This is a genomic window from Streptomyces sp. NRRL S-1813 (assembly GCF_000719605.1).
In the GTDB taxonomy this organism is placed as follows: Bacteria; Actinomycetota; Actinomycetes; order Streptomycetales; family Streptomycetaceae; genus Streptomyces; species Streptomyces decoyicus.
The window spans coordinates 340,314-396,499 of the sequence record NZ_JOHB01000001.1 but is presented as its reverse complement, the minus strand read 5'-3'; the positions used below and the strand labels follow the sequence as shown (position 1 = coordinate 396,499).

At 71.2% G+C, this 56,186-nt stretch carries 55 protein-coding genes (2 of these 55 cut by a window edge); 15 read left to right on the top strand and 40 right to left on the bottom strand.

The window, feature by feature from the left end; translation table 11 throughout:
* The 4 genes from IF67_RS0101870 to IF67_RS0101855 form a co-directional block, all read right to left on the bottom strand.
* Positions 1-402: the 5' end (the start) of an AI-2E family transporter gene (locus tag IF67_RS0101870; protein WP_030981421.1), read on the bottom strand. It extends 1,140 nt beyond the left edge of the window; 402 of the gene's 1,542 nt are visible here — the first part of the coding sequence; its start codon is at positions 400-402; its stop codon lies off the left edge, out of view.
* A 127-nt stretch (positions 403-529) separates the two neighbouring features.
* The gene (locus tag IF67_RS0101865; protein WP_030981420.1) at positions 530-1,228 is read right to left on the bottom strand and encodes a transglycosylase SLT domain-containing protein; all 699 of its coding nucleotides are present in this window, start codon (positions 1,226-1,228) and stop codon (positions 530-532) included.
* A 403-nt stretch (positions 1,229-1,631) separates the two neighbouring features.
* Entirely contained in the window at positions 1,632-2,954 is a 1,323-nt protein-coding gene (locus IF67_RS0101860; RefSeq protein WP_030084292.1) for a PhoH family protein, read from the bottom strand.
* 552 nt (positions 2,955-3,506) lie between these two features.
* Positions 3,507-4,286 carry an isoprenyl transferase gene (locus IF67_RS0101855; protein ID WP_030981419.1) on the bottom strand — a complete coding sequence of 260 codons (780 nt, stop codon included), beginning with the start codon at positions 4,284-4,286 and terminating at the stop codon, positions 3,507-3,509.
* Between the two features lie 140 nt (positions 4,287-4,426).
* Here IF67_RS0101855 and mgrA point away from each other — a divergent pair, with 140 nt between their 5' ends.
* The gene (mgrA, locus tag IF67_RS0101850) at positions 4,427-5,458 is read left to right on the top strand and encodes an L-glyceraldehyde 3-phosphate reductase (RefSeq protein ID WP_030981418.1); all 1,032 of its coding nucleotides are present in this window, start codon (positions 4,427-4,429) and stop codon (positions 5,456-5,458) included.
* A gap of 386 nt (positions 5,459-5,844) precedes the next feature.
* Here the strand turns inward: mgrA and IF67_RS0101845 are convergent, their stop codons facing one another.
* A complete protein-coding gene (locus tag IF67_RS0101845) occupies positions 5,845-6,570 on the bottom strand; it encodes a prepilin peptidase (RefSeq protein ID WP_078889220.1) in 726 nt (241 codons plus the stop codon).
* A gap of 81 nt (positions 6,571-6,651) precedes the next feature.
* Here IF67_RS0101845 and IF67_RS0101840 point away from each other — a divergent pair, with 81 nt between their 5' ends.
* Positions 6,652-7,005 carry a DUF192 domain-containing protein gene (locus tag IF67_RS0101840; RefSeq protein WP_030981416.1) on the top strand — a complete coding sequence of 118 codons (354 nt, stop codon included), beginning with the start codon at positions 6,652-6,654 and terminating at the stop codon, positions 7,003-7,005.
* Between the two features lie 33 nt (positions 7,006-7,038).
* Here IF67_RS0101840 and IF67_RS0101835 read toward each other — a convergent pair whose 3' ends face one another.
* The 14 genes from IF67_RS0101835 to IF67_RS38695 all read right to left on the bottom strand — a co-directional run bounded on the left by IF67_RS0101835 (position 7,039) and on the right by IF67_RS38695 (position 18,152).
* A complete protein-coding gene (locus IF67_RS0101835; protein WP_030981415.1) occupies positions 7,039-7,308 on the bottom strand; it encodes an MFS transporter in 270 nt (89 codons plus the stop codon).
* Between the two features lie 35 nt (positions 7,309-7,343).
* Positions 7,344-7,976 carry an OmpA family protein gene (locus tag IF67_RS0101830; RefSeq protein ID WP_051817477.1) on the bottom strand — a complete coding sequence of 211 codons (633 nt, stop codon included), beginning with the start codon at positions 7,974-7,976 and terminating at the stop codon, positions 7,344-7,346.
* Between the two features lie 10 nt (positions 7,977-7,986).
* Positions 7,987-8,571 (bottom strand): hypothetical protein, encoded by a 585-nt coding sequence (locus IF67_RS0101825; RefSeq protein ID WP_030981413.1) that lies wholly within the window; start codon positions 8,569-8,571, stop codon positions 7,987-7,989.
* Between the two features lie 113 nt (positions 8,572-8,684).
* Positions 8,685-9,380 carry a pilus assembly protein TadG-related protein gene (locus IF67_RS0101820; protein ID WP_030981412.1) on the bottom strand — a complete coding sequence of 232 codons (696 nt, stop codon included), beginning with the start codon at positions 9,378-9,380 and terminating at the stop codon, positions 8,685-8,687.
* A gap of 38 nt (positions 9,381-9,418) precedes the next feature.
* Positions 9,419-9,583, bottom strand: coding sequence for a membrane protein (locus tag IF67_RS44100; protein ID WP_018089307.1), 165 nt, complete (start codon positions 9,581-9,583; stop codon positions 9,419-9,421).
* Between the two features lie 362 nt (positions 9,584-9,945).
* Positions 9,946-10,383: a hypothetical protein gene (locus tag IF67_RS0101810; RefSeq protein WP_030981411.1), complete on the bottom strand. Its 438-nt coding sequence runs from the start codon at positions 10,381-10,383 to the stop codon at positions 9,946-9,948.
* A gap of 3 nt (positions 10,384-10,386) precedes the next feature.
* The gene (locus tag IF67_RS0101805; RefSeq protein ID WP_030981410.1) at positions 10,387-11,280 is read right to left on the bottom strand and encodes a DUF5936 domain-containing protein; all 894 of its coding nucleotides are present in this window, start codon (positions 11,278-11,280) and stop codon (positions 10,387-10,389) included.
* Positions 11,281-11,318: 38 nt separating this feature from the next.
* Positions 11,319-12,266: a type II secretion system F family protein gene (locus IF67_RS0101800; RefSeq protein WP_030981409.1), complete on the bottom strand. Its 948-nt coding sequence runs from the start codon at positions 12,264-12,266 to the stop codon at positions 11,319-11,321.
* Complete coding sequence (locus IF67_RS0101795) at positions 12,263-13,603, bottom strand: CpaF family protein (RefSeq protein ID WP_030981408.1); 1,341 nt, start codon at positions 13,601-13,603, stop codon at positions 12,263-12,265. Before IF67_RS0101795 ends, IF67_RS0101800 begins: the two co-directional genes overlap by 4 nt.
* Positions 13,600-14,052, bottom strand: a complete 453-nt coding sequence (locus IF67_RS38700; RefSeq protein WP_037838602.1) for a TadE/TadG family type IV pilus assembly protein — start codon at positions 14,050-14,052, stop codon at positions 13,600-13,602. The genes IF67_RS0101795 and IF67_RS38700 overlap by 4 nt, the downstream gene beginning before the upstream one ends.
* A complete protein-coding gene (locus tag IF67_RS0101785) occupies positions 14,049-14,432 on the bottom strand; it encodes a TadE family protein (protein ID WP_030981406.1) in 384 nt (127 codons plus the stop codon). Before IF67_RS0101785 ends, IF67_RS38700 begins: the two co-directional genes overlap by 4 nt.
* 3 nt (positions 14,433-14,435) lie before the next feature.
* Positions 14,436-15,881, bottom strand: a complete 1,446-nt coding sequence (locus IF67_RS0101780) for an AAA family ATPase (RefSeq protein ID WP_030981405.1) — start codon at positions 15,879-15,881, stop codon at positions 14,436-14,438.
* A gap of 13 nt (positions 15,882-15,894) precedes the next feature.
* Positions 15,895-16,614 carry a Flp pilus assembly protein CpaB gene (gene cpaB, locus IF67_RS0101775; RefSeq protein WP_030981404.1) on the bottom strand — a complete coding sequence of 240 codons (720 nt, stop codon included), beginning with the start codon at positions 16,612-16,614 and terminating at the stop codon, positions 15,895-15,897.
* A 119-nt stretch (positions 16,615-16,733) separates the two neighbouring features.
* Positions 16,734-18,152: a hypothetical protein gene (locus tag IF67_RS38695; RefSeq protein ID WP_037838598.1), complete on the bottom strand. Its 1,419-nt coding sequence runs from the start codon at positions 18,150-18,152 to the stop codon at positions 16,734-16,736.
* Positions 18,153-18,463: 311 nt separating this feature from the next.
* Here IF67_RS38695 and IF67_RS0101765 point away from each other — a divergent pair, with 311 nt between their 5' ends.
* Positions 18,464-19,504 carry a chitinase gene (locus IF67_RS0101765; protein WP_037838597.1) on the top strand — a complete coding sequence of 347 codons (1,041 nt, stop codon included), beginning with the start codon at positions 18,464-18,466 and terminating at the stop codon, positions 19,502-19,504.
* 128 nt (positions 19,505-19,632) lie between these two features.
* Here the strand turns inward: IF67_RS0101765 and IF67_RS0101760 are convergent, their stop codons facing one another.
* The gene (locus IF67_RS0101760; RefSeq protein ID WP_030981401.1) at positions 19,633-20,523 is read right to left on the bottom strand and encodes a trypsin-like peptidase domain-containing protein; all 891 of its coding nucleotides are present in this window, start codon (positions 20,521-20,523) and stop codon (positions 19,633-19,635) included.
* A gap of 245 nt (positions 20,524-20,768) precedes the next feature.
* Here IF67_RS0101760 and IF67_RS0101755 point away from each other — a divergent pair, with 245 nt between their 5' ends.
* Complete coding sequence (locus tag IF67_RS0101755) at positions 20,769-22,118, top strand: M14 family metallopeptidase (RefSeq protein ID WP_030981400.1); 1,350 nt, start codon at positions 20,769-20,771, stop codon at positions 22,116-22,118.
* Between the two features lie 72 nt (positions 22,119-22,190).
* Here IF67_RS0101755 and IF67_RS0101750 read toward each other — a convergent pair whose 3' ends face one another.
* Genes IF67_RS0101750 through IF67_RS0101740 form a run of 3 tightly spaced genes read right to left on the bottom strand, consistent with a single transcriptional unit; the run spans position 22,191 to position 23,447 of the window.
* A complete protein-coding gene (locus tag IF67_RS0101750) occupies positions 22,191-22,382 on the bottom strand; it encodes a hypothetical protein (protein ID WP_030981399.1) in 192 nt (63 codons plus the stop codon).
* Positions 22,383-22,393: 11 nt separating this feature from the next.
* Entirely contained in the window at positions 22,394-22,585 is a 192-nt protein-coding gene (locus IF67_RS0101745) for a hypothetical protein (protein WP_030981398.1), read from the bottom strand.
* A gap of 10 nt (positions 22,586-22,595) precedes the next feature.
* A complete protein-coding gene (locus IF67_RS0101740) occupies positions 22,596-23,447 on the bottom strand; it encodes a helix-turn-helix domain-containing protein (protein WP_030981397.1) in 852 nt (283 codons plus the stop codon).
* Between the two features lie 270 nt (positions 23,448-23,717).
* On the opposite strand from IF67_RS0101740, the gene IF67_RS0101735 reads away from it, so the two are divergent.
* A complete protein-coding gene (locus IF67_RS0101735) occupies positions 23,718-24,206 on the top strand; it encodes a hypothetical protein (protein ID WP_030981396.1) in 489 nt (162 codons plus the stop codon).
* A gap of 77 nt (positions 24,207-24,283) precedes the next feature.
* Here the strand turns inward: IF67_RS0101735 and IF67_RS0101730 are convergent, their stop codons facing one another.
* The 4 genes from IF67_RS0101730 to IF67_RS0101715 form a co-directional block, all read right to left on the bottom strand.
* Positions 24,284-25,759 carry a GntP family permease gene (locus tag IF67_RS0101730; protein WP_030981395.1) on the bottom strand — a complete coding sequence of 492 codons (1,476 nt, stop codon included), beginning with the start codon at positions 25,757-25,759 and terminating at the stop codon, positions 24,284-24,286.
* A 179-nt stretch (positions 25,760-25,938) separates the two neighbouring features.
* Positions 25,939-26,349, bottom strand: coding sequence for a RidA family protein (locus tag IF67_RS0101725; protein WP_030981394.1), 411 nt, complete (start codon positions 26,347-26,349; stop codon positions 25,939-25,941).
* Positions 26,350-26,380: 31 nt separating this feature from the next.
* On the bottom strand, positions 26,381-27,133 hold the full coding sequence (locus IF67_RS0101720) for an IclR family transcriptional regulator (protein ID WP_030981393.1): 753 nt from the start codon (positions 27,131-27,133) through the stop codon (positions 26,381-26,383).
* Positions 27,134-27,206: 73 nt separating this feature from the next.
* Complete coding sequence (locus IF67_RS0101715) at positions 27,207-28,319, bottom strand: sugar kinase (RefSeq protein WP_063754289.1); 1,113 nt, start codon at positions 28,317-28,319, stop codon at positions 27,207-27,209.
* A gap of 224 nt (positions 28,320-28,543) precedes the next feature.
* On the opposite strand from IF67_RS0101715, the gene IF67_RS0101710 reads away from it, so the two are divergent.
* Both IF67_RS0101710 and IF67_RS0101705 read left to right on the top strand, forming a co-directional pair.
* The gene (locus IF67_RS0101710) at positions 28,544-29,833 is read left to right on the top strand and encodes an amino acid deaminase (RefSeq protein ID WP_030981391.1); all 1,290 of its coding nucleotides are present in this window, start codon (positions 28,544-28,546) and stop codon (positions 29,831-29,833) included.
* A gap of 209 nt (positions 29,834-30,042) precedes the next feature.
* A complete protein-coding gene (locus IF67_RS0101705) occupies positions 30,043-31,677 on the top strand; it encodes an N-acyl-D-amino-acid deacylase family protein (RefSeq protein WP_030981390.1) in 1,635 nt (544 codons plus the stop codon).
* A 19-nt stretch (positions 31,678-31,696) separates the two neighbouring features.
* On the opposite strand, the gene IF67_RS0101700 is transcribed toward IF67_RS0101705, so the two are convergent.
* Positions 31,697-33,631 carry a P-loop NTPase fold protein gene (locus tag IF67_RS0101700; protein ID WP_030981389.1) on the bottom strand — a complete coding sequence of 645 codons (1,935 nt, stop codon included), beginning with the start codon at positions 33,629-33,631 and terminating at the stop codon, positions 31,697-31,699.
* A gap of 205 nt (positions 33,632-33,836) precedes the next feature.
* Between IF67_RS0101700 and IF67_RS0101695 the strand changes: the two genes are divergently transcribed.
* Both IF67_RS0101695 and IF67_RS0101690 read left to right on the top strand, forming a co-directional pair.
* The gene (locus IF67_RS0101695; protein ID WP_030981388.1) at positions 33,837-35,048 is read left to right on the top strand and encodes a pyridoxal phosphate-dependent aminotransferase; all 1,212 of its coding nucleotides are present in this window, start codon (positions 33,837-33,839) and stop codon (positions 35,046-35,048) included.
* An 84-nt stretch (positions 35,049-35,132) separates the two neighbouring features.
* Positions 35,133-35,597 carry a hypothetical protein gene (locus IF67_RS0101690; protein ID WP_030981387.1) on the top strand — a complete coding sequence of 155 codons (465 nt, stop codon included), beginning with the start codon at positions 35,133-35,135 and terminating at the stop codon, positions 35,595-35,597.
* A gap of 277 nt (positions 35,598-35,874) precedes the next feature.
* Here IF67_RS0101690 and IF67_RS45920 read toward each other — a convergent pair whose 3' ends face one another.
* Together IF67_RS45920 and IF67_RS0101680 are read right to left on the bottom strand one after the other, a co-directional pair.
* On the bottom strand, positions 35,875-36,243 hold the full coding sequence (locus IF67_RS45920) for an enolase C-terminal domain-like protein (RefSeq protein ID WP_324608861.1): 369 nt from the start codon (positions 36,241-36,243) through the stop codon (positions 35,875-35,877).
* A gap of 97 nt (positions 36,244-36,340) precedes the next feature.
* Complete coding sequence (locus tag IF67_RS0101680) at positions 36,341-38,170, bottom strand: phosphoenolpyruvate carboxykinase (GTP) (protein ID WP_030981386.1); 1,830 nt, start codon at positions 38,168-38,170, stop codon at positions 36,341-36,343.
* 237 nt (positions 38,171-38,407) lie between these two features.
* On the opposite strand from IF67_RS0101680, the gene trhA reads away from it, so the two are divergent.
* Positions 38,408-39,130 carry a PAQR family membrane homeostasis protein TrhA gene (trhA, locus tag IF67_RS0101675; protein ID WP_030981385.1) on the top strand — a complete coding sequence of 241 codons (723 nt, stop codon included), beginning with the start codon at positions 38,408-38,410 and terminating at the stop codon, positions 39,128-39,130.
* A gap of 130 nt (positions 39,131-39,260) precedes the next feature.
* On the opposite strand, the gene IF67_RS0101670 is transcribed toward trhA, so the two are convergent.
* Positions 39,261-39,749, bottom strand: coding sequence for a MarR family winged helix-turn-helix transcriptional regulator (locus IF67_RS0101670; RefSeq protein ID WP_030981384.1), 489 nt, complete (start codon positions 39,747-39,749; stop codon positions 39,261-39,263).
* A gap of 323 nt (positions 39,750-40,072) precedes the next feature.
* Between IF67_RS0101670 and IF67_RS0101665 the strand changes: the two genes are divergently transcribed.
* Together IF67_RS0101665 and IF67_RS0101660 are read left to right on the top strand one after the other, a co-directional pair.
* Entirely contained in the window at positions 40,073-41,239 is a 1,167-nt protein-coding gene (locus IF67_RS0101665) for a cytochrome P450 (protein ID WP_030981383.1), read from the top strand.
* Between the two features lie 139 nt (positions 41,240-41,378).
* The gene (locus tag IF67_RS0101660; RefSeq protein ID WP_030981382.1) at positions 41,379-42,011 is read left to right on the top strand and encodes a TetR/AcrR family transcriptional regulator; all 633 of its coding nucleotides are present in this window, start codon (positions 41,379-41,381) and stop codon (positions 42,009-42,011) included.
* A 95-nt stretch (positions 42,012-42,106) separates the two neighbouring features.
* Here IF67_RS0101660 and IF67_RS38685 read toward each other — a convergent pair whose 3' ends face one another.
* The 4 genes from IF67_RS38685 to IF67_RS0101640 form a co-directional block, all read right to left on the bottom strand.
* Positions 42,107-42,613: a MerR family transcriptional regulator gene (locus tag IF67_RS38685; protein WP_037838596.1), complete on the bottom strand. Its 507-nt coding sequence runs from the start codon at positions 42,611-42,613 to the stop codon at positions 42,107-42,109.
* Positions 42,614-42,686: 73 nt separating this feature from the next.
* Positions 42,687-44,051: an amidase gene (locus tag IF67_RS0101650; protein ID WP_051817472.1), complete on the bottom strand. Its 1,365-nt coding sequence runs from the start codon at positions 44,049-44,051 to the stop codon at positions 42,687-42,689.
* A gap of 74 nt (positions 44,052-44,125) precedes the next feature.
* Complete coding sequence (locus tag IF67_RS0101645; protein ID WP_030981379.1) at positions 44,126-45,130, bottom strand: MDR family NADP-dependent oxidoreductase; 1,005 nt, start codon at positions 45,128-45,130, stop codon at positions 44,126-44,128.
* A 173-nt stretch (positions 45,131-45,303) separates the two neighbouring features.
* Entirely contained in the window at positions 45,304-47,346 is a 2,043-nt protein-coding gene (locus IF67_RS0101640; RefSeq protein WP_030981378.1) for a thioredoxin domain-containing protein, read from the bottom strand.
* Positions 47,347-47,493: 147 nt separating this feature from the next.
* Between IF67_RS0101640 and IF67_RS0101635 the strand changes: the two genes are divergently transcribed.
* A complete protein-coding gene (locus IF67_RS0101635; protein WP_030981377.1) occupies positions 47,494-50,775 on the top strand; it encodes a tetratricopeptide repeat protein in 3,282 nt (1,093 codons plus the stop codon).
* Between the two features lie 249 nt (positions 50,776-51,024).
* Here IF67_RS0101635 and IF67_RS0101630 read toward each other — a convergent pair whose 3' ends face one another.
* Positions 51,025-51,279 carry a membrane protein gene (locus IF67_RS0101630; RefSeq protein WP_030981376.1) on the bottom strand — a complete coding sequence of 85 codons (255 nt, stop codon included), beginning with the start codon at positions 51,277-51,279 and terminating at the stop codon, positions 51,025-51,027.
* A gap of 4 nt (positions 51,280-51,283) precedes the next feature.
* On the bottom strand, positions 51,284-52,156 hold the full coding sequence (gene mca, locus IF67_RS0101625; RefSeq protein ID WP_030981375.1) for a mycothiol conjugate amidase Mca: 873 nt from the start codon (positions 52,154-52,156) through the stop codon (positions 51,284-51,286).
* 130 nt (positions 52,157-52,286) lie between these two features.
* Here mca and IF67_RS0101620 point away from each other — a divergent pair, with 130 nt between their 5' ends.
* Together IF67_RS0101620 and greA are read left to right on the top strand one after the other, a co-directional pair.
* A complete protein-coding gene (locus IF67_RS0101620) occupies positions 52,287-52,697 on the top strand; it encodes a DUF4307 domain-containing protein (protein ID WP_030981374.1) in 411 nt (136 codons plus the stop codon).
* Between the two features lie 292 nt (positions 52,698-52,989).
* On the top strand, positions 52,990-53,487 hold the full coding sequence (greA, locus tag IF67_RS0101615; protein ID WP_030088184.1) for a transcription elongation factor GreA: 498 nt from the start codon (positions 52,990-52,992) through the stop codon (positions 53,485-53,487).
* A gap of 129 nt (positions 53,488-53,616) precedes the next feature.
* Here the strand turns inward: greA and IF67_RS0101610 are convergent, their stop codons facing one another.
* The 3 genes from IF67_RS0101610 to ilvA form a co-directional block, all read right to left on the bottom strand.
* A complete protein-coding gene (locus IF67_RS0101610; RefSeq protein WP_420708586.1) occupies positions 53,617-54,495 on the bottom strand; it encodes an ABC transporter permease in 879 nt (292 codons plus the stop codon).
* Positions 54,492-55,586, bottom strand: a complete 1,095-nt coding sequence (locus IF67_RS0101605) for a daunorubicin resistance protein DrrA family ABC transporter ATP-binding protein (protein ID WP_030981372.1) — start codon at positions 55,584-55,586, stop codon at positions 54,492-54,494. The genes IF67_RS0101610 and IF67_RS0101605 overlap by 4 nt, the downstream gene beginning before the upstream one ends.
* A gap of 339 nt (positions 55,587-55,925) precedes the next feature.
* Positions 55,926-56,186, bottom strand: the 3' end of a protein-coding gene (gene ilvA, locus IF67_RS0101600; RefSeq protein ID WP_030981371.1) for a threonine ammonia-lyase. It continues 1,011 nt past the right edge of the window; the window shows 261 of its 1,272 coding nt (coding positions 1,012-1,272); its start codon lies beyond the right edge, outside the window — the gene reads right to left on this strand; its stop codon occupies positions 55,926-55,928.

Here is a 56,186-nt window from a genome sequence, read left to right as displayed (position 1 = left end):
GACCGGGTCCGGGCGGGCCGCGACGGCGGGCGCGTAGGAGGGTGGCGGGGGAACGTTCTCCGGCGGTACGGCGGACGGGGGCGGCGGCGAGGGGAGTTCCGTCGCGGGGTGCGGTACCCCGTCCTTCGCTTCCGGCAGTTGCGTACGGGGGACGGTGAGCGTGCCCGACGCACCGTCGCGCGCCGGAGCGTCGTCTGCCGAGCCAACGGCCGCGGGGGCGTCCGCGTGCCCGGCACGCCTCAGCTCATCCGGGTCGCCGGCCTCCCCCGAGGAGCCCGACGGACTCCCTCCCGGGGAGACCTCCACCGCGGCTTCCGCACGGCGGCGTTGTTCCTCCAGCCGCTGCGAGAGCCGGGTCAGACCGGCACCGAGGCCGCCGACCCACTGAGGCAATCTGGACATGTGCCTTCCTCTTCCCCTCCCACGCGCCACAACCTGACGGGCACGACGTTACCTGCGCCGGACGCGCGAAACCCCCGACGCTGCCGCGTTCGGGGGTTTCGGAAGTGCGGTGGTACTGCCGGCGGGCCTAGTACCAGCTGTTGGCCTGCCAGAACGACCAGGCACCACAGGGGCTGTCGTAGCGTTCGTTCATGTAGTTCAGCCCCCACTTGATCTGGGTGGCCGGGTTGGTCTGCCAGTCGGAGCCCGCGGAGGACATCTTGGAGCCGGGCAGCGCCTGGACGAGGCCGTAGGCACCCGAGCCGGCGTTGGTGGCCTTGTAGTTCCAGCCGGACTCGTGGTCCACGATGTTGCTGAAGCACTGGAACTGGTCGCCGGCCATCATCTGCTGCGCGATGGCCTTCGTCTCGGCAATGGTGTACGAGCTCTTGCCGACGAGGTCGCCCAGGTCGCGCGAGGAGGAGCGGGACGCGGCCAGCTTCTTGTCCCGCGCCTCGGCTTCCTTCTCGGCCTTTGCCTCGTCCGCCGCGTGCTTCTTGCTCTGCGCGGTCTCAGCGGCAGCCTTACGAGCCGACTCCTGAGCGGACTTCAGCGCTGCCGTGTCCGCCTGGGTGGACTGGTCGTCCGCCTGCTGCGTCAGGGAAGCCGTCTGCACCTGGGCCTGTGCGCCCGCGGGGATGTCGGCGATCGTCGCGTCGGCAGCTGCGGCCTCGGTGTTGCCGACCGAGGCAGGCTCGTTGCCCGCAGCGACGCCGACCACGGCGCCGACGGTGGTGACCGCGGTGGCGGATGCCACGGCGAATCCCCGGACCGAGATCCGGCTCACACGTTTTCCTTCCAGCACCGCCCGCATAGGTGACCTCGCGGGCGCAATCGTGCCCCTGACGCTGGCCTCCCCTTGTTCCGGGCCCTGTTGCGGCGGGTCCGGCTGGTCACGGGAGGCACTGGCCCGGTACGTCCCCCTCGGGGTCCGCGTGGTGCTCGGGCGGCATACGGCGCATCGCTATGAAGTTCGTTGGTTCTACGCACCGCTGGGGGTGCTTGATGCCGTATGCGGGGCCTGACAGGACCCAGACTCTGCCCGACCGGGACGCCGGGAGGCAATTCCCCACTGGGTGTGAAAGCTCACACCTCGTTTACGGCAAATGATTTTCGGATATCCACTCGCAGCACAACGCCGCCCGGCTAAGCTCCTTCGCTTTGCCGGGCGGCGACGTGTTCACAACCGGTCAGATCCGGCCTTCCTCCAGCATTTCGGTCACCAGCGCCGCGATCGGCGAACGCTCGGAACGGTTCAGCGTGACGTGGGCGAACAGCGGGTGCCCCTTCAGCTTCTCGACGACCGCGACCACGCCGTCGTACCGCCCGACCCGGAGGTTGTCGCGCTGCGCGACGTCATGCGTCAGCACGACCCGGGAGTTGGCGCCGATACGGGACAGAACCGTCAAAAGGACGTTCCGCTCCAGCGACTGGGCCTCGTCCACGATGACGAACGCGTCGTGCAGCGACCGCCCGCGGATATGGGTCAGCGGCAGCACCTCCAACATGCCGCGCCCCACCACCTCTTCGATGACGTCCTTGGTGGTCACCGCGGACAGCGTGTCGAAGACGGCCTGGGCCCAGGGGCTCATCTTCTCCGCCTCGCTGCCCGGCAGATAGCCCAGCTCCTGCCCGCCGACGGCATACAGCGGGCGGAACACCATCACCTTGCGGTGCTGCCGGCGCTCCAATACGGCCTCCAGGCCCGCACACAGCGCCAGTGCCGACTTGCCCGTACCGGCCCGGCCGCCCATCGAGACGATGCCGACGTCCGGGTCGAGCAGCAGATCCAGCGCGATCCGCTGTTCGGCGCTGCGGCCGTGGATCCCGAAGACCTCCCGGTCACCCCGCACCAGCCGGACCGCACCGTCCGCGGTGACCCGGCCCAGCGCCTTGCCGCGCTCGGACTGGAGCACAAGTCCGGTATGCACCGGAAGTTCGGAAACTTCCGGTACGTGCGCGGTCTCGGCGGCGAACAGACCGTCGATCTGTTCGGCGGAGAGGGTCAGCTCGGCCATCCCCGTCCAGCCGGAATCGGTGATCGCCAGCTCGGCGCGGTACTCCTCGGCCAGCAGCCCGACCGAGGACGCCTTGATGCGCAGCGGCAGATCCTTGGAGACGACCGTGACGTCGTACCCCTCGGCCTGGAGATTGCGCGCCACCGCGAGGATCCGCGAGTCGTTGTCGCCGAGCCGGAAGCCGGCGGGCAGGATCCCGGGGTCGGAGTGGTTCAGTTCGACCCGGAGCGACCCGCCGAGATCCCCGATGGGGATGGGCGAGTCCAGCCGCCCGAACTGCACCCGGTACTCGTCCAGCAGGCGCAGCGCCTGCCGCGCGAAGTAGCCGAGCTCGGGATGGTGCCGTTTGGCCTCCAGTTCCGTGACCACCACGACCGGCAGCACGACTTCGTGCTCGTCGAAGCGGGCCATGGCTCCTGGATCCGCCAGCAGGACACTGGTGTCGAGTACATAAGTGCGCCGGTCGTGCTCACGGCGCTGCTTGATGTTCACCACGGGTGGACGAACCCCCTCGGATGAGGTTGGGGTGCGACGGCGTCGCGGGGCGGTGTTCTCCCGGGGCCACCGCTTTCCCAGCTACCGCTGGGCGGCGTCCCCGGGACCCCCGGCCATCTAGTGACCGGACCGGGCTCGGACCACAATGCGCGGGCCGAACGCCGGCCCTCCGCGTCGACCGTGCGGTGCGCACGGACCTCCGTGATGTGCAAAGGGCCTCCCGGGCGGACGACCCCATGCCGTCCGCTGAGATGCGGCGCCCGATGGCTTGTTCCGGACGCCGACCTGGAAGGGATATTCCCTCGAACCCCCGTAGCCATGCCACGGCATATGACGCACGGCCGATGAACCTTGGGTTACGTGTGCTCGCCGAGCGACGGCGGCGCCAAGGTGGTACGCGAGGGGATGCTGCGTCAGAAGAGGCCCCGCCAGCGGCACATGGGCCGGCGGGGCCTGGTGACGCCCCGCGACACAGGGGACGTCAAGGACTTCAGGGGAGGTAACGGCTGTACGGGGCGTAACTAACGCGCCTGGCGGTACGGGGCGAGGTCCCTAGAAGCCGTAGCGCCGGTGCCGGGCGGCGTAGTCGCGCAGGGCACGCAGGAAGTCGACCTTCCGGAACGCCGGCCAGAAGACTTCACAGAAGTAGTACTCCGAATGGGCGCTCTGCCACAGCATGAAGCCCGACAGCCGCTGCTCACCGCTGGTCCGGATCACCAGGTCCGGGTCGGGCTGGCCGCGGGTGTAGAGGTGCTCGGAGATCAGGTCGATGTCGACGATCTCGGCGAGCTCCTCGAAGGAGGTGCCGCGCTCGGCGTGGTCCAGCAGCAGCGAGCGCACCGCGTCGGCGATCTCCTGGCGGCCGCCGTAGCCAATCGCGACATTCACCATTACGCCGGTGTTGTCGCGGGTGGCCTGCTCGGACTCCTTGAGCACCTGCTGGGTGGCGGTCGGCAGCAGATCGCGGTTGCCGACGTGGTGGACCCGCCAGCGGCCGTCGGCGGCCAGGTCCCGGACGGTGTTCTCGATGATGCCCAGCAGCGGCTTCAGCTCGGCCTCGGGCCGGTCGAGGTTGTCCGTCGACAGCAGCCAGAGCGTGACCACCTCGACATCGGTCTCCTCGCACCAGCCGAGCAGCTCACTGATCTTGGCCGCACCGGCCTGGTGGCCCTGCTCTGTCGTCCGCCCGTCGGCCCGCGCCCAGCGCCGGTTGCCGTCCAGGATGACGCCGACGTGCTTGGGCACCTGGGTGTGATCCAGGCGACCCTCCACCCTGCGCGCATACAGCCGATAGGCCAGATTGCGCAGTGCAGGCGGATACGGGATGCGCATCCCGGAAGATCGCAGCATGTGTGGTCCAGCCCCTCCGTGCCAATGGCGGTCGCCCCGTCGCCTCAAGTGGGCAACTTTACTTCTCAGCTGTGACGACAGCCCAATCAGGTAGGTCACAAGTACGTGATAGGGAGATGAGCATGACTGGCACCGACTACCGCGCAGCGGATTCCCGCTACGACTCGATGAAGTACCGCCGAACGGGTCGCAGCGGACTCAAACTCCCCGCCATCTCCCTTGGACTCTGGCACAACTTCGGTGATGACCGCACCCTGAGCTCCCAGCGAGACATCCTGCGCCGCGCCTTCGACATGGGTGTGACCCACTTCGATCTGGCCAACAACTACGGCCCGCCCCCCGGGTCCGCCGAGCTGAACTTCGGAAAGATCTTCGCGCAGGACTTCCGCGGCTACCGCGACGAGATGATTCTGTCGACGAAGGCCGGATATCTGATGCACCCCGGCCCCTACGGCGAATGGGGTTCGCGGAAATATCTCCTCTCGTCGTTGGATGCCTCACTGAAGCGGATGGGTGTCGATTACGTCGATATCTTCTACTCGCACCGTTTCGATCCGGAGACCCCGCTCGAGGAGACGATGGGCGCCCTGGCCTCCGCCGTCCAGCAGGGCAAGGCGCTGTATGCCGGGGTTTCCTCCTACAACGCCGAGCAGACCCGTGAGGCGGCCGGAATCCTGCGCGCCATGGGTGTCCCCGCGCTGATCCACCAGCCCTCGTACTCGATGATCAACCGCTGGACCGAGGACGATCTGCTGCTGGACACCCTCGAAGCCGAGGGCATGGGCTGCATCTCTTTTGCGCCACTTGCGCAGGGGATGCTCACGGACAAGTACCTGCACGGGATCCCCGAGGGCTCGCGCGCCTCGCTGGGCAAGTCCCTGGACCCGGGCCTGCTGTCCGACGAGGTCGTACGCCGCCTCCGCGGCCTCCACGACATCGCCGCCCGCCGCGGCCAGTCGCTGGCCCAGCTCGCCCTGGGCTGGGTGCTGCGCGACGACCGGATGACCTCCGCCCTGATCGGCGCCAGCAGCGTCGCCCAGCTGGAGGCCAATATCGCCGCCCTCGACGCGCCCGCGATCACGGACGCCGAGCTCGCCGAGATCGACGAGTTCGCGAAGACGACGGACGGCGTGAACATCTGGGCGCGGCGCTAGGGCCTGATCCGAACGACAGGCCCTCGGGGTGTCTTCCCCCTGGCCGGTCGCCCCTGGCCCGTCCGACGGGCTCCGGCGCCTGCCGGACGGTCCCGTCGGCCATGCGCCGCCGGTGCGCGCACGAGCGGGTGCCGACAAAAAAGCGGGCCGGTCCGTGGGGGGGATACGGACCGGCCCGAGGGGGGGTTTCCACCATAACCCCGCGGGGGCGATGCTTCGTGCACCGGCGCGCGCGGCGGCGTGGCTCGGGCTCTCCCGGGGCCGGAAGCGGGGGAAGCGCCTGCGGAAGGAATCCCTCCGGTGGGGGTGTCCGGCCCGGTCGGGCGAGTCCCCACCGGGTGCGTCGCCCCGTGTACGGCGGGGCCGCCCGGCGCGGGGGGCCGCGTTCAGGCGGCCGCGGCGGCGCCCAGGAGCAGCCCGCAGAAGGCACCGAGGATCATGAAGGGCCCGAGCGGCATGGCCGTCTTCCGCGCGCCGGGGCGGACGAGCATCAGCCCCGCACCGTAGAGCGCGCCCAGCAGCACCCCCGCCGCGCCTCCGGTGACCAGGGTGCGCCAGCCGTACCACCCGAGGGCCACCCCGAGCCCGACCGCCAGCTTGACGTCGCCCAGGCCGATCCCCCGCGGGTTGACGACATAGAGCAGGAGGTAGCCCGCGCCGAGGACCAGGCCGCCCAGCAGGGCCCGCCGCCACGCCCCGGTCTCCCCCGTGAGCCAGCCGCCGAGCCCCAGCAGCGCCGCCACCACCACGGCGAGCGGCAGCGTCAGCTCGTCCGGGAGGCGCCGGACCCGCCAGTCGACGGCCACCAGCAGCACCGCGGCCGGTGTCGTCACCAGCCAGGCGACGAGTTCCGGCCGTGGCCCGGTGGCCGCCGCCAGGGCCGCACAGGCCAGCGCGGTGGCCGCCGCCGTCGGCAGCACACCCGGCCCGTACGCCCCACAGTCCGGACAGCGTCCCCGCCCCAGCCAGCCCCGCGCCACCCCCGTGATCGCATGCCCCTGGGGGCAGACCGCGCGCCACTCCTCCTCGGGCTCGACGGCCATCCGGTGGGCGGGCCGCGGTATGAGCAGCCCGGCCGCTGCTCCGTAGACGGCGGCGAGAACCATCAGCATCACTGACACGCGTCGACCCTAGGGCGTCCGGCTCCGGGCCACCGGCGGATGAGGAGCGCGGGAGCTGATACAACGCTGTGCATGGCGCGTTGGGAGAACGGCCCGGGGGTCCTGTACGGGACGGATGCCGGTATTCCGGTGGAGATCGCGGCGTCCTACCGCGCCCGCACCCGGGGTTTGCTGGGCCGCGAGGGCATCGAGGGGGCGCTGTTGCTGACCCCGGCGAGCAGTGTGCACACCTTCCGGATGCGGTTCGCGATCGATGTCGCCTATCTGAGCCGGGACTTCACGGTGCTGGCCGTACGCACCATGCGTCCGGGGCGGCTGGGGCTCCCCCGCCCGCGCGCCCGGCACGTCCTGGAGGCGGAGGCCGGCGCGATGGCGCGCTGGGGCCTGCGCCCCGGCCTCCGCCTCGGTGTCGAACCCGCCCGCTGACTGACCGGTGTCCCGCGGCGCCCGGACGGCGGCCTACACGGCGGCGTACGCGGGGCGTTCGACGGCGGGCACGTCGTCCCGCCCCTTCCGCCGCTCCAGTGCCGCCGCCCACCCCGTGGCCGCCAGGGCGAGCACGCCGGTGCCGGCACCGACCCAGGCCACCGAGGTGAAGCCGAGGCCCGCGTCGATGGTGAGACCGCCCAGCATCGGGGTGAGGGTGATCCCGACGTTGAAGGCGGAGGTGTTCAGGGCTCCGGCCAGCATCGGCGCCCCGGGGGCGAGGCGGAACACCCGTGCCTGCACGACCGGAGATCGACTGGTCCAATACTGTGCCCGGGTCACGAGGAGCGCGGGAAGCTGACCTCGACCCGGCGGTTCTTCTTGCGGCCCGCCTCGGTGCCGTTGTCGGCGATCGGGTACTGCTCGCCGTAGCCGCGGATCTGGAAGCTGACGGACGAGCCGAGGTCCTTGGCCAGCTCCTGCTGGACGGCGTTGGCCCGCTTCTTGGACAGGACCAGGCCGTGGCCGGCCGAGCCGAGGTTGTCGGTGAAGCCGAAGACCCGCAGTTTGGTGGCGTTCTGCTTCTTGATCTCCGTCGCGATGCTGCCGATGCGGGACAGCGCGTCCCCCGACAGCTCGGCACTGTCCTTGCCGAAGAGGACCTCGGCCTGGAGCGCGAAGGTCACATTGTCATTGGTGTCCTGCCGCCGCTCGGAGCCGTCGTCGGTCTCGACGATGGACTTGATGTTGAGGACCTTGGACGGGGCGAGTTCGGCGCCCTGGACCATCCGCAGATCGGGGTCCTTCGGGTCGATGCGCACCGGGGGGCTGGAGTCCTCGGTCAGGCCCGGCGGATCGGCATGGGCGGCAGGGACCGTCAGCGCCGCGGTCAGCAGCAGGGCGGCGGCGGTGAGGGCGGTACGGGGCGCTCGGCGCGCGCGGCGTCCTCGGGGCATCTGGGTCGCGGTCATCGGTGCCCGCTCAATCCGTGATCTGCACGCTGGCCGGGGGCAGGGTCGGCAACTGGAAGTCGACCTCGGTCACCTTGGCCGGCGGCGCCGGGAACTGGGCGAAGATCGGGCGGCTGGCTCCCGGCATCAGGCCGCTGAGACCGGTCGTGCACAGACACTCGCCGTTGGTGTCGCGCAGCACCAGATACCGCTTCTTGCCGGCCTTGTCGACGAGGGTGGCTCCGGAGATGGAGGAACGGGACCGCAGATCGGTCTCGTTGGAGCGCCAGTCGATGGCGTTGAAGGCGCGGGTGCCGCGGTTGGCCACCGTGCCGTTGACGGTGACGAAGCCGCCGGAGTCACGGACGACGGAGTGCAGGGTCACCACCACGCCGTCCGGCCCCTTCATTTCGCCGATCACCTTGTCGGAGTCGGCCGCCGGGCTGCCGGGGCCGCTGTCCTTGGGGGCGGTGCTGCGGGCCGGCGGCTTGTTGCCGTCCGTCGCCTCGGCACCGCCCTCACCACCACCACAGCCGGCCACAACGAGAGCCAGGCCGACAGCGCTCGCCATGGCGACCGCTCCCCTGGCGGCCTTCGTGGTGCGCCGAATGCTCATGGGATGCGATTCCTTTGATCGTCGTCTGGTCGTCTCGGACGTCTCGGTGTGCGGGTCGGGGCGGTGAGCGGGGTGGTGAGCGGGGTGCGGGGGCGGGGTGCGGGGGCGGCCGGTCAATGGGCGAGGCGTACGGCGAAGAGATCGGATGCGTCGGGCAGATGCTGGAGGTGATCGGGGTCGAGCGTCCAGCGCTTTCCGTCACAGGTGAGCTCGACCGGCGCAGGCCGGGGGGCGTCCTTGCCCTTGCCGCCCGTGCCCCCCTCATCTCCCTCGTCGCCCTTGCCGTCCGGCCCGCCCGTGTCGTCCTCGGCGGGATCGAGGGTGCAGCGGGGCTCGACGACGGACTTCGCCTCGGCCTCCCCATGGGTGCTGCTGGTCATCGGGATCACCGAATTGCCCACGGACTTCTGGGTCCTGACCCCGACGGCGAACGAGGTGGGCCAGGAGTCCGGAGTGCAGCCGGAGCCCGAATCGGAGCCGTAGAGCTCGGCACCGTTCCGTTCGGCGAACCAGGCCGCGTTTTCGCAGGCCGCTGGGGAGGGGGCACCGCGCCCGTTCAGCAGGTCCTTCCATACGGCCTGGTTGGTCTCGTAGCTGCCGTCGCGGAGCCCGTCGAGAAGGCCCTTGGTCAGCAGGTCGCGGTACTTCTGGCCGGCGGCGAGCGCGGCCGCGTCGGCAGCCGTCTGCGCACCGTTGCGGGTGGCCGCGGCCTGGCCCACGGCGAAAAAGGCGAGCGCGAGGAAGAGCAGGCCCCCGACCGCAACGATGTAAAGCGGGAAGGCCTGCCCGGCGTCGCGCCGACGGCGCATGGTCGTGACCGGCACGACAGTGGCGGCAGCGGCGGGCCCTAAATCCCGACGACGTCGGAGATCTTGTTGGCGATGGCGTTCGCGATCTGGCTGCCGAAGTCCGTGGTCGACAGGACCAGGACGATCGCCACGACCACCGCGATGATGCCGAGGTACTCGATCGAGGTCTGTCCCCGGTCGTTCCCCAAAATACGCTTCGCCATCGTCTTCCCCTCCATGGGCGGCCGTACCGCTCTGGTCCGGCTGGTCTGTCCCCGTGGTGCCGGCGCGTTCGACCGCGCTCACGACACGAGAAAAGTACGCCGGAACATCGTGCCCGGAACAGGGCTTCCGTACCCAATCCTGAATTGGGATCACGGACGGCAGGCCCAACGGCGCATTCAGGCCACTTGGCCGCACCCCACCCACCCCCGTTCCCCCTCCGGGACCGTGCCCCGCTCTCCTGCCCATGTGGACCGGCCGGCCCGTCCGCACCATAGTGCGAGCGAAACCGTCCGCCCACCCACTGTGACACAACTCGTTGCTCTTGCGAAGGAGTTGACGAGAAGCGGGCGGCGCGGCGTACTCATCCGGCCGGGTGCGGGCCACTGCCGCCGAGCACGTACGCCAGGCCCGAACAGTCGTGGCCACCGGCCGGATCGGGAGCGTACAGGGTCCACACCACGAAGGCCTCGAAGAGCAGTGGCAGCACGCCCAGCACCAGGAGGACCAGGGCCGAACCGGAGGCCCGGGACAGCGCCGGGGCCCAGCCGCGCCGGAGTGCGCCCCGGTGCAGCACCGCGTACAGCACCGGGGCGGCGAGCCCGGCGCACAGGCCTGCCCACCCGAAAATGTGCATCCGCAAGGACGGCCCGAAGTAGTGACAGTCGTGGAAGGTGTCGGCGGAGAAGGCGGCGGAGAGCACGGAGAGGACCGCGCCGAGGAGAATCAGCCCGGGTACGCCGAGCGCCGTCCCGCGGCGCCAGGAGGCCGGGGGCGGGGCCGGGGCCGGGACCTGCGACACGGATCACTTCCCCATCAGCGAGCCGAAGTTGGTGCCCGAACCCAGGAAGAACCCGGCGATGAGCAGGATCATCGTGGCCGGAACCATAAAAGTGGTGACGACCATGGTGGCCTTGGGGACCGCGCGGGCGGCCCGGCGCCGGGCGTTCTGGGCGTCGGTGCGGCGCATGTCGTCGGCGATCTGGATCAGGGTGTCGACGATCGGCGAGCCGAGTTCCTCGCCCTGCTGGAGCGCGGTGACGAACTGGGCGACCTGTTCGGAGTCGTTGCGTTTGCGTAGCTCCTCGAAGGCCGCGCGGCGGCTGACGCCCATGTCCATCTGGCGCAGCGTGATGCGGAGTTCATCGGCCCATGGCCCCTCGTACTTCTCCGCGACCCGGTCCAGGGCCTGACGGAAGCTCAGGCCCGCGCTGACCACGACGGCCAGCACATCCAGAAAGTCCGGAAGGGTGCGTTCGATGGTGTCCTTGCGCTGGCGGATCGCGGCCCAGATGCCGACCTCGGTCCAGAAGAGACCGAAGAGCACCATCAAGACGCCGAGCAGCGGCTGACCGCGCAGGAACATCACCAGCGCGCCGAAGAATCCGAGGGCCCCGTAGACGGCGCGCCGGGCGGCGTACCGGTCGACGGTCAGGCCGCCGGGATTGCCGGCCAGGTCGATCCGGCGGCGGACCCGGGCGGTGCGTTTGTCGCCCATCAGCCGCAGCACCAGCGGCGCATAGCGCATCCCGGTGCGGTCCACCGCGGAGCCGACCACCGTGGTGCGGGTCGCGCCGACCTCCAGGGACAGCGCCAGGTCCGGCGGCAGCCGGGCCTCGCGGCGGTAGAGCGCGATACCGCCGCAGATGCCGGCGACCGAGAGGGCGAAGGCCGCGGCCAGCAGAATTCCGATTCCCATTCCTGTTCCCCTGGGGATACCGATGCCGGTGCCGGTATCTAGACGTCGATCTTGGACAGCCGGCGGATGAAGAAGAAACCGAGCCCGTAGAGGACAAAGGCCACCACGACCGCGAGCTGGCCGAGGAAGGAGGAGGTCATCCGGTCGATCGCGCCCGGAGCGATCCGGTTCATCAGCAGCAGCGTGCCGATACCGAGCAGCGGGACGACATAGGCGGTGACCACGACCTGGGAGAGCTGGGTGCGGACCTCACGACGGGTCTCCTTGCGCTCCTCCAGGGTCTTGGTGAGGTTGCGCAGCGAGCCGACGACGGTGCCGCCGGCGCGGTTGGAGAGCACCAGGGTGGTGACGAGGACGACGAGTTCGCGGGACGGGAGGCGTTCGGCCAGCTCGCCGAGCGCCTCGTCGACGGAGTGGCCGACGGCGAGCTTGTCGGAGACCTTGCCCAGTTCCTCACCGGCCGGTGCGTCCAGCTCCTCGGCCGCCATGCCCAGCGCGGTCCGCAGGGCGAGCCCGGCCTGGGTGGCGTTGGCGAGGATCCGGGAGAGCTCGGGCAGCTGGTTGATGAACTTCTCGATGCGCTTCTGCCGCTGCCAGTTGAGGAAGGCGAACGCGGCCCAGACGGCGACCAGCGCGGCGATCGGGCCGAAGAACGGGGCGAGGGTGGCCTGCGCGATCAGCCACAGCGCGAGGACCGCGCCGAGCATGTAGACGAAGAATTCGCCGGGGGTGACGTCCAGACCGGTGGCGGCCAGCCGCAGTTCGAGGCGGCGGCCGAAGCGGGTGCCGCGCAGGGCGCGGTCGACGGACGGGAAGCGCCGCTGCCGCCCGTCGGCCGGCCGCCTGCGCTCGTCGTCGAGCCGGTCGACGACGGCCTGCCGCTGGGCGCGCCCGGCCGCGTACGTCCGTACGCCGGCGATCGCGAGCACCCCGCACAGCAGGGTGGCGCCGATGGCGAGCAGGGCGAGGTGGTTCCCGCCGGTCATGAGAGGGCCTTCCGGGTGGCGAGTTGGGCGTCGTCGGTGGCGACGCCGAAGGCGGGCGGGGTGGGCTCGCTCGCCATGAAGAGGCGTTCGGCGACCCGCCGCGGCAGCGGGAAGTAGCGGAACCGCCCGTGCACGATGCGGTCGGCGCCCATCGGTTCGGCGTCGAAGCGGCAGACCGTCGCGATCCGGTAGTCCTCGTGGCCGCGCGAGTCGAGGATGGCGATCTCGCTGATCCGGCGGGAGCCGTCGGCGTGCCGGGTGAGCTGGACGATGCAGTCGACGGCGCTGTTGATCTGGTCCCGCAGCGCCTCGAAGGGGATCTTGACGTCCGACATGGAGGCCAGGGTCTGGAGGCGCATCAGGGCGTCCTCGGCACTGTTGGCGTGGACGGTGGCGAGCGAACCGTCGTGGCCGGTCGACATCGCCTGGAGCATGTCGAGGGTCTCGCCGCCGCGCACCTCGCCGACGATGATGCGGTCGGGGCGCATGCGAAGGGAGTTGCGTACGAGGTCGCGGATGGTGATCCGGCCCTTGCCCTCCACGTTGGGCGGCCGGGACTCCAGCCGGATGACATGGCTCTGCTGGAGCTGGAGTTCGGCGGCGTCCTCAACGGTGATGATCCGCTCCCCGTCCGGAATCAGGCCGGAGAGGGCGTTGAGGAGCGTGGTCTTGCCCGCACCGGTGGCACCGGAGACCACCACGTTGAACTTGGCCCGCACCAGCCCCGCCAGCAGCATCAGCATCTGCTCGTCGAGCGTGCCCATGCCGATGAGTTCGGCGAGGGTGTAGGCGCGCGGGAAGCGCCGGATGGTGAGCGTGGCGCCGTTCAGCGCGAGCGGCGGGATGATGACATTGACGCGCTCACCGGACGGCAGCCGGGCGTCGACCATCGGATTGGACTCGTCGACCCGCCGGTTGACGGTGGAGACGATCCGCTCGATGGTCTGCATCAGCTGCTCGTGCGAGGCGAAGCGTACGGGCAGCAGCTCGACCCGGCCGGCCCGCTCGACATACACCTGGTCCGGGCCGTTGACCATGATCTCGGTGATCGAGGCGTCCTCGAGCAGCGGCTCCAGCACCCCCAGGCCGAGCGCCTCGTCCACCACCCGGCGGATGAGCTGGGCGCGTTCGGCGGTGGAGAGCACCGGGCCCTCACGGCTGATGATGTGGCCCAGTACGCGTTCCAGCCGCCCGCGGCGCTCGGCCGCGGCCAGCGAGGACATCTCGGCGAGGTCGATCTCTTCGAGCAGTTTGGCGCGGTAGACGGCGACCATATGGCTGTCCTGCCGCGCCTCACCGGCCGGTTCGGGTGCGACGATCCGGGCTTTCAGGCTCATCGCGGTGATGCTCCTTCGTACGGGTCCGGCGCCCGGAGGCCCAGGGCGGCGGATTTCTGCGGGCGGGGCATGGTGGCGCTGCGGCTGGCGGAGCCGAAGTCCTTGATGCCGGGCAGCAGCGAGGGAATGGTGACGCGCACCGTCGCGCGGACCTCGTCGCCCCCGCCGTCCACCGAGACCTGCGCACCGCGCGAGACCCAGCCGGTCATCGCGGCCCGGCCGGCGGCCTGCGGGTCGGCCGGGTGGTCGGCCTCGTCCATCGAGGCGGTGCGGGCCGCGGCGCGCGCTCCCGTACCGGCCTGCTGGACGGCGAACGCGGCGAGCCCGAGCTGGACCACCGCCAGCCCGACGACCAGCAGAATCGGCAAGAAGCCGAGGAATTCGATGGAGACCGTGCCCCGGTCGCGGCCGTGGCCGCGGAGCCGGGCGGGCAGGCGTACGCCGCTCATCGGGCGTCCTCCTTCGCGGCGCCGGCCGAGCCCTCGGCCGACCACGGGAAGGTGGCCGCGCCGGGGAAGAGCACCGGGACCTCGATGTCGACCGTCGCCTTCCATACGCCTGCTCCGGGGCCGCAGGAGATCGTGGCACCGCCGCGCCAGGAACTGGGGAGTTCGTTCTCGGCGGCGGCGCGGCAGGCTCCGGCGCCGCCCCCGTCCGTCGCGGTGCCGGCCCGCGCGCCCCGGTCGGCGGAGTGGGCGGCGAGCGCGTACGCATAGCCGACCAGCACCAGCTGCCACAGCAGCGCGAGGACCACCAGGATCAGCGGAAGCAGCCCCATGAATTCCACGGCGACCTGCCCCCGGTCGTTGCCGCCCAGTGGGCGCCGCACCGCTCAGCCCTCCTCGTAGGGACCGGCCGGATCGAACGGACCCGAGCCGCCGGCCGCCGCCGCGGAGCCGCGTCGCGCGCCGAACCGGATGCCGGACCCTGAACCGGCCCCGGAGGCCGGCCCCTGACCCGGCCCGGAACCGGGAGCCGCTCCCGGCGTTATGGCCTTGCGCTTGCGCCCCGTCAGTGTCGGGCGCGCCCGGTGGCTGCCCCGGCCCTGCCGCACGGCCGGCGACTCGACCAGGCCGAGTTCGCCCGCGAGCGCCCACAGTGCCTGCCGGACCGTCGACTTGCCGTCGAGGTCCTGTATCCGGCCCGCGTCGACACAGGGCTGGAGCTCCTTGAAGGCGGCCGGCACATGGGTCCGGGCGACCTGGGTGCCGGTGGCCTTGGCGACCAGCGGCGGCTGGATCTCGGTGTTACGGGTGAGGCGGTTGACCACTGTGGTGGTGTCCTCGGCCTGACGGATCTGCAACCGGTCCCACAGCCGGACCTGCCGCTTGGCGGCCCGTACGGACACCACGTCGGGGGTGGTCACCAGCAGTGCCACATCGGCGAGTTCGACGGCCGCGGCGTTGGCGGACTGCATCTGGGAGCCGCAGTCGACCAGCACCACTTCGTAGCGGGAGCGCAGCGCGCCGATGATCTGGCGGGCCGCCCGGTCGTCGACCTCCTCGCCGCGTTCCCCCTCCTCGGGCGCCAGCAGCAGCCCGAGGCCCGTGTGGTGGTCGTGCACCGCGTCCTGGAGCACCCGTACGGAGATGTCCGCGATGCCCGCCAGATCGACGACCGAGCGGCGGAACTGGACGTCCAGATAGGAGGCCACGTCACCGGACTGGAGATCCAGGTCCAGCAGCGCGACGCTGCGGCCCGCGGCCCGTGCGGCCAGCGCCAGCTGCACGGCGGTGACGGTGGTGCCGACCCCGCCCTTGGCGCCGGTCACGGTCACCAGGGTGCCGGCCGGCCCGGGGGCCGTCTCCGGGCCGGCCCCCAGGTGTACCCGTACGCCCGCCGACCACTGGGCGGCGGCCTGCACCCGCGCGGCCAACTCGTCGTAGCCGAGCGGGAGCCCGACGACGCCGCGGGCACCGGCGTCCATCGCCGCGGAGAACAGCGCGGGACCGGCGTCCGTGGTGATCAGGACGACGCCGACGGCGGGGAAGCGCAGCGCCACCTCGCGGATGAGCTCCAGCGCCGGCGTCGGACCGATCCGCTCATGGACGAGCACGACCTCGGGGAGCGCCTCGACGGCGGACGGCGGACCGGCCGCGGGTGAGGCGGCGGACGACGCGGCGGCCCCCTGGGCGGCGGCGCCGGTCAGCGCGTCGAGAAGCGCCGTGGAGTCGGCGACGGTGGGCGCGGGCTCGGCGTCCGGCAGCTGGTTGAGCAGCGAGGACACCGCGCGCGCTGCGTCCGGGTCGCCGATCGCCGGAAGGATACGGATGGTCACCTGAGCCTCCGGGTCACTTGTCACCGTCGAGGGTGTAGGTGCGCTGGCCGGGCGGGATGGTGGCCTCGCTGCCGGGGGCGATCAGGGCGAGCCGTACGTGAGAGGCGAAGGACTCGGCGTAGGCGACCCGTTGGGCGTCCTGGGTGTTCAGCGCGAAGGTGATCGGGACGGCCTCCCCGGCCTGCCGGCCGGTGGTGGTGGTGGCGCCGGGGTCCTTGGCCTCCAGGGGCGTCAGCTTGCCGACGTCGATGACCTGGGCCCCGGAGACAATGACCTTGGAGACCGGCTTGTCCTCGGGGCGCTTGCCCTCGAAGGTGGCGAAGATGTTCACCCGGGCACCGGGGTTGATCTTGCCGGCCACGCCGGTCGCGGCGTCGATCATGATGGCGATCTCCTGCTGCCCGGCCTTCAGCGCGGGCCGCTCGACAATCATGTCGTCCTGCAACAGCGACCCCTTCTTCAACGGGGTCACCGCGATCCTGCCGCTGACCTTGTCGAGATCGGTCACGGCCGTCGGCGGCAGCCACCGCTGCGGCATCTTCACCTTCTCGAACTGCCCAGGATCCAGCGCTTTATAGGCTGCGACATCCGTCTTCAGCCGGTACGCCGTCTTTTCGGGGCCGACCTTGGACTCGACGTTCTTGATCACCGACAGTACGCCGACGAACGCGCCGACCGCACAGAGAACCGACAGGAGCAGCAGGATCACTCCGCGGCGCTGGCGTGAGTTCATGGGGGAGGGACCTCGATCGGGACGGGGAGAAGGGGCGGGCGGTCGCCGGACGGGGGCCGGCGGACCGGCGGCCGACGGGATCGGCCGGTGGGGGCGGGGCACGGACGGCCCGGTCGGGCTCAGCGCACGCGGGCCACCGTCCGCGGAGTGCCGGGGACGTCGGGGCGGCCGGGGACGTCCGGGTGGGAGGGGACGTCCGGACGGCCGGGCAGATCGGAGTGGCCGGGCGGATCGGGGTGTGCGGCGAAATCGGGGTGGCCGGGCAGATGCCAGTGGCCGGGGGCCCGGGGGCCGTCGTCGCACGCGTAGGGGTTGCCGGGCACCGGGCGCCCGGACCCGTACGGGTTCCCCGACGCCGGCGGGCCGCCCGCCGCGAGATCCGGCCCGCGGACGTCCCACTGCCCCGTTTCGCCGCTGCCATCGGTGCCTTCACCCCGTACGTCCGCCACGCCCGGCACGCCGAGCACGCCGGCCACACCGGGCGGTGCCACCGGGGAGAGGCCGCGCTCGCCCCACGGCGAGGGAGACGGTTCGGCCGGGGCCGCCGAGGGGGACTCGGGCGCACCCGTACCGCCCGACGGCCCGGGGGCCGGGGTGAGGGCGCCGGCGGATGCCGTTGCGGCAGGAGCAGCAGCCCCCTGTCCCGGCCGGGTGGCCGGCCCTCCTATGGCCGCCGGCCCCTGACCCGGGCCGCCACCCCCTGCCGCCCGTTCCCGCGCCAGTGGCGCCGCGCAGAACGCACAGCGGTCGCCGAGGAGTTCCAGCCCGCACCAGCCGCACGCCTCGCGCCGTACGGAGGTCACCAGCTGATGGAGGACCGACAAGTCCGGTATGGCCGCCGCGAATTCGATGAGTTTCTGGGTCCCCCACCACCGGGCGGACTCGGCGGGCAGCCGGGCCTCGTACACCCCCTGCACCTGCCAGGCCGGGGCGAGCGCCGCGGTCACCCACTCGGAGGTGAGCTGGCCGCGGGCGAGCGCGAGCTGCGTGGTGAACCCGGGCGCCGGCAGTCCGGCCTCGGTGCTGTGCCGGTCCAGATGCAGCAGCCGCGGCTCGGGGTGGGCCAGCACCGCGAAGTGGGCGCCGGGCAGCCAGGACTTCACATGGGACCGCAGGTCGACCTCGATGCGGTCCAGGCCGCTCACACTGCCCAGCAGGGCACCGGCGTGAACGTAATGGCTCAGCAGCCGTGCCGCGCTGGCCAGCACGCCGGGGCTGAAATCGCACAGCGACAACTGCCGCAGCTGACGGGCCAGTAACGCCACGCCCAGCGGCGGCAGGGACAGCGGCACGATGGCGATCCGGTCGCTCTCCAGGACGGAGCGCAGGGTGTGCAGGCGCCGGATGTGTTCCGGCGGGCAGGCCGAGGAGTACAGCACGATGAGGTGGCCGTGGTGCTCCAGCACCGCACTGGTCTCCGTCAGGGCCTCGTCCAGCGGCTGGAGATGCGGGGCCCGGAGCACGACGGCGGCGGGGGTCTGCCGGTCGGTCGCGGGCAGCGCGAGGTCAGGGCTGGTGACTGCAATCGCGGTCGGCACGTCGCTCCCCCACTCCCTCCGGCCGCCGGGGGCCCCGGGACCGCGGATCGGCACAGCTTGCTAGGCGCCGTACGCTCAGCACTTTATCCACAGAGATACGTCCCAGAGAACACGTTCTGGGCTACTCGTCATCACCATCACCCCGTAGGGAAAGGGCGCATACCGGCCAGGCGACCATGAGGGGAACACCCGCTTCCGGCAAGACTCTTGACAGGGCCAATGGTCTGGACCACGTTGTACGGCAAGCGCAGGGGCCCCTGAAACGCGCATCCGCACCACTCCCTCTCCCCTTCCCCCACACGGAGGCAGCCGTGGTTCGCGCACGATCAGGCACGTCGAAGAACAGGCTGACGGCAAGACTTCTGGCCGCACTCACCGCCACGGCGCTGACCTCGGCCGGAATCCTCGCGGCGGGCACCGCCCACGCATCCGGGAACCGCCCCCAGCCGTCCCCCGCCGCACACACCGCCGCCGTTCCCCGCCACGCCGTCACCGGCTACTGGCAGAACTTCAACAACGGCGCCACGGTGCAGAAACTGAAGGACGTCGACGACGCCTACGACATCATCGCGGTCTCGTTCGCCGAGGCGACCGGGACGCCCGGCGCCGTCGACTTCCACCTCGATCCGGCCGTCGGCTACGGCTCCACCGACGAATTCAAGGCAGACATCAAGGCGAAGCAGGCGGCCGGGAAGTCGGTGATCCTCTCCGTCGGCGGCGAGAAGGGCGCGGTGTCCGTCAACGACGACGCCTCCGCCAGGAACTTCGCCGACTCCCTCAACGGCCTGATGAACGCATACGGCTTTGACGGCGTCGACATCGACCTGGAGAACGGCCTCAACGCCACGTACATGACTCAGGCGCTGACGGCCGTCCATGCCCGGCACAGCGACGTCGTGGTGACCATGGCCCCGCAGACCATCGACATGCAGTCACCGCAGAACGAGTACTTCAAGACGGCGCTCGGCATCAAGGACTTCCTGACCGTCGTCAATATGCAGTACTACAACAGCGGTTCGATGAACGGCTGCGACGGGAAGGTCTACTCCCAGGGCTCGGTCGACTTCCTGACCTCGCTCGCCTGTATCCAGCTGGCGGGCGGGCTCGACCCGTCCCAGGTCGGCATCGGCGTACCGGCCTCCTCCCGCGCGGCCGGCAGCGGGTACGTCGCCCCGTCGGTCGTCAACGCCGCCCTGGACTGCCTCACCCAGGGCACCAGCTGCGGCTCCTTCAAGCCGTCCAAGACCTACCCCGGTCTGCGCGGTGCGATGGCCTGGTCCACCAACTGGGACGCCGCGGGCGGCGGCGAATTCGCCCGCCAGGTGGGCGCCCACGTCCACGGCCTCCCGTAACGGGCCCCGCCTCCCCGGCGGACACCGCCACTCCCCCGCCGCACCCTGCGGCGCCCCGGCGCCACCCCCCACACACCGCCAGGTCCCGCGCACCCCGTGCACGGGACCTGGCGTCGCCTACTGCGTTCTCACCTACGGGTGGCCGCCGGCTTCGGCAGCGCGCACCCGGCCGCACTCAGGTCGAGCTTGTTGCCGACACCGAAGCACTTCGGTATCCCGTACGTCTCCTGGGCGTAGTTGATGCCCTGGTGCACGGTGACGTTGCCGTTCTCGTCCACCTCGCACGGGTTGTTGACGGTGCACTTCTCGCCGTCCTCGTTGCCCGTGTTGTTGATGGCCGCGACCTTGCCGGTGCCGGTGTCGATCACCGGCGATCCGGACGTGCCGCCGATCGTCTTGCACTGCGGGGTGTAGCGGACCGAGTCCTTCCAGGTCCAGTCACCCTCCTTGAGGGTGGGCACGAACCCGTCGATGTTGCAGGAGTAGATCTTCTTCCAGTAGCCGGAGACGACGCTGATCGCCGCGCCCTTGGCCGGGTGGGCGGTGGCCAGCTCCAGCGGCTTGATCCCGTACTTCTGCTCGATCTGGGCGTAGGTCGAGGAGGTCTCGTAGAGCGAGACATCGGTGTCGGTCATCGTGGCGTACGCGATCTTGGTGGCCTTGATCGTGCCCGCCCGGCCGGCCGACTTGTCGAGCAGGGTGAAGCTACGGCTGGACGGCTGGTCGACGATGACCTCGCCGGCGCCGGGCATGCCGCTTTCCAGACAGTGGCCGTTGGACATCACCAGGGCCGGGTCGTTCGCCTGCGAGGTGGGCATCCGGACAACGGAGCCGGAGCAGTTGCTCAGCGCGACGGTGCCGGCGAAGTCCACCGCCTTGGTCCTGTGCTGCTTGAGGTGCTGCTGCTGGGGCTGCTGCGCCCTGTGCTGCGGCGCCGCGTGGGCCGTTCCGACGGTGCCCACCAGGGCTGCGGCTCCCAGCACGGCCGTGGCCAGGGTGCCGACGAGAGGTCGATTCATGTGGGGTCCTCTCAGCTTCTGTCACCGAAGTCCCTTCATGGGCTTCGGTTTTGTCGTGCGCATTGTTGGCGCCACGGCCGCCCGAGGCAATGAATTTCCTGGAAACGATGGGAAGTTGCCGAGTTCGCCGTAACCGTCACGGTCCGCCGCCGATCCCGCATCTGGCCGTTCCGCGTCTTGACCCGACCATGCCAACCCCTCATAACTGACGGTGTCGCTTCGCCTCACACCCCACAGGAGACCGCATGCGACCACGTATCCGCGGCGGACGCAGCACCGTCCTCGCCGCGCTCCTCACCCTCGCGCTCGCCGCCCCGATAGCCGCCGCCCAGGCGCAGGAAGCCCCCTCCGAAGAGCCCACCGCCGGCGCCGTCGAGCGCACCGAACTCCCCCGTCAGTACGAGGTGACCGGCCCCGCCACGCCCGCACAGCGCACCGCCCTCGCCGCGACCGGCGCCACCCTCGACGAGGTCCACGGCCACAAGGCCGTCATCACGGCGAACCGCACACAGGCCGCCGCCGCCCGCCGACTCGGCTACCCACTGCGCCTGTTGCCCGCCCCTCCGGCAGCCGCGCCCGCGGCCCCCGGCACCCGGGTCAAGGACTTCCCCTCCGGCTACACGAAGTACCACACCTACGACGAGGCCACGAAGGAGATCGACGCCCTCGTCGCCAAGCACCCCGACCTCCTCACCAAGCAGGTCATCGGCACCTCCCACGAGGGCCGCTCCCTCCTCGCCCTCAAACTCAGCAAGAACGCCGCCCAGGACGAGGCGGAGCCCGAGGTCCTCTTCACCGCCCACCAGCACGCCAGGGAACACCTCACCGTCGAGATGTCCCTGTACCTCCTGAACGAGTTCACCTCCAAATACGGGACCGACCCCCGCATCACCAAGATGCTCGACTCCCGCGAGATCTGGATCATCCCGGACCTGAACCCGGACGGCGGCGCCTACGACATCGCCTCCGGCTCGTTCCGCAGCTGGCGCAAGAACCGCCAGCCCAACACCGGATCGAGCAGCGTCGGCACCGACCTCAACCGCAACTGGGACTTCAAGTGGGGCTGCTGCGGCGGCTCGTCGTCCAGCCCCTCCTCCGAGACCTACCGCGGCCGGTCCGCCGCCTCCGCCCCCGAGGTCCAGGTGGTCTCGAAATTCGTCCACAGCCGCGTCGTCGGCGGCAAGCAGCAGATCAAGGCCGCCATCGACTTCCACACCTACAGCGAACTGGTCCTCTGGCCCTTCGGCTTCACCGACGACGACACCGGCCCCGGCATGACCCAGGACGACCACGACACCTTCGCCACCATCGGCAAGGACATGGCCGCCACCAACGGCTACACCCCCGAACAGTCCAGCGACCTGTACATCACGGACGGCTCGATCGACGACTGGCTGTGGGGGGACCAGAAGATCTTCGCCTACACGTTTGAGATGTACCCGTCCTCCTTCGGCTCCGGCGGCTTCTACCCGCGGGACTCGGTGATCCCCAAGGAGACGTCGCGGAACCGTGAGGCGGTATTGCGGCTGGTGGAGACCGCGGACTGCGTCTACCGCGCGATCGGCAAGGAAGCGCAGTACTGCAAGGACAGTTGACGCACCCCTGCCGGGACGAAAGGCGGGCGCGCGCCACCGCGGCGCGGCCCGCCCGGCCCAGGGCGGACACACCTAGAGCAGATGGTCGGCCTTGCCGGCCTTGATCTCGCGGATGAGAGTGCGGAGAGCCTCGCGGGTGTCGGTGACGTGGGCGTCCTCGGCACCCGCCACGGCAATGTAGCCGTTGCCTTCTTCGTCGGTACCGAGGCGGAAGCACGCCGAGCCCTCGGCGCAGAACGGCTCTTCCCAGCGGATATCTCGCATGGTTTGACCTCCTAGAGCAGGTGGTCAGCCTTGCCGGCCTTGATCTCGCGGATGAGAGTGCGGAGAGCCTCGCGGGTGTCGGTGACGTAGGCGTCCTCGGCGCCCGCTACGGCAATGTAGGCGTTACCCTGCTCGTCGGTTCCTATACGGAAGCAGTTGTTGCCTTCGCCGCAGTAGGGCTCTTCCCAGTTGATGTCGTTCATGGTGACCTTCCTAGAGTGAGCGTTCGACGTTGCGGATGAAGTCACGCGAAGCCGGGGCCGACAGCGACGCGTTGTCCATCCAGTCCAGGTGGGCGCGGTACTTCGCGAGCTGGGCTTCGGCGTGCGTGAATTCCGGGCCGTGGGCAGAGTCCAATTGCACCGTGTCGAGCTGAGGTACGACACCCCCGGCGTACAGGAGTGCATGTCCAGCTCCCGGGAACGCGCCCACATCCACCCGGAGGACCCGCACGTCTACTCCCTCGCGTTCCGACGCCTGGCACAAATGCTTGAGCTGGTGGCGCATGACCTCGGCTCCGCCGAACCTCATCCGCAGCGCCGCCTCGTGGACATATGCCACATAGGTGGGTGGCACAGGCCGCTCGAAGACCTGCTGGCGCTCCATGCGGTGGGCGACGCGCAATTCGATTTCGAGTCGCGTGGGAGGCGGCAAGACGGCGGTGAAGACGACTCGGGCGTAGTCCTCGGTCTGGAACAGCCCCGGAACGTGGACTGTCTGCGTTGTACTGATGCTTGCGGCATGCCATTCGAGCTCCGCGATGTCCAGCAGTCCGGCGGCGAGCGTGCCCCGGTATCGCTCCCACCAGCCGCGCTCCCCGTTCGTAGCCATGGCGACCAGAGCTTCGACGTACGACTCGTCCGGGCAGGCGTAGTTGCAAGCCAAAGTGCGCACACGTTCAGGGGAGACCGGCCTGATGCCGCCCTCCATGTTGGAGATCCGCGTCCGGTCGATGCCCAACAGCCCCGCGGCGTAATCGGTGGTGGCCCCGGCAGCGAGACGCATCTTGCGCAGCTCGGCACCAAGTCGCTTCTGGCGCACCGTTGGTGTGGTTCTGGTCGGCATGCGGCCCCTTCTCGCGCGGTGGTCGGGGTCAGTCTGCCTCTGCGCGGCTGCGCCAGTCCATCGCGACTGGGGGTAATTGCCCCCCTTCGAGGTGGACAATGTGCCAGCACCTCCCTACAGTCAGTAACGCAACGCTTACGCTCCACGCAGTCGGAAGCGCATCGCGCGAGCCTGCCCGCGACCTCCTCCCCTGGGAGAGGCGGGCCCGCGCCAGGGAGACAGGCCACTGACTGCCGTGCCATAACCAACCCTCTGCAACAGGGAGTTGCCATGCCCGCAGCCGTGACCGTCTGCCCGCACCCCCTCGACACCCGCACCCCTCGCGTGCCGGAAAACCTGGCCTACAGCCTCACTCTTCCCGCCGCGCTCGCCAGTCCGGCCGTCGCGCGCTCTGCCGCCCGTACGATCCTGGAAGCGCACGCCCTGTACGACGTGACCGCCGCCGCGATCCAGGTGATCGGTGAACTCGCCGCCTGCGCTTGTCTGTTCACGCCGTCCGACAGCGTCTACCTGTCGCTGCGCTATCGCGACGACGCGCTGCGCATCAGCCTTTACGACGGACACCCGCGCCATACCCACCGCCGCCTCGCGGCAGCCTGCGACGGCAGGCGGCGGTCCCTGCTCCTGCTGCTGGCCTGCGTGATGGAGGCCTGCGATGGCGATTGGGGATTCGGGGCGTCGCAGGAGCCCGGCGACGGGACGCGGATGTGGGCCGTGCTGCCGCGCGAAGGGGCACGGGCGTACGGGCGCGCGGCGTGATTCCGATGGGGCGCCCGGTGCCGGGCGCCCCATCGGCATACGTACGGAGACGGCGGCGGGAAGCCCGCCACCAGCGGCTACACGGCCAGGCTCACCAGTGCCGCCACTGCGAACCCGGCGACCGAGAGCACGGACTCCAGCACGGTCCAGGACTTGAGCGTGTCGCGTTCCGTGATCCCGAAGTACTTGCTGACCATCCAGAACCCGCCGTCGTTCACATGCGAAGCGAAGATCGACCCCGCCGAGATCGCCATGATGATCAGTGCCAGATGGGCCTGTGACATGCCCTGGCCCTCGACGAGGGGGACGACGATGCCGGCCGTGGTGACGATGGCGACCGTGGCCGAGCCCTGGGCTACGCGCAGGACGAGGGAGAGGAGGTAGGCGAGGACGATGACGGGCAGGCCGACGTTGTGGAAGGTGTCGGAGAGGGCGGTGGCCACCCCGCTGCCCTTGAGGACGGCGCCGAAGATACCGCCGGCGCCGACGACCAGGATGATGTTGCCGACCGGCTTGAGCGAGGCGGTGGAGACCCTCTCCAGGGACTTGCGGGACCAGCCGCGGCGGATACCCAGCAGGTAGTACGACATCAGCAGGGCGATGGTCAGGGCGACGAAGGGATGGCCGAAGAACTCGACCACCGAGCGGCCGGTCGAGGGGGCCATGGCGATGGAGGAGAAGGTCGCCAGGAGGATGAGGAGCAGCGGGGTGCCGATGATGGTGAGGACGGTGCCCAGGGGGACCGGCGCCTCGTCGGGCTTGACGCCGGCCGCGGCCTTCTCCGCGGTGACCGCGGCCTTCGCTTCGTCCGCCGCCTCGACCATGTCCTGCGGTACGGGGACGAAGAGGCGCCTGCCGATCCAGGCCGCGTAGCCCCAGGCGGCGAGCACCGCCGGGATACCGCAGAGGATGCCCATGAGGATGATCCATCCGAGGTCGACCTTGAACAGGCCGGCGGCGGCGACCGGGCCGGGGTGCGGCGGCAGGAAGGCGTGGGTCATGGACAGGCCCGCCAGCAGCGGCATGCAGTAGAGCAGGATCGACTTGCCGCTGCGCTTCGCCGCCGCGTAGACGATCGGCGCCAGGACGAAGATGCCGACGTCGAAGAAGACGGGGATGCCGAAGATCAGGCCGGTCAAACCCATGGCGAGCGGTTCGCGCTTCTCGCCGAAGAGGCGGAGCAGCCGGGAGCTCAGCACCTCGGCGCCGCCGGAGACTTCGAGGATCGCGCCGAGCATGGTGCCCAGGCCGATGATGATGGCGACGTGCCCGAGGATGCCGCCCATACCGGTCTCGATCATCGAGACGGCGTCGGATTTCTGGACCGTGCCGAAGAGTTCGGTGACGGAGAGCCCGGCGGCCAGGCCCACCGCGATGGAGACGGTCAGCAGCGCGACGAACGGCTGTAGCCGGACCTTGATGATCAGGACGAGGAGCAGGGCGATGCCCAGGGCGGCGACCGTCAGAAGTCCCGCGGTGCCCGGTATCAGGGCGAGCAGTCCACCGGTGTGGGGTGGTGGTGGCGGGGTGGCGGGCGTGGCGGCGAGGAACATGGGGTGACTCCGTTGTCAGGCAGGGGCGGTTCCCGGGAGGTCCGGGGTGTCCCCTGGAAGGCATCTCCAGGCAGGGGGGGCCGCGGCACGGCGCCCCGTCGGTACGGGGCGCCGTGCCGTGCGGCGAACAGTGCGCTCGGGGTGGCGCTAACGGCAGGCGGGGCAAGGGTTCTTGTGCCTCAGCTCAGGACCGCGAGGGCGTCGATCTCGATGAGCAGGCCCTTGGGCAGACCGACGTACACGGTCGTGCGGGCGGAGGGTGCCTCCTTGAGGCCCTGCTCCTCGAAGTAGGCGTTGTAGATCTCGTTCATCTCGGCAAAGTGATCCACGTCGGTGAGGTAGACGCGCATCATCATGACGTCGTCCCAGCTCGCGCCGCCCTCTTCGAGGATGGCCTGGACGTTGGCGAACGTCTGGAGGGTCTGCTCGCGCAGGGTGGGGCCGGCCGGGGTGGGGGCCTGGCCCTCGGCGGCGGGGAGGAAGCCGACCTGGCCGGCGACCTGAAGGATGTTGCCCTTCTTGACGCCGTGGGAGAACTTCGCGGGCGGGGTGGTGTGGGTGGCCGGGGTGAGCGCGATCTTCTCGGTCATGGTGTTCAGGCTTCCTGTACGGGGCCAGTGGTTACTGGGGGATTGCGGTTCCGGAGTACTCCCGGCTGATGGTGTCGGCGGTGCGGCGTACCAGCGGGAGCAGTGTGAGGAGTTCCTCGGCGGTGACGACGACGTTCGGCGCGGAGACCGACATGGCGGCGACCAGGCGCCCGTCCGCGCCGCGGATGGGGGCCGCGACGCAGTTGATGGACTCCTCGTGGCCACCGAGGTCGGTGGCCCAGCCCTGTTCGCGGACCTTGGCCAGTTCGGCGAGGAACGCCGTGGCGTGCGGGGTCGAACGGGACGTGTAGAGGGGGTAGTCGAGCTTCTCCGCGAGGGCGCGGCGCTCGGGTTCGGGCAGGTCGGCGAGGAGCAGCTTGGCGACCGCGGCGACGGTGATCGCGACGGGCTTGCCGATCCGGGAGTACATCCGGACCGGGTAGCGGCTCTCGACCTTGTCGATGTAGAGGACCTCGTTCTCCTCGTGGACCGCGAGGTGGACGGTGTGTCCGCACTTCTCGTTGAGGGCGACGAGGTGGGGGTGGGCGATCTCGCGGACGTCGAGGTTCTCGACGGCCTGCTGGGCGAGGGCGAAGAGCCGGGCGCCGAGGCGGTAGCGCTGGTCGGACTGGCGGTAGACGAGGCCGTGTTCATGGAGGGTGCGCAGCAGTCGCAGGGCCGTGGACTTGTGCACGCCGAGCCGGTCGGCGACCTGTCCCAGGTCGGCGGGGCCCTCGGCGAGCAGCGGCAGGATGCTCAGGGCACGGTCGACGGTCTGGCTCATGTTCGTGCCCCGCTTCGCCCGGCCCTGTCGTCACCAGGGGCGCACCTCTCGATGGCTGTCTCGCTTCGCTCGTTCACCGCGTACGTACCTCCTCGTCGGCCCTGCGGCCGGATGTGTCGGCTGCGGTCCAGCCGGGGCCGAGGTGCAGTCTCCCCCAGGCCTCGTCGTCGAGGTCCGCCAGGCGGTCGGCGTGCGCGCGGCCCGGCGGGGTGGCGAGATCGCCGGGGACGGTGAGGGCGGCGGCCGCCCACAGGTGGCCGTGGCGGATGCGGGTGCGGACGGGGAGGCCGCGCAGGGTGGCGGAGAGGAATCCGGCGGCGAAGGCGTCGCCGGCTCCGGTGGCTGCCACGAGGCCGACGTTCAGGGAGGGGACGAAAGTGGCGGTGCCGGCGGCGTCATCGCGGCGGCGGTCCGTCCCGGTGGTGCGCTGGAACACGGTGGCGCCGCCCTTGCCCTGTTTGACGACCAGGATGTCCGGTCGCGGCAGGGCTTCGCGGATGGCCCGTGCCCCGTGCAGGCCCCAGGCGTCCCGGGCCTCGTCGTCGCCCACGAAGACGATGTCCGCGCCGCGGGCCAGTTCGAGCAGGGCCCCTGCCTGCGCCGGTTCGCGCCACAGGCCCGGCCGGTAGTTGACGTCGAACGAGAGGAGCGGACGCCCCGGGCGGCGGGCGGTCAGCTCGCGCATCAGGCCGAGGCAGTCCGCGGACAGCGCCGCCGTGATGCCGGACAGGTGCAGGATCCGGCCGGAGCGGATCGCCGCCGGGTCCAGGTCCGCCACCGTCATGGCGGAGGCGGCGGAACCGGCGCGGTAGTAGGCGACCTCGTGGGTGTCGGTGGCGCGGTCCCCCGCGGTGCGGAAGTAGATGCCGGTGGGGCGCAGCGGGTCGCGCCGGACATGGCGGGTGTCGACGCCGCAGTCGGCGATGGCGGCCAGGAGGTGGTCGCCGAAGCCGTCGGTGCCGACCCGGGAGATCCAGCGTGCGGTGTGGCCGGTGCGGGCGAGGGTGCAGGCGACGTTGGATTCGGCGCCGCCGATGGCGCGGTCGAAGGACGGTACGTCGGCGAGCCGTCCGGGCCGGCTCGGCAGGAAGGTGACCATGGACTCGCCGAGACAGACGACGTCGACGTCCGGGACGGGTGAGCCGTCCGGGGCGGGGGTGTCGCCGGTGTTCGAGGACCTGGTCACGATCGGTTTCGCTCCTTCGCTGTGGTGCGTGCCCGGGAGGTGTGCCGCAGGGGTGCCGGCCGTGTGCCGCGTCCGGGCTCCGGCCGTGTGCCGCACGGCGTTCGGGCCGTTGCCCGCCGCGCTTCTCACCATTGACCGGGCGATGGCTCGGATGTTAGACAGCGGTAAGCGATATGCGCAATGAGTGTTGCAGAGAGTGCAACAAGGATCTTTGAGGAGGCCCCATGGCCGGCGAACGGCTCGCGCAGGGACTCGAGGGACTCGCGGACGAGCGGGTCGACCACCGCTTCAAGGCGCTCCCCCCGGACGCCGAGGGCCGGACCGTCGGCGAGCTGGCCGCCGAGCGCCGCAACCTCTTCAGCGATGGGTTCACCACCCCCGTCCTCGCCCTCTCCGCCGAGTCGGTCGCACACAACCTGGCCCTCATGGAGACCTACGCCACCCGGCACGGCCTGGCGTTCGCCCCGCACGGCAAGACCTGCATGGCACCGCAGCTCTTCGCCCGCCAGCTGGAGCACGGCGCGTGGGGCATCACCGCCGCCGTCCCCCACCAGGCCCGCGTCTACCGCACTTACGGCATCGAGCGGATCTTCCTGGCCAACGAGGTCGTGGACGCGTCCGCGCTGCGCTGGCTCGCCGGTGAGCTCGCCGCCGACCCCGGCTTCCGCTTCATGTGCTACGTCGACTCGCTGCGCGGCATCGAGCTGATGGACACCGCGCTGCGCGAGGCCGGCGCCACCCGCCCCGTGGATGTCGTCGTCGAGCTCGGCGCCGGCGAGGGCGCCCGTACCGGCGTGCGCACCGAGGCCGAATGCCTCGAACTCGCCGATGCCATCGCGGGGGTGGACACCCTCCGCCTGGTCGGCGTCGCCGGCTACGAGGGCGAGGTGCCCGACGCCACCCCCGAGCGGGTGACCGCCTGGCTGCGCCGACTGGTCGCCCTGGCCGTGCAGTTCGACAAGGCGGGCCGGTTCACCGACCTCGACCAGATCGTCATCAGCGCCGGCGGCAGCGCCTGGTTCGACGCGGTCGCCGATGTCTTCGCCGAGATCCCCGAGCTGTCCGCCCCGGTCCTCAAGCTGCTGCGCTCGGGCGCGTACGTCTCGCACGACGACGGCCAGTACCGCAAGCTCACCCCCTTCAACCGCGTCCCGGAGGAGGGCGCCCTGCAGCCCGCCTTCCGCCTGTGGGCGCAGGTCGTCTCCCGCCCCACCCCCGAGCAGGCATTCCTCAACGCGGGCAAGCGCGACGCCGCCTACGACCTCCATCTGCCGGAGGCCCAGGTCGTACGGTCCGGCCGGGACGGCACCCTGCGCCCGGCGGACGGGGTCACCGTCACCGGCCTGTCCGACCAGCACGCCTGGGTCTCCACCGAGCGCGCCGGCAACCTGGAGGTCGGTGACTGGGTCGGGCTGGGCCTGTCGCACCCGTGCACGTCCTTCGACAAGTGGCAGCTGATCCCGCTGGTCGAGCAGGACGGCACGGTCACCGAATTCATCCGCACCTTCTTCTAGACCCTCCGCACCTTCTTCCAGACCAGGGGGCCAGTACTGCCCGCCCCCTCCTGACCCCGGCGGTGCGTGCCGATCCCCCGCGGCGCGCGCCGCCGGTCCCCCGCCCCGGGCCCCGGGGCACCGAGGACCGAGGGCCCCAAGGCCCCGAGTCCCCGTACCGAAGGGGCCGCGGCGCATCGGCCCAGGCACCGAGAGAGGCAGTCCCCGCCATGGACACCGTGCTCCGCGACGTACGCGTCATCGACGGGTCCGGCGGTCCGTCCTACCGCGCCGATGTCGCGCTGGCCGACGGCCGGATCGCCGAGATCCACCGCGAGACGGACGGCGGCCCGCGGCCGGGGGCCGCCCGCGTGGTGGACGGCCAGGGACTCGCCCTCTCCCCCGGCTTCATCGATATGCACGCGCACAGCGACCTCGCGCTGCTGCGTGACCCCGCGCACGAGGCGAAGGCCGCCCAGGGCGTGACCCTCGAAGTCCTCGGCCAGGACGGCCTGTCGTACGCGCCGGTCGACGACCGGACCCTCGCCGAGGTCCGGACCCAGATCACCGGCTGGAACGGCGGCGGCCCCGGGGACACCTCCGTCGACTTCAGCTGGCGCACGGTCGGCGGCTACCTCGACCGCCTCGACCACGGCTTCGACGGCAACGGCATCGCCGTCAACGCCGCCTACCTCATCCCGCAGGGCACCGTCCGGATGCTCGCCCTCGGCTGGGACGACCGTCCGGCCACCCCCGACGAGCTGACGCGGATGAAGCAACTGGTCGCCGAGGGCCTGGAACAGGGCGCGGTGGGGCTGTCCTCCGGCCTGACCTACACCCCGGGCATGTACGCCTCCGACGCGGAACTGACCGAACTGTGCCGGGTGGTGGCCCGCTACGACGGCTACTACTGCCCGCACCACCGCTCCTACGGTGCGGGCGCCCTCCAGGCGTACGAGGAGATGGTGGCCCTCACCCGTGAGGCCGGCTGTGCGCTGCATCTGGCGCACGCCACCATGAACTTCGGCGTCAACAAGGGCCGCGCGCCCGAGCTGCTCACGCTCCTGGACGGCGCGCTGGACGCCGGCGCGGACATCACTCTCGACACCTACCCCTACACCCCCGGCTGTACGACCCTGGTCGCGATGCTGCCGAGCTGGGCGAGCGAGGGCGGCCCGGCGGCGATCCTGGACCGCCTCCGGGACGACGCGACGGCCGAGCGGATCCGCCGGGTCATGGAGGTGGAGGGCGCGGACGGCTGTCACGGCGTGCCCATCGAATGGGACACCATCGAGATCTCCGGTGTCGCGGACCCCGCTCTGGACGGCTACGTCGGCAAGACGCTCGCCGGCAGCGCGGCGGAGCGCGGCGAGGAGCCGTGGGCGACCGCCCGGCGTCTGCTGATCGAGGACCGTCTGGGCTCGACGATCCTCCAGCACGTCGGCCACGAGGACAACGTCCGCCGGATCATGCGCCACCGGGTGCACACCGGCGGCAGCGACGGCATCCTCCAGGGCCACAAGCCGCATCCGCGCGCGTACGGCACCTTCCCCCAGTACCTCGGCCGGTACGTCCGCGAGCTGGGTGTGCTGTCACTGGAGGAGTGCGTCGCCCATCTGACCGGCCGCCCGGCGGCCCGTCTGCGGCTGCCCGACCGCGGTCTCGTCCGTGAGGGCTACCGCGCCGACCTGGTCCTCTTCGACCCCGAGACGGTCGCCGCCGGGTCCACCTTCGACGCCCCGCGCACCCTGCCCGCCGGCATTCCGCACGTCCTGATCGACGGCCGGTTCGTGATGGCGGACGGCCGGCGGACGGATGTCCTGGCGGGGCGGGCGGTACGGCGGACGGCGACGGGCCGGGGGTAGAGGTGTCCCCCGGCCCGGGTCAGTGCAGGGGACGTTCCGCCTCGGCCGCGCGCAGGACCAGCCGCTCGATCTCGGGCCCGCTGCTCGTCAGATGTGCCCCCAGCTCCTCGGCCACCGCCGAACGTTCCGGGGTGACACGGCCCGCGTAGAAGACGAACGGGCCGTCGTAGCGGCCGTCGCGCCGCAGGCGTGCGAGGTGCTCCAGGCCCTCCCGCGGATTACCGTCCCGCTCGATGTCGGAGACGATCAGCGTCGGCCGCTCGACGGCGAGGGCGGCGTCGGCGGCTGCGGAATCCTCGGCGATCCGCACCACCGCACCCGCCGCCCGGAAGGCGTTGACCAGGGACTCGTTGTTCCGCGGATGGTCGTCCACCCAGAGGATGCGCACGTACCGCAGCGGCGCAACGTCCGCGCTGGGCCCCGCCGTCCGCCCCGCCGGCACCGCGCCGTAGGCCCCCGGCGGCATCGCACCGTACGCCCCCGCCGGCATCGCACCGTACGCCCCCGCCGGCGGCTGCGCCTGAGTCGGGAGCGACTGGACGTACGCGGCGGGCTCCGGCTCCACGGCGGCCGGGAGCTCGGCCCCCTCGCGCAAGCGCCGCAGCAGCTCCTCGGACCGGGGCAGCGCCACCAAGCCGTCGATCAGCGAGGTGAACTCCTGATCGCGCACCATCTCCGGGAAGCTGCTGGGCAGTTGGCGCTCCAGTCGGCTCAGTGTCGCGTCCCGGCCGTCCGCGTCCTGTTCCGGCAGGTCGTGCTCGCGCAGGAAACGGGTCACCGTCGGCAGCTCCGCCACGGGAATCGGGTCGGGTGTCCGCAGCAGCCGGCGCACCTCCCGGTAGGTACGGAACTCGGCGATCACATCGCCCGCGCCGGACCCGGCGGCTCCGGCCACCATCCGGTAGAAGTCGGGGTAGAAGTACTGGAGCAGCAACGTCCTGACCACCGCCTCGGGCGCGAAGTCGTCCCACATCGGATTGAGCGTCGCCTCCAGCACGAAGCCGTTCACCAGGCGCTTGATGCGGCGAGGGTTACGGGCCGAGCGCTCCGCGAGCATCGTGGTCAGCCGCTCGTCCAGGAGCTGATCGATGCCGACGGTCCGGGCGCACCAGTCGATGTACGCCCGCACGCCCTGCTGGTCCGGCACCGGAATGCGGTAGCTCGTCTGGAAGATCTTCTCCATGAACGCCGAGGCGGCGGGGGACAGATCACGTAAGAGCCCGTTGGGCGCCAGCGCCGACCGGTCGCACCCGATGACGAACTCCAGGCCCGGTACGTCCAGATAGACCTTCACCGCCTCACAGACCGCGAGCACCGTCTCCTCCGGGCAGCGGTCGAGGTCGTCGATGAAGACGACCAGCAGCCGGCGCGGCCGGAGGTCATCGGTCTGCGACCACTCCTGCACCAGCTCGCCGATCGCACCGCGCATCTCGTTGCGGGCCTGCGAGTTGACGGACAGGGTCTTCCACAGCTCGTCGACCAGTCCGGCTGCCCCGAGCGGCCCGGCGGCGACCGTCGTCACCGCCCGGACGGCCCGCAGCAGTGCACGCCGCTCGGAGATCCGTTGCAGCGCCCGCCGCAGCACCCGCCGGTCGAACCGCATCAGGACGGACTTGATCAGCCCCTCCAGCGCATCGGCGCCCTGTGAGGTCCAGGCGTTGTACCAGACGGTGTGCACCTCGGGGGCGTGTGCCAGCTCCGCGTCGACCAGCCGCATCAGGCTGCTCTTGCCCATCCCCCAGCCGGCGTCGACGGCGAGCGTGAACGGGGTGGAGGCGCGGGAGGCGACCAGCAGTCCGGCCAGCTGGCGGGCGGCCCGGCCGACGCCGAGCAGATCCGCGCCGGACTCTCCCACCGGTTCGTCGTTGAGCAGCACGAAGGGGCCGCGCGGCGAGGGGGCGGGCGTACCCGTGGAAGGGGAGACGGGCGGGGGTAACGGCGCCGAGGTGGACATGTGCCCGGAGCGTACCGAGCCGCGCTCCCGCCCGCCGGGCACTCCGCCAATCACCGGGCACCGCGGAATCAGCAGTGCCCCCGGGAACGGCGCAGCGAGACCGGCCACAGAGCGTCACTACGCGTGACACACCCCACACCGTCCGCTGACCAACGTGGGGAAAAACACCGGGCGGGTGCCGTTACGCGGCCGTAAGGTGGCGGACATGCAGGTGATCCAGTCAACGAAGCTCGCCAACGTCTGCTACGAAATCCGTGGCCCGGTGCTCGAGGAGGCCATGCGGCTGGAGGCGGCGGGTCACCGCATCCTCAAGCTCAACACCGGCAACCCGGCGGCGTTCGGCTTCGAGTGCCCGCCCGAGATCCTGGAGGACATCCTCCGCTCGGTCGGCACGGCACACGGCTACGGCGACGCCAAGGGCCTGCTCTCCGCCCGTCGCGCGGTGATGCAGCACTACCAGACCAAGGGCATCGACCTCTCCGTCGACGACATCTACCTCGGCAACGGCGTCTCCGAGCTGATCCAGATGTCGATGCAGGCGCTGCTGGACGACGGCGACGAGGTGCTGGTGCCGGCCCCGGACTACCCGCTGTGGACGGCGTCCGTCTCCCTCTCCGGCGGCACCGCCGTGCACTACCGCTGCGACGAGCAGGCCGACTGGATGCCGGACCTCGCCGACATCGAGCGCAAGGTCACCGACCGCACCAAGGCCATCGTCGTCATCAACCCCAACAACCCCACGGGTGCCGTATACGACGACGAGCTGCTGCGCGGCATCGCGGAGATCGCCCGCCGCCACAACCTCATCGTCTGCGCCGACGAGATCTACGACAAGATCCTCTACGACGGCGTCACCCACACCCCGTTCGCCTCGCTCGCCCCCGACCTGCTGACCCTGACCTTCAACGGGCTGTCGAAGTCGTACCGGGTGGCGGGCTACCGCAGCGGCTGGATGGCGGTCTGCGGGCCGAAGGCGCACGCCTCCTCGTACATCGAGGGGCTGACGATCCTGGCCAACATGCGGCTGTGCGCCAATATGCCGGCCCAGCACGCGGTGGCCACCGCCCTCGGCGGCCGTCAGTCGATCAACGAGCTGGTGCTGCCCGGCGGCCGGCTGCTGGAGCAGCGCGACACGGCGTACGAGCTGCTGACGCAGATCCCCGGCGTCAGCTGCGTCAAGCCGAAGGGCGCGCTGTACGCCTTCCCCCGGCTGGACCCCCACGTCTACAAGGTCAAGGACGACCGGCGGATGGTGCTCGATCTGCTGCGCGCCGAGAAGATCATGATCGTCCACGGCACCGGCTTCAACTGGCCGGAACCGGACCACTTCCGCCTGGTCACGCTGCCCAGCAAGGACGATCTGACGGATGCCGTCACCCGCATCGGCTCCTTCCTCGACGGTTACGGACAGTACTGAGCCGGAGCGATTTCTATACGGTCCACAACTTTAGACAGTGTCTAAGCTAGGATGGCCTCCTAGACGTTTCCAGGAGGCCGTCCCATGTACGAACCGATCCGCACCAAGTCGGTCCACACCATGGCCGCCGCCCCGGAGGTCCCGCACCGCTCCCGCGAGGAAGAGCTGGACATCCGGCTCGCCGGACAGCTGACCGCGCTGCTCACCGTCACCGACGAGCTGCACGCACGGGCCACCCGGGCCGCCGGCGGCACACCGGACGACCCCGCGGCTGCCGCGCCGGACGGTGCCGCGCTGGCCGCCGCGGCCGAGCGCATCGCCGAGCAGGTCGCGCGGCTGAGCGGTGGCCACTACCCGCTGCGCGCCGAGCCCTCCGACGACAGCAGCCCGTCCCGGACCGAGGCCCTTCAGCGGCGCGCCCACACCCTCGCGGGCAACGCCCTGGCGGTCGCCACGTCCCGTGGTGATGCCGCGGCGATGGCGCTGACGGCGGAGCGCATGGAGGCTCATGCCGCACCCCTGCGAGACCGGGACCTCGCCACGGCGTGAGCCGCGGGCGGGACGGCCGGTCCGCGGCGTGAACGGACGGTCCGCGGCGTGAACCGCGGGCCCAAGGCGGGCCCGCACCCCCCTCGGCCGCCCCCGTCCCCCGCTCCCCGCTCCCTGCGTCACTCCACCGGCCCATCCGGCCGGACCCTCTTCACCCGGCCGACACCTCGCAACGGTCCACGGTCCAGGCCATCGCCCGGTCACTCAGCGAGAGGCCCAGGCCCGGCCGGTCCGGTACGCACATCCGGCCGTCGCGCAGCTCCAGCCGCTCCTGGAACTACGGCTCCAGCCAGTCGAAGTGCTCGACCCACGCGGTCCCCCGGTAGGCCGCGGCCAGACGCAGATGGACCTCCATCGCGAAGTGCGGCGCCAGGCTCAGCCCCTTGTGGTCCGCGAGCGCCATCACCCGCAGGAACGGGGTGATCCCCCCGACCCGCGGTGCGTCGGGTTGGACGAAGTCCGCGGCGCCCGCCTCGATCAGCCGGGCGTACTCCTCGGCGCCGGTGAGCATCTCGCCGGTGGCCACCGGGGTGTCCAGCGAAGCCGCCAGCGCGGCATGCCCCTCGGCGTCGTACGCATCCAACGGCTCCTCGGCCCAACCCCTCGCGGGGGCAAGAGTCCGAACTGTGTTCAAGGATGCGAACACTGGGCGGAGTGCCGGCGGATGCTGGAGCCCCCGAAAACGAGCCGGGGCCCCGCACCGTACGTGCGGGGCCCCGGTCGGGCGGTGTGCGCAGCGGTGGCTAGCCGAGCCGCTGAACCAGTGCGCGGTACTCGTCCCACAGCTCCTTCGGCGTGTGGTCACCGAAGGTGTTGAGGTGCTCGGGGATCAGCGACGCCTCCTCGCGCCACACGTCCTTGTCGACGGTGAGCAGGAAGTCGAGGTCGGCGTCGGACAGGTCCAGGCCCTCGGTGTCGAGCGAACCCTTCGCCGGCAGCACACCGATGGGCGTCTCGACACCCTCGGCCTTGCCGTCCAGCCGCTCGACGATCCACTTGAGGACCCGGCCGTTCTCGCCGAAGCCCGGCCACACGAAGCGGCCCTTGTCGTCCTTGCGGAACCAGTTGACGTAGTAGATCTTCGGCAGCTTGGACTGGTCCTTGTCGGCACCGACCTTGACCCAATGCCCCATGTAGTCGCCCATGTTGTACCCGCAGAACGGCAGCATGGCGAACGGGTCGCGGCGCAGCTCGCCGACCTTGCCCTCGGCCGCAGCGGTCTTCTCGCTGGCGACGTTGGCGCCGAGGAAGACGCCGTGCTGCCAGGTCAGCGACTCGGTCACCAGCGGCACGGCGCTGGCGCGACGGCCACCGAAGAGGATCGCCGAGATCGGCACGCCCTTGGGGTCCTCCCACTCGGGCGCGATGATCGGGCACTGGCCGGCCGGGACGGTGAAGCGGGCGTTGGGGTGGGCCGCCGGGGTCCCGGACTCCGGCGTCCAGTCGTTGCCCTTCCAGTCGGTCAGGTGCGCGGGCTTCTCCTCGGTCATGCCCTCCCACCACACGTCGCCGTCATCCGTCAGCGCGACGTTGGTGAAGACGGAGTTGCCCCACATCGTCTTCATGGCGTTGGCGTTGGTGTGCTCGCCGGTGCCGGGCGCGACGCCGAAGAATCCGGCCTCGGGGTTGATGGCGTAGAGGCGGCCGTCCTCACCGAAGCGCATCCAGGCGATGTCGTCGCCGATGGTCTCGACGGTCCAGCCGGAGATCGTGGGCTCCAGCATCGCGAGGTTGGTCTTGCCGCAGGCGGAGGGGAAGGCGGCGGCGACGTACTTGGGCCCGCCCTGCGGCGGGGTGAGCTTGAGGATCAGCATGTGCTCGGCGAGCCAGCCCTCGTCACGCGCCATGACGGAGGCGATGCGCAGCGCGTAGCACTTCTTGCCGAGCAGGGCGTTGCCGCCGTAGCCCGAGCCGTAGGACCAGATCTCGCGGTCCTCGGGGAAGTGCGAGATGTACTTGGTGGAGTTGCACGGCCACGGTACGTCGGCCTCGCCCTCGGCCAGCGGGGCGCCGAGGGTGTGCACCGCCTTGACGAAGAAGCCGTCCTCGCCGAGCTCGTCGAGCACCGGCTGCCCCATGCGCGTCATGGTGCGCATGGAGACCGCGACGTAGGCGGAGTCGGTGATCTCCACGCCGATCGCGGAGAGCGAGGAGCCGAGCGGGCCCATACAGAACGGGACGACGTACATCGTCCGGCCACGCATCGAACCGCGGAAGATGCCCTTCTCCCCCGCGAAGATCTCCCGCATCTCGGCGGGGGCCTTCCAGTGGTTCGTCGGGCCGGCGTCCTCCTCCTTCTCGGAGCAGATGAAGGTGCGGTCCTCGACCCGCGCCACGTCCGACGGGTCGGAGGCCGCGTAGTACGAGTTCGGTCGCTTGATCGGGTCGAGCTTCTTGAACGTGCCCTTGTCGACGAGCTCCTCGCACAGACGCTCGTACTCCGCCTCCGAGCCGTCACACCAGACGACCCGGTCGGGCTGGGTGATCGCCGCGATCTCGTCGACCCAGGAGGTGAGCTCCTGGTGACGGGTCGGGACGGGCTTGGGGGTGGGAGCCGCGTTGTCGCGCGCCACGATCGCTCCTAGATGAGGGTGTGGACGGATATATACCCGGCTTACCGGACAATCCGCTTCTTTTGTTTGTCGCCCCTTGGGGGCCTCGACCCGGATGCTTCGTGACCGCTCATCCGGTGCCGACCGCACTCATATGATCATCCGGCCCGGATAGAGTTCTGTCCAGAGGGCGCTTTCGTGACCGTCACCACTTCGCCACGAATCGGTAACTTACGGTTGCGTAGGTAGCATTGCGCCATGACTTCCGCGCCCGACGCCGCCGAGAGCAAGCCCTCCTCCGCGCCGCCCGCGATCGCGGCGGTCGCCGCCGCGGCCGCGGCCGCGCCACTCAAGCCCAGACTGCGCGGCTGGCTCCATGCCGGAATGTTTCCCGCCGTCCTCCTCTCCGGCGTCATACTCACCGCCCTCGCCGACAGCCCCCGAGGCCGTCTGGCCTGCGCGATCTACACCCTGACCGCCTGCCTGCTCTTCGGGGTCAGCGCCCTTTACCACCGGGGCAATTGGGGCCCGCGGGCCGACGGTGTGCTGCGCCGGCTCGACCACGCGAACATCTTCCTGATAATCGCGGGGACCTATACGCCGCTGACGATGCTGCTCATGCCCGGATCCCGTGGTCAGGCGCTGCTCTGGGCGGTCTGGGGGGCCGCCCTCGCCGGCATCGCCTTCCGGGTCTTCTGGGTCGGCGCCCCGCGCTGGCTCTACACCCCCTGCTACATCGCCATGGGCTGGGCCGCCGTCTTCTTCCTGCCCGACTTCCTGCGCACCGGCGGCGTCGCCGTCCTGGTACTCGTCATCGTCGGCGGGCTGCTCTACAGCGCGGGCGGAGTGATCTACGGGATGAAGCGCCCCAACCCGTCACCGCAGTGGTTCGGCTTCCACGAGGTCTTCCACTCGTTCACGCTGGCGGCCTTCGTCGTGCACTACGTGGGGATCTCCCTGGTGGCCTATTCGCACGCCTGAGGCAGCACCCGGCCCCGAGCAGCCAAAACCCCCGCGCCATCGTGGCCGCGACCCCCGAGGTCGCGGCCACACGCATGTCCGGGGGCAGGGGCAGGGAGGCACCCGCGACCGGGCGGCGGGCGATCGCCCGTCACGCCTCCCCGTCCGGTGGCGTAGGCCGGACGTCCATGGCGGAGTGCAGCTGGTGCAGGACGGCCTCGAACTGTTCCAGCAGCTCGGACGGGTACCGGGACAGGACGGCGTCCTGACGCGCGTTGACGGGGCCGAAGAACGCGTCGGCGAGCTCGGTGACCTGCGGACTGCTGCGCAGGGTGACGATCCGGCGGTCGGCGTGTTCGCGGGTACGGGTGACATACCCGGCGCGTTCGAGGCGGTTCAGCAACGCGGTCATGGCCCCCGAGGACAGCGAGATACGCCTGCTGAGCAGGGCCGGGGACAGCGGGGCGCCCCGTTCTTCGGCGGAGGCGATCTCCAGCAGGGCGAAAGCGTCGGTGGAGTGCACACCCAGCTGAGCGGCGAAGCGGCGGCCCAGTTCGGTGAAGCTCGCCCCATAGGCCCTGAGCCCTTCCGCCAGCCGCTCGCGCCGCGCCGCGACACCACCGGGCACCGGTTCCTCCACGGGGGTCTCCCTCTTCCCTGCGTCACCGACGGTTCCCGTCGGTGACATGCGTTGACATGCATTGACAACCCGTCATCGGCGAGCATAGCTTCCTCATGGAATTACTTCACCATAGAGATTCTTTCTCGTGGAGCTATCCCCCATAGGGCTATCTCTCATGGAGTCACTTCGGCGTGGCGGCGTAGCGGGGACCTGACCTGTTTCTGCTGCTTCCACCCGTCGATGGCCCGGCCGCTCACCGCTGCCCCTGCTCCGCTGCCTTCTCGCGGTGAGCACCGCGCTCGCTCGTCTCGTCCCGGCCCCCACCACCCCATGGAGCCCTGATGCTGAACGCTCCCCGCCTCGACGGCATCGACCCGTTCGCCGCGACCGTCCGCGGCATCACCGCGCCCGATCCGGTGCACGCCGCCCTGCGCGCCGCCGGCCCTCTCGTCCAAGTCGACGCCCCGGCCGGCGGACCGGCGTGGATCGTGACCGACGACGTCCTGGCACGCGAGGTGCTCGCGGATCCCCGGATCGTCAAGGACCCGGCGTGCGCGCCTCCCGGCTGGGACCGGCACAGCGCCGGACTGGAACGGACCGCCGCCGAGCAGCCCTCCCTCACGACCCTCGACGGCCCCGAGCACGCCGCACTGCGACGCGCCCACGCTCCGCTCCTCAATGCCAGGCGGATCCGCGCGCAGTCCGACCGGGTCCATGCGATCGCCCGGGAGCTGCTCACCGAACTCGCCGCCGAGCGCACGGTGATCGATCTGATGGCCGGTTTCACCACCCGCTATCCGCTCACCGTCCTGCTCGACCTGCTCGGCATCCCGCTCGGCGAGGTCGACGGGGCCGCCGATGCCTGCCGGCGGATGCTCGGCAACGAACCCGGCGACCAGAAAAGGGCGATCGACGCACTCACCGCGCTCGCCGCCTCCGGGCTCGGCGACGGCGGCCGGGGACTCGCCGCCGAGCTGCGCGACCGGGCCCCCGCGCACACCACCCGCGACCAACTCCAGTACCACCTGTTCGCGTTGATCTTCGCCGGACAACTCACCACCGACGCCGCCCTCGGCACCCTCATCGCCCGCGCCCTCGCGAACGGTTCCCGTCCCGCCCCATCGGACGAAGAGGGAAGAGACGACCTGGTCGACGAGACGCTGGGGCAGCACCCGCCGGCCCCGTTCACCCTCTGGCGCTTCACCACCACCGAGCTCGCGCTCGCCGGGATACGGCTCCCCGCCCGCGCCCCCGTGCTCGTCGACATCCTGGGCATCAACACCGACCCCGCCCGCTCCCCCGGACCCGACCTGACCTTCGGCGCCGGCCCGCACTTCTGTATCGGCGCCCAACTCGCCCGGCTCGAACTGCGCGCCGTGGTCACGGTGCTGCGGACCGGCTTCCCCGAGGCCCGCCTCGCCGTGCCCTTCGGCGAGCTCCGGCAGGCCACCATCGGTGGGCTGCAAGGGAGCCGGCTGACCGCCCTCCCCGTCGCCCTGCACGGCTGACGGCGGTCCGTCACGGGAGGACCCGGGTCTTCTCCCGCGTGCTTCCCGGGCATCCGGGCATCGGCTCCCTCGCGAACCGGCCGCATCAACTGCCTGCTCAGGACGCGGCCGTGGCCCCCGGGGCGCCTGATGCCCGACAATGCTGCGCATGGCCGCACGTACCCCTGCCACCACACCGCCCGGGGCGCCGAAGACCGGGCTGCGGGAGCGGAAGAAGATCCAGACCCGGCAGGCGATCCGGCGGGCCGCCTACCGGCTCTTCGAGGAACAGGGGTACGACGCGACCCCCGTCGACCAGATCGCCGCGGCCGCGGATGTCTCGCCGAGCACGGTCTTCCGCTACTTCCCCACCAAGGAAGACATGGTGCTCACGGACGAGTACGACGCCGTACTGGAGACCGGGATCCGGGCGCGCCCCGCGGACGAGCCGGTGGTCGAGTCGGTGCGGCGGGTCAGCATCGAGGCGCTGCGCACGATGGCCTCGCAGGAGCGTGGCGAACTCGTCCAGCGCGTCCGGCTGATCCGTGAGGTGCCCGCCATCCGCGGCCGTACGGCGGAGCGCACCGCACAGGACGCCGCAATGCTCACGGCCGTGCTGGCGGAGCGGTCCGGCCGTCCGGCCGACGACCTGGAGCTGCGGGTGATCAGTGCCGTGATCCTGGCCGCGCTCCAGGAGGCGATGCTGCACTGGGGCGAGGGCGACCGGACGACCGATCCGGAGGCGCCGGTCCACCGGGCCATGGACGTACTGGCGCGGGGTCTCACGCTCTGAGCTCTCCGGGGCCCGGCCGCACGCTCCGCGGCGCCTCTCTCCGGAGGTACGGCCGCACGCGCTGAGGCCGGTGCCTCACCTCCGGGAGCGCGGCCTCACGCTCCGAGGGCGGGGGCGCCCGGAGACGGCGCGGCAACCAACCGGAAGACCGGGCCGCTGTCCGCCCCGGCGCGGGCCTCGGTGGCCGGCCCGGCCCGGGGCTCCGCCACCTCCGGTGCGCCGGCTCCCGGTTCGCCCAGACGGGCCGCGAGTCGCTCCCGTAGGTGCGACAGCCGCTCGATACGGGCGTCCAGGTCGGCGAGCCGGCGCCGGGCCACCGCTTCGGCGGCCGAACAACGGCCCGATTCCGGGTCCTGCAAGAGGAGATCCGGCAGCCCGCCGGCCGGCATCGTGCGCAGCAGCGGGGCGACCGCCCGCACATCACCGACCGTCAGCCCGGCGTCCCGCAGTTCGCGGACCGCCCTCAGCCGGCGGATGTCCTCCGCGTCGTACACCCGATGGCCGGACGGTGTCCGCCGGGCCGTCACCAGCCCCTGCTGCTCGTAGTAGCGCAGCGCCCGCGGCGTCATACCGGCGGCCGCCGCGGCGTCCCCGATGCGCATCTCCCCTCCTTCTCCGGCTCCTTCTCCGTCGTGTTCAGCTCCCGCCGCCCCGGGCTCGTCCGGCGCGGCGTGTTCAGCTCCGTCCGCCCCGGGGGCTCGTCCGGCCGTCCGCGCGCCGGGAGCCCGCGGCGTTCACTACGCGCTCGATCCCGGCCGCCCCGTACAGCAGGTCTTCGTCCGCGCCGAACCGGCCGACGAGTTGGAGCCCGAGCGGCAGCCCGTCGGCGGCCTGTCCCGCGGGCACGCTGACGGCGGGCAGCCCGGCGTTGCTCCAGGGCAGGCACATGATCGAGGAGCCTGTGGTGGTGAGGCCGGCGGGCGCGGGGCCCGTGGCCGACGGGGCGATCCACAGATCGATGCCGGCCGCGGCGCGGTCCGCCGCGAGCCGGGCGCGGAAGGCCTTGCGCCGTTCCCGGGCCGCTTCGTAGGCGGCATCCCCGATCGTCTGCCCCTGCCGGATGGCCGAGCTGGTCTCCTGCCGGTAGCGGTCGCCGAACCGCGCGAACCAGTCGGCGTGGGCCCGGGCGACCTCGTAGCGGTTCATCGTGAACAGCTGCTCGACGATCTGCTCGAAGTCGTCCATCACCGGCACCTCATGGACGACGTACCCGGCGGCGCGCAGCAGCTCCCGCTGCTCCTCGAAGGCGTCCAGTGCCTCGGCGTCGGCACGCTCCAGATAGGGGCCCACCGGCACGCCCAGCACCGGGTGCGGCGTCCGTCCGGCCGTTTCCTGTGCCCGCCACCCGTCGACCAGCACCGACGCCGCCAGCGCCACACCGGCCACATCCGTCGCGTAGCACCCGAGGGTGTCGAAGCTCGCGGCGTTGGGGATCACCCCGTCGGCCGGTATCCGCCCGTAGCTCGGCTTGAAGCCGACCACTCCGCAGTACGCGGCGGGCCGGATCATCGAGCCGACGGTCTGCGTCCCGATGGCCAGTGGCACCATCCCGGCGGCGACCGCGGCCGCCGACCCGCTGCTCGAACCGCCGGGCGTGTGCGCCGGGTTGTGCGGATTGCGGGTGGGGCCCGGGGCGGTCACCGCGAACTCCGCGGTCACGGTCTTGCCTGCGATCAGCGCCCCGGCGGCGCACAGCCGGCCGACGACGCCGGCCTGCGGGCCGCCGAGCACCTCGGGCGGCAGCGCCGAGCCCGCGCGGGTGGGCAGCCCGTCAGCGTGCACGATGTCCTTGATGCCGACGGGGATGCCGTGGAGGACGGGCCGGCCGGCGGGGTGCGGCAGGCAGTCGGCCGCGCGCCTGCGCGCCGCCTCCAGGAGCCGCGTACGCCGCCCGGCCTCGGGCACGAAGGCCCGCACCTGCGGATCGACGGCGTCGATACGGTCGCACGTGCGGTGCACCGCGTCGACGGGGTCGTCCGTGCCGGCCCGGAGCGCCGCGGCCTCCTGGACAAGGGATCGCTGCCCGAGCAAGGTCGTCACTCGTGCAGGCTACAACCGGGGTCTGACAGCGGCCGGTGCATCACCCCGCTGCACGACGGCTCGGCGCCGTGACCTCACAACTCCACGACCACCGCGCCCAGATGACGCCCCTCGGTGAGCTCGCGCAGGGCCCGTGGCGCCTGCTCGATCCCCTGGAGCCGGGCGTGCGGGAAGGTGAGGGTGCCCTCGCGCAGCCCCTCGCCGAACCGCTGGTTCCACTCCGGGATCAGGTCCAGGTGCTCATACAGGGCGACACCGCGCAGGGTGATGCTGCGGGAGAGCAGCGAGAGAGTGTCGATCTCGACGGTGGCCTTGCCGTCTCCGGAGAGCTGGGCGGCGAGCGCGCCCACGATGGCGAACCGTGCGCCCCGGTTGGCGAGCGCGAGGGCGGCCCGCAACTGTTCGCCGCCCACGTTGTCGAAGACCGCGTCGATGCCGTCCGGGGCGGCCGTGCGCAGCTGCTCCTCGATGGGACCCGCGCCGCGGATCACCACCGCGTCATAGCCGAATTCCTTGATCAGCCGGTCTGCCTTCTCCTGCGAGCCCGTGCTGCCGATGATCCGGGCGGCGCCGCGCAACCGGGCGATCTGGCCCGCCAGGGAGCCCACGCCGCCCGCTGCTCCGGTGACGAAGACCGTGTCGCCGGGGCGTACTTCGGCGCCGCGCACCACCCCCATCCAGGCGGTGGGCCCCTGGGAGAGGTAGGCGGCCGGGTCGGGCAGCAGGCCGGGGTCGAGCCGCTGCACCTGGTCGGCGTCCACCACGGCGTACTCACGCCAGCCGAGGCGGTGTTCCACCAGGTCGCCGGGCTGGAAGTCGGCCCCCGGGGCGGCGACCACCTCGCCGACGGCGGTCCCGTGCAGCGGCTCGCCGATCTCGTAGGAGGGCATCGGCACCACGCTGGTCTCGTCCATCAGCGTGCGCATCACGGCGGCGACACCCATCACGGTGTTGCGGACCAGCACCTGGCCGGGCCCGGGTTCCGGGACCGGTACCTCCACGATCTCGAAGAGGTCATCGGTGACGGGCCCCTGGGGCCGGGCGGCCAGGCGGACTTCGCGGTGTGTGCGATGTGTCATGCCCCGAGGCTAGAACCTGACGCGCACGTCAAGGTCAAACGGTCGCTGGTCCTAGGACTTACGGCTGGGCGGACTCGGGGACGGCTCTTGTGGCGGGGGCCCCAGGGGCCGGGGGTCCCGGAGCCCGCCGGCCCTGTAGCCCGCCGGCCCCGGAGCCACTACCCCTGGAGCCGCTACCCCTGGAGCCGCTCCGTCAGCTCCTCCGGGTCCGTCGTCGGCCGCTCGCAGGTGAAGTGGCGGCAGACGTAGGCGGCCGGTTTGCCGTCGACCAGCGGGCGGTCCTTGAGGAGCGGTACCTCGTCGGCCCCGGGGCCGCCCAGCGCGACGGCCGCCCCCGGGGCGGTGGCGAGCAGTGCAGCGCGGTGCAGCGCGACGGTGGCCGGATCCCCCTGCGGCCCGACGACGGCGATCTCGCGCGGACCGTCCAGCGCCGCCTCGGCGACGGCCAGCCCCCATCCGATGAAGCGCGGGGCCCGGCCGCCGAGTGCGGTGACGATGCCCAGGGCCCGCTCCGCGGCGTCCCGGTGGAGAGCGCTGCCGGTCAGCGCCGCGTACGACAGCAGGGCACCGGCCGCCGCGGTCCATCCGGAGGGCGTCGCATTGTCGGTCGGGTCCTGGGGGCGGCGGATCAGCGCCTCGGCGTCGGCCGCGGTGTCGTAGAGCGCGCCGTCCTCGGTGGTGAACTGGAGCAGCACGGTGTCCAGGTAGAAGCCCGCGAACTCCACCCAGACGCCCTCCCCCGTGACCGAGGCCAGGGTGAGGAAGCCCTCCGCGACATCGGCGTAGTCCTCCAGGACACCGGAGTTGGCGCCGGGGGCGCCGTCGCGGGAGGTGCGGTGCAGCCGGGCCTGCCAGTCCATGTGGACGCGGACCAGCAGGTCGGCGGCGTCGGTGGCGGCCTGGATCAGGTCCGGCCGGTCGAAGTAGGCGCCGGTCTCGGCGAGCGCGGCGATGGCCAGTCCGTTCCAGGAGGCGACGACCTTGTCGTCCCGCCCGGGGCGCGGCCGCTCCTCCCGCGCGGCGAGCAGCCGCTGTTTGACGGAGGCCAGCCGCCCGGCGTCCACCGGCCCTTCGGGGTCCGGGAGTTGGAGGACGGAGGCACCCTCCTCGAAGGTGCCCTCCTCGGTGACGCCGAAGCAGGCGGCGGCGAACTCCGCGTCCTTCTCGCCCAGTACGGCGCGCAGCTGCTCGGGCGTCCAGACGTAGTAGGCGCCCTCGACATGTCTGCCGGTGCCCGAGCCGTCGTCGCTGTCCGCGTCCAGCGCGGAGGCGAAACCGCCCTGGTCGGTGCGGAGTTCGCGGACCATGAAGTCGGCGGTCTCGACGGCGATCCGGCGCGCCAGGTCCGAGCCGGTGGACCGCCACAGATGGGCGTAGGTCCGGCACAGCAGGGCGTTGTCGTAGAGCATCTTCTCGAAGTGCGGCACGGTCCAGGTGGCGTCCACCGCGTAGCGCGCGAAACCGCCGCCGAGCTGGTCGTAGATGCCACCACGGGCCATCGCCGCACAGGTCGCCTGCACCATTTCCAGGGCTCCTTCGGAGCCGGTGCGGGCGTGGTGGCGGAGCAGGAATTCCAGCACCATGGACGGCGGGAACTTGGGTGCGCCGCCGAATCCGCCCTGCACGGCGTCGAATTCGCGGGTCAGGGCCATCAGGGCGCCGTGCAGCTCCTCGGGGCGCGGCGGCCGCCGGTCTGCGGGCAGCGACTCGGTCAGGGACCGGCCGGCCAGGTCGGCGACGATCCGGCCGGCGACCTCGCCCACCTCGTCGCGGCGGTCGGTCCAGGCGTTGCGCACCCCTTCGAGGATCTGCCCGAACGACGGCATGCCGTGCCGTGGCTCGGGCGGGAAGTACGTACCGAAGTAGAAGGGCTCGGCCTCGGGGGTCAGAAAGACGGTCATCGGCCAGCCGCCCTGTCCGGTGGCGGCCTGCACGGCCTCCATGTAGACGGCGTCGACGTCGGGACGCTCCTCGCGGTCGACCTTGACGGCCACGAAGTGGTCGTTGACCAGCGCGGCGGTGGCCGGGTCCTCGAAGCTTTCGTGCGCCATCACATGACACCAGTGGCACGAGCTGTAGCCGACGCTGAGCAGCACCGGCACACCGCGCCGCCGCGCTTCCTCGAACGCGTCGGCCGACCACGGCCACCAGTCGACCGGGTTGTCGGCGTGCTGGAGCAGATAGGGGGAAGTCTCATGGGCCAGGCGGTTCGGCATGGGTCCATCCTCTCCCAATGAGGCGCGGGGAGCGGGGAGCGGAGGGAGTTATCCACAGGCCTGCCGGAATCCGTGCGGACGCGGAACACTGTGCGTACGGCGACGATCACCGCCGGAGATTGCTGGAACTGCTGGAGGGGGATGGGCATGCCGGGCTCACTGGCTGTGCTCCGCGACGACCACCGGGCGGAAGCGGAAGCACTGTTGACCAGAGCCGTCGAGGAAGAGGTGCGGCGCTCGGGCGGCCGGCTCGACGGGGACACGCTGCTCAGCCGGGCGCGGTCGGTGCTGGAGGATCTGGCGGGCAGCGCCGCCGAGGAGTACACCGCGTATGTCCGCGTGCTGGACGAGGCCGCCGCCGAGCAGCCGTCGCTGTCGAGGCGGCTGTCGCGCAAGGAGCTGGGCACTCCCGCGATGGCGACGGCCGTGGCGGCGGTGGCCGCCTTCGGCACGGACCTCGCGTACGGCACGGGCGCGGGCGCGGCGGTGGGTGTGGGGGCCGCCGCGATGGTGGCGGGCGCGGCGGCCACGGTCCTGAAGCTGACCGCGGGTCACTGGCCGGCGGCGCACCGGGAGGCCGGGAGACTCGGCCGGCCCGGCGGCGCGCAGCAGCTGCGGCTCCAGTGGCTGACGGCGCTGGAGGTGCGCGGCATCCGGCCGTTCCTCGACCAGCAGCGGATGCTGACGGCGGCGGCCCGCGGCGGCGGTGCGGCATCCCAGCCCGCCGCCTCGAAGGCCGGCCGCGGACCGCAGCTGCGCGGCGCGGACCGCAGCGCGGCGGCCCGGCAGCGGTCCCTGCTGGAGCACTCCTTCTCCCAACTTCCGCGTCCTGACGGACCGTTCGCGGGCCGGCGGACGGAGCTGACGCAGATCGCCCAGTGGGTGCATGCGGCCCGTGCGAGCACGGAGACCAAGCCGACGGTGGTGATACTGCACGGCGAGCCGGGCTCGGGGCGTACGGCGCTGGCGGTGCGGGCCACCCATCAGCTGCGCGATCAGTTCCGTGGCGCGTGTGTGGTGGATCTGCGCAGTGACACGCCCGGTGAGGTGCCGCTGCCGACCCGGGACGCGCTGCTGCATCTGCTCAACCGGCTGGGCGCACCGCGCGAGCAGCTGCTGTTCCGCGAGCGTCCGTCCCAGGAACAGCACGTCAAACGGCTCACCGATCTCTACCACCAGCATCTGACGGGCCTTCCGGTGACGGTGCTGCTGGATGACGCCGCGGACCCGGAGCAGGTGCGCACTCTCGTTCCGGAGCGGTCCGACAGCCTGGTGCTGGTCACCTCCCGTACGCCTCTGGAGCTGCCCGGGGACATCGACGCATGGGTGCATCAGCTGCCGGTGGGAGCGCTGGACGCCGCGGGCACCGAAGAGCTGCTGCGCGCCGCCACCGCGTCCGGCGGTGAAGTCCCGGACGCCTCCGGCCCGTACGACTCACAGGCCGTCGAGGAGATCTCCGAGCTGTGCGCGGGCCTGCCCCTGGCGCTGCGGGTGGCGGGCTCCTCACTCGGCTCACGCAGCGCCACCGCACTGGCCACGGACCTGGCGGCCTACGGCCCGGTGCCGCCCGTGCAGCGTGCGCTGTCGCTGCGCTACGCCGACCAGTCGGAGACGGCCCGGCGGCTGCTGCGCCGGCTGGCGCTGGTGGGCCGGGCGAGCCTGGGGGCGGCGGCCTCGGCGGCGCTGCTGGGTGTCGAGCAGGCGGAGGCGGAGCGGCAGCTGACGACGCTGGCCCGGGCGGGGCTGATCGAGCATGTGCGCGGCGAGCGCTACCGCCTGCACGCCCTCGTGCACAGCTTCGCGCACGACCGCTTGATGGACGAGGAGGAGCCGGGCGAGCGCGGCGCGGCCCAGGAGCGGCTGATCCGCGCCTATGCGGAGCTGGCCGACTCGGTGATCCGGCTGGTCGACGGCCGTACGTCCACCCGCGCCGACCGCTTCGGCTCCCATGGCTTCACCTCCCTGGACGCGGCCCTGCAATGGCTGGACGACGAGACCAGCTTCATCACGGCCGCGCTGCGCCACGCCGACCAGGGCGTGGACCAGGCCGCCGTCTCACATCTGCTGGGCGCGCTGGCCGACTACTGCCTGCTGCGCGGTGACCTCTACCGCCTGGGCGAGCTGAGCGAGCTGACCCGGGCCGTCGGGCAGGGGCTGCTGGTCCGTTCGGTGCAGTGGCGTACGGGTGTGGCGGCCCGGCAGCTGGGCGAGCTGGACAAGGCGCGGACGACGCTGTCGTCGGTGGTCGATCTGTATTTCGAGGCGCAGCATCCGGCGGGCGCCGCCCGTGCGCTGCGCGATCTGGGCATCACGCTCCAGCAGCAGGGCAATCTCGTGGAGGCCGCGGCCAAGCTCCGTGAGGCACTGGAGCTTCAGTCCGCACCGGACATGCACGGCGACCGGGCCTGGACGCTGCACGCCCTGGCGGCGGTGGAGCGCGACCGCGCGCAGATCGCCGATGCCCTCACCATGCTGCGGGAGGCGCTGGCGCTCCACGAGGAGAGCGAGAGCATCCACGGCCAGGCCTGGGCGCACTTCCAGCTCGGCCAGGTGCATCTGCGGAGGGGCGACGTACCGGCGGCGGAGCGCGCACTGCATGCGGCGATGGAGCTCTACGGCCGTACGCACGACGAGCGCGGTGAGGCCTGGGCGATGACACAGCTGGCGCGCGCCCGGCTGGTGGACGGTGAGCCGGGGCCGGCGGTGGACCAGCTGCGCCAGGCGCTGCCGCTGCACCACCAGCACGAAGACGCCCGCGGTGAGGCCTGGACGATGTACTACCTGGGCCAGGCGCTGGAGGAGCGCGGCGAACACGATGCGGCGCTGCGGCAGCTGGAGCGGTCGCGGACGATGTTCAGCCGGATGCAGGACGGCTACGGCCTGGCCTGCGCCCGGCATCACTCGGGCCGGGTGACCCGCGATCTGCGGGCGGAGCAGACCGGCTCGCTGCGCAACAGCGGCTTCGCCCGGCAGCTGCTCCAGGACGCCCGTAAGGACTTCCAGCGCATAGGGGTTCCGCACGGGGAAGCGTGGTCCTGCCTGGAGCTGCTGATCATCGACGCCGGCAACGGCCGGCCGGCCCAGGCACTGGAGCTGGCCGACGAAGCGGCGCGCCTGTTTGCCGGCTACGGCGACCGGCGCGGCGAGGACTGGGCGCGTTTCCTCCGCTGCACGCTGCTGCCGCTCGCCTCGCCGGGCGGGTCCGTGGTGGGCGCGGCCGTCGCCCAGGAGGAGCTGGCGCAGCTGATCCGCGAGAAGCACGCGTCCCGCGATTCCAAGCTGGAGGACTGTGCGGAGGCGTTCGCGCTGCTGCTGGACCGCGGGGTGGAGCCGGAGACGGGGTGGCAGGCATGGCGGCTCGGCATGGTGCCCAACCGCCATGCCCGCGAGGTCATGGGGGTACAGGTCACGCCGACCGCCACGGAGTGACGCCCCGGCACGGCGGAGCGCCGGGCCACGGCACCGCGGTGTGCACGGTGTGCGCGAGGCGCGCCGGGTTCACCACCCCGCCGGTGCCCCGCCGGTGCCGCGGCGGTGCCCGGGGTGGCGGATCGGGCCCGGCCCGCCGGCCGCTCGGGCCGACGAGCCGCCGGGCCGGTCAGCCGGCCGTGTCCATCGGCCGGCCGTCGACCGTCACCCGGTCTTCAGGGACCGGCAGGCCCGGCCCTCGGCCGGTCCTCAGCTGGTCTTCGGCTCGGGTGCCTGCGCGGCGGCGGCGGAGGCGGTGGTGCCCGCCTCGCCGTCCTCCGGCTGCTCCTCGAAGTCCACCTTCTTCATCTGCTTGTTCATGGACTTCATCAGCAGCCACACGGCGCCGCCGATGACCGCGAAGACGATGAAGCCGAGGACGCCGGGGGTCACTTTGTCCTTGTCGAAGCTGTCGGCAAGGGTGACGAAGTGCGTCAGGGCGAGGGTGCTGGTCGCGCTCATCATGGGCTCAATTGTTGCGGATGCCCGCGAAGAGGTCGTCCTCGGGGAGGGAAGTGTCCACGAGCGACTTCGCGAGCTCGTACTCTTCCGTCGGCCAGACCTCGCGCTGGATGTCCATCGGCACCCGGAACCAACCACCGTCGGGGTCGATCTGAGTGGCGTGGGCGATCAGCGCCTTGTCACGGATTTCGAAGAAGTCGGCGCACGGGACATACGTGGTCAGCGTGCGCTCGCGCCGCTCGAACTGCTTCCAGCGCTCCAGCCACTCGCCGTAGGGCGAATCCATGCCGCGCTCCAGCAGCGCCTCGTGCAGCGCGACCGTGCGCGGCCGGTTGAAGCCCTGGTTGTAGTAGAGCTTCTGGGGCTGCCAGGGCTCGCCGGCCTCCGGGTACTTCTCCGGGTCGCCGGCCGCATCGAAGGCCACCATCGTGATCTTGTGGGTCATGATGTGGTCCGGGTGCGGATAGCCGCCGTTCTCGTCGTAGGTCGTGACGACCTGCGGCTTGAACTCCCGGATCAGCTTGACCAGCCGCCCGGCCGCCTCGTCGACGTCCTGCAACGCGAAGCAGCTGTCGGGCAGCGGCGGCAGCGGGTCGCCCTCGGGCAGCCCGGAGTCGACAAAGCCCAGCCACTCCTGCTTCACGCCCAGGATCTCCCGGGCCTCGTCCATCTCCTTCTTCCGTACTTCGTGGATGTGCTCCTCGATATACGGGTCCCCCTGGAGTTTGGGGTTGAGGATGGAACCTCGCTCACCGCCTGTGCAGGTGGCGACCAGCACGTCCACCCCCTCGGACACGTACTTGGCCATCGTGGCCGCACCCTTGCTCGACTCGTCGTCGGGGTGGGCGTGGACCGCCATCAATCGCAGCTGCTCAGTCAAGACTCGATCCTCAGTAAAGGGCCGGAGAAGATGCCTCCTATAGTGACCGAAGCGAGGGGGCGCTGTATTCCCTGGGGCGGGGACCCCCGGGGGGTTCGTGACTCAGGTCCCCCAACCAGGAGGATGGATCATGACCGCGGTGCGCGAAGGGCTCCCCGACGGACGCTACGGCCGCTCCGCGGATGAGCGTGCGGACCGTAAGCTCAAGATCATTGGTGCGGTGCTCGGCGCCGCCCTGCTGGGCGTGATCGGCTGGTCCGGCATCTCGTACATCACGGGGCAGGACCTCAGCGGCCGCGTGATCACCTGGGACGCGGTCTCCGACCACGCCGTCAAGGTCCATCTCGAGGTCGTCAAGGACACCGACGACAAGGGCGTGTGCACGCTCCGCTCACAGGCCGAGGACGGCTCGGAGGTCGGCCGCAAGGACGTCACCGTCGACCAGCGCTCGGACCAGGTGGACACCGAAGTCACGGTGCGTACGACGAAACGGGCGACCAATGCCGTGCTCGTCGGCTGTACGCCCGCGGGCAACGGCTGACCTGCGCGGCAGCGCCCACAGGCCCGGCACGCGGGCCCACGGCGCCCCGTACGGCCCGCCCCGCGCCCGCCCCGCCCCGCGCCCGCGCCACGCCCGCCGGCCCCGCGCCCGGCCGCTGCGCGTGTCGCGACCGTCTCTGATCAGCGATGATGCGTTGCTGGGCGGCCGCTGCGAATTTCCTCTTCCCCGTTTTGTGCCGGAATTGTTAGGCTCGTGGTTTCGCCCACCCGTGAAGGCGCAAACCTTCCTGGTAGGGCGTTTGATTTATCCCCAGTACCGACGAGGAGCACCTGTGACCCAGACCAGCGAAAACGTCACCTGGCTTACCCAGGAGGCGTATGACCAGCTCAAGGCCGAGCTGGAGCACCTGTCTGGTCCCGCACGCGCCGAGATCACCGAGAAGATCGCGGCGGCCCGCGAGGAAGGTGACCTGAAGGAGAACGCCGGGTACCACGCGGCCAAGGAAGAGCAGGGCAAGCAGGAGCTGCGCGTCCGCCAGCTCACCCAGCTGCTCCAGACCGCGAAGGTCGGCGAGGCCCCCGCCGCCACCGGCGTCGTGGCTCCCGGCATGGTGGTCACCATCGCGTTCGACGGGGACCCGGACGACACGCTGTCGTTCCTGCTGGCCTCCCGGGAGTACGCGAGCTCGGACATCGAGACCTACTCCCCCCAGTCGCCGCTGGGCACCGGCGTGAACGGCAAGAAGGTCGGCGCCGAGGCGGAGTACGAGCTCCCCAATGGCAAGAAGGCGGCCGTGAAGATCCTCGACGCGAAGCCGTACACGGGCTGAGTCCCGAGGCTTCCCTCGACGCCGAAGCGGCCCGGAGCATGACGCTCCGGGCCGCTTCGCGCTGTCTGCGGCGCCAGGCCGCCGAGGCCGTACGCGGCTCAGGCCGCGGCCGCCGAGGCCGTACGCCGCTCAGGCCGCGGCCGACCGGTATTTGCGGACGGCCAGCGTCCGGAAGACCGCGATGATCAGGACGGACCAGATCACCGAGGCCAGCACCGGGTGTTCCATCGGCCAGGCACCGGTCACCGACGTCGGCGCCCGGTCGATGGTGTTGCCGAACAGCTCCCGGGCCGCGGCCACCGTCGCGCTGAACGGGTTCCACTCCGCGACGTGCTGGAGGAACGCCGGCATGCCGTTGACCGGAACGAACGCATTCGAGATGAAGGTCAGCGGGAAGAGCCAGATCAGGCCGCCCGACGTGGCCGCCTCGGGCGTACGCACCGTCAGGCCGATGAGCGCGCCGATCCAGGAGAAGGCGTAGCCCAGCAGGAGCAGCAGCGCGAAGCCGGACAGCACCTCGGCAAGGCTCTCGTGGGTACGCCAGCCGATCAGCAGCGCAACGACCGCCAGCACCACCAAGGTCAGCGCGGTCTGTACGAGGTCGGCGAGGGTACGGCCGGTGAGCACCGCACCGCGGGACATCGGCAGCGACCGGAAGCGGTCGATGAGGCCCTTGTGCATGTCGTCGGCGATACCCGCGCCGGCACCCGCCGTGGCGAAGGTGACGGTCTGCGCGAAGATCCCGGCCATCAGGAACTCGCGGTAGGCCTGGGCGTCGCCCACCGGGGCGCCGGGGATGTTGATCGACCCGCCGAAGACGTACGTGAACAGCACCACGAACATGATCGGCTGGATCAGCCCGAAGATCACCACCTCGGGGATCCGCAGCATCCGGATCAGATTGCGCTTGGCGACGACCAGCGAGTCGCGTACGGATCTGCTGAGGCCGCCCCGTGGCTGCGGGGTGCGGGTGCGGGCGTCGCCGGCCGCTTCGGTCACCGTGGTCACTTCACGCCCTCCTTGTCGGTCGTCGCGCTCGCGTCCGCGTCGACCGCTCCGGCCGCCGGCGTCTTGCCCGGCGCGGCGCCCGCGGCGCCCTTGCCGCCCTTCTTCTGCCGGCCGACGGCGCCCTTGCCGCCCGCGCCGTTCTCCTCCGCGGCCTCCGCGGCGTGCCCGGTCAGCGAGATGAACACATCGTCGAGGGTCGGGCGGCGCAGCCCGATGTCGTCGATCTCCACCCCGCGGACGTCCAGTTCACGGATGACCTCGGCGAGCAGCTTGGCGCCGCCCGTGACGGGGATCGTGAGCTTGCGGATGTGCGGTTCGACCGTGCCCTCGCCCTTGCCGAAGCCGCGCAGGACCTCGTCGGCGACGGAGAGGTGGTCGGGGGAATGCACCACGACCTCGACGCGCTCGCCGCCGGTACGCGCCTTGAGCTGGTCGGAGGTGCCGCGGGCGATGACCTTGCCGTGGTCGACGACGCAGATGTCGTGGGCCAGACGGTCGGCCTCCTCCAGATACTGCGTGGTGAGCAGCAGGGTCGTACCGCCCGCGACCAGCTCCTGGATGACCTCCCACAGCCCCTGGCGGTTGCGCGGGTCCAGGCCGGTGGTCGGCTCGTCCATGAACATCACGGGCGGGCTGACGACGAGTGCGGCCGCGAGGTCGAGCCGGCGGCGCATACCGCCGGAGTAGGTCTTGGCGGTGCGGTCGGCGGCGTCGCCGAGATGGAAGCGTTCCAGCAGTTCGGCGGCCCGCCGCTTGGCGTCGCGCCCGCTCATCTGGTAGAGCTGGCCGACCATCATCAGGTTCTCGCGGCCGGTCAAGTACTCGTCCACGGCGGCGAATTGGCCGGAGAGGCCTATCGAGCGCCGCACTTCGTCGGGGTGCGCGAGGACATCGATCCCGGCGACCACCGCCTTGCCGCGGTCGGGCCGGAGCAGGGTCGTCAGGACCCGTACCGCAGTGGTCTTGCCGGCACCGTTGGGGCCGAGCATTCCGAGGACGGTTCCTTCGGGAACGTCGAGATCGACGCCGTCCAGTGCCCTCACGTCGCCGAAGGTCTTCACCAGACCTTCGGCGTAAATGGCGCCTGGCATATGGGTACTCCCATGGCTTGGGTCAGTTCCAGGTCGAATATTACGGTCGGCGGCTTATGCCTGCCCTGCGGGCATTTGTCCGCAACGGAACGCCACGACTCCTCGGCCCCCCGCAGCGGCGATACTACGGCGGAACGCGATACATCGCGATACAAAATTCGATTTTCCGCGCACGAACGGAAGGGGAACAGTCGTTCGCCGGCGGGTGTGGGGAGGGCGCCACGGTATACCCGCAGCGCCCTTGGGCCCTATCGATTTACGGCAAATCCCCTGGGCGGTAGCCGTGCCGCGGCCGCACGCCGCGCCCGCCCACTGCCGCCGCCGCTGCCGTACACGGGCTCACTCCGCGACGGCGTAGCCCGCCTCGTGCAGCGCCGCGCGCACGTCGTTGCAGTGCGCCGGCCCCTGCGTCTCCAGATGCAGCTCCACCTCGACCTCGGTCAGCCCGAGCTGCGGATCCGTCCGCACATGGCCGACGTCGAGCACGTTGGCATCGGCCTCCGACAGCACCCCGAGCAGCGTCGCCAGCGCCCCCGGCCGGTCCGTCAGCCGCAGCCGCAGCGAGAGATAGCGCCCGCCGGCGGCCATGCCGTGCCGCAG

Coding starts and splice junctions, on each gene's coding strand:
- IF67_RS0101855 (WP_030981419.1), bottom strand. CDS start 4,286: ATGCGCATCCCGTATCCGCCTGCACTGCGCAATCTGGCCTATCGGCTG.
- mgrA (WP_030981418.1), top strand. CDS start 4,427: ATGACTGGCACCGACTACCGCGCAGCGGATTCCCGCTACGACTCGATG.
- IF67_RS0101845 (WP_078889220.1), bottom strand. CDS start 6,570: ATGCTGATGGTTCTCGCCGCCGTCTACGGAGCAGCGGCCGGGCTGCTC.
- IF67_RS0101840 (WP_030981416.1), top strand. CDS start 6,652: ATGGCGCGTTGGGAGAACGGCCCGGGGGTCCTGTACGGGACGGATGCC.
- IF67_RS0101830 (WP_051817477.1), bottom strand. CDS start 7,976: ATGACCGCGACCCAGATGCCCCGAGGACGCCGCGCGCGCCGAGCGCCC.
- IF67_RS0101825 (WP_030981413.1), bottom strand. CDS start 8,571: ATGAGCATTCGGCGCACCACGAAGGCCGCCAGGGGAGCGGTCGCCATG.
- IF67_RS0101820 (WP_030981412.1), bottom strand. CDS start 9,380: ATGCGCCGTCGGCGCGACGCCGGGCAGGCCTTCCCGCTTTACATCGTT.
- IF67_RS44100 (WP_018089307.1), bottom strand. CDS start 9,583: ATGGCGAAGCGTATTTTGGGGAACGACCGGGGACAGACCTCGATCGAG.
- IF67_RS0101805 (WP_030981410.1), bottom strand. CDS start 11,280: ATGGGAATCGGAATTCTGCTGGCCGCGGCCTTCGCCCTCTCGGTCGCC.
- IF67_RS0101800 (WP_030981409.1), bottom strand. CDS start 12,266: ATGACCGGCGGGAACCACCTCGCCCTGCTCGCCATCGGCGCCACCCTG.
- IF67_RS0101795 (WP_030981408.1), bottom strand. CDS start 13,603: ATGAGCCTGAAAGCCCGGATCGTCGCACCCGAACCGGCCGGTGAGGCG.
- IF67_RS38700 (WP_037838602.1), bottom strand. CDS start 14,052: ATGAGCGGCGTACGCCTGCCCGCCCGGCTCCGCGGCCACGGCCGCGAC.
- cpaB (WP_030981404.1), bottom strand. CDS start 16,614: ATGAACTCACGCCAGCGCCGCGGAGTGATCCTGCTGCTCCTGTCGGTT.
- IF67_RS0101760 (WP_030981401.1), bottom strand. CDS start 20,523: ATGAATCGACCTCTCGTCGGCACCCTGGCCACGGCCGTGCTGGGAGCC.
- IF67_RS0101755 (WP_030981400.1), top strand. CDS start 20,769: ATGCGACCACGTATCCGCGGCGGACGCAGCACCGTCCTCGCCGCGCTC.
- IF67_RS0101750 (WP_030981399.1), bottom strand. CDS start 22,382: ATGCGAGATATCCGCTGGGAAGAGCCGTTCTGCGCCGAGGGCTCGGCG.
- IF67_RS0101745 (WP_030981398.1), bottom strand. CDS start 22,585: ATGAACGACATCAACTGGGAAGAGCCCTACTGCGGCGAAGGCAACAAC.
- IF67_RS0101740 (WP_030981397.1), bottom strand. CDS start 23,447: ATGCCGACCAGAACCACACCAACGGTGCGCCAGAAGCGACTTGGTGCC.
- IF67_RS0101735 (WP_030981396.1), top strand. CDS start 23,718: ATGCCCGCAGCCGTGACCGTCTGCCCGCACCCCCTCGACACCCGCACC.
- IF67_RS0101730 (WP_030981395.1), bottom strand. CDS start 25,759: ATGTTCCTCGCCGCCACGCCCGCCACCCCGCCACCACCACCCCACACC.
- IF67_RS0101725 (WP_030981394.1), bottom strand. CDS start 26,349: ATGACCGAGAAGATCGCGCTCACCCCGGCCACCCACACCACCCCGCCC.
- IF67_RS0101720 (WP_030981393.1), bottom strand. CDS start 27,133: ATGAGCCAGACCGTCGACCGTGCCCTGAGCATCCTGCCGCTGCTCGCC.
- IF67_RS0101710 (WP_030981391.1), top strand. CDS start 28,544: ATGGCCGGCGAACGGCTCGCGCAGGGACTCGAGGGACTCGCGGACGAG.
- IF67_RS0101705 (WP_030981390.1), top strand. CDS start 30,043: ATGGACACCGTGCTCCGCGACGTACGCGTCATCGACGGGTCCGGCGGT.
- IF67_RS0101700 (WP_030981389.1), bottom strand. CDS start 33,631: ATGTCCACCTCGGCGCCGTTACCCCCGCCCGTCTCCCCTTCCACGGGT.
- IF67_RS0101695 (WP_030981388.1), top strand. CDS start 33,837: ATGCAGGTGATCCAGTCAACGAAGCTCGCCAACGTCTGCTACGAAATC.
- IF67_RS0101690 (WP_030981387.1), top strand. CDS start 35,133: ATGTACGAACCGATCCGCACCAAGTCGGTCCACACCATGGCCGCCGCC.
- trhA (WP_030981385.1), top strand. CDS start 38,408: ATGACTTCCGCGCCCGACGCCGCCGAGAGCAAGCCCTCCTCCGCGCCG.
- IF67_RS0101665 (WP_030981383.1), top strand. CDS start 40,073: ATGCTGAACGCTCCCCGCCTCGACGGCATCGACCCGTTCGCCGCGACC.
- IF67_RS0101660 (WP_030981382.1), top strand. CDS start 41,379: ATGCTGCGCATGGCCGCACGTACCCCTGCCACCACACCGCCCGGGGCG.
- IF67_RS38685 (WP_037838596.1), bottom strand. CDS start 42,613: ATGCGCATCGGGGACGCCGCGGCGGCCGCCGGTATGACGCCGCGGGCG.
- IF67_RS0101645 (WP_030981379.1), bottom strand. CDS start 45,130: ATGACACATCGCACACACCGCGAAGTCCGCCTGGCCGCCCGGCCCCAG.
- IF67_RS0101640 (WP_030981378.1), bottom strand. CDS start 47,346: ATGCCGAACCGCCTGGCCCATGAGACTTCCCCCTATCTGCTCCAGCAC.
- IF67_RS0101635 (WP_030981377.1), top strand. CDS start 47,494: ATGCCGGGCTCACTGGCTGTGCTCCGCGACGACCACCGGGCGGAAGCG.
- IF67_RS0101630 (WP_030981376.1), bottom strand. CDS start 51,279: ATGATGAGCGCGACCAGCACCCTCGCCCTGACGCACTTCGTCACCCTT.
- IF67_RS0101620 (WP_030981374.1), top strand. CDS start 52,287: ATGACCGCGGTGCGCGAAGGGCTCCCCGACGGACGCTACGGCCGCTCC.
- IF67_RS0101605 (WP_030981372.1), bottom strand. CDS start 55,586: ATGCCAGGCGCCATTTACGCCGAAGGTCTGGTGAAGACCTTCGGCGAC.